General features: G+C 69.6%; 48 protein-coding genes (2 of these 48 only partly in view). 22 read left to right on the top strand and 26 right to left on the bottom strand.

Features of this window, described 5'->3' with window-relative positions; translation table 11 throughout:
* The 3 genes in view from G6O69_RS33385 to G6O69_RS33375 are tightly spaced (at most 7 nt apart) and all read right to left on the bottom strand, a layout consistent with a single transcriptional unit that may run on beyond the window.
* On the bottom strand, nucleotides 1–537 hold the 5' portion of the coding sequence (locus tag G6O69_RS33385) for an FAD binding domain-containing protein (protein WP_172307519.1). Its footprint begins 492 nt before the window's first position; the window shows 537 of its 1029 coding nt (coding positions 1–537); it begins with the start codon at nucleotides 535–537; the stop codon falls past the left edge of the window.
* Complete coding sequence (locus G6O69_RS33380; RefSeq protein WP_172307518.1) at nucleotides 537–2993, bottom strand: xanthine dehydrogenase family protein molybdopterin-binding subunit; 2457 nt, start codon at nucleotides 2991–2993, stop codon at nucleotides 537–539. Before G6O69_RS33380 ends, G6O69_RS33385 begins: the two co-directional genes overlap by 1 nt.
* 7 nt (nucleotides 2994–3000) lie before the next feature.
* A complete protein-coding gene (locus G6O69_RS33375) occupies nucleotides 3001–3537 on the bottom strand; it encodes a (2Fe-2S)-binding protein (protein ID WP_346017115.1) in 537 nt (178 codons plus the stop codon).
* Between the two features lie 96 nt (nucleotides 3538–3633).
* Here G6O69_RS33375 and G6O69_RS33370 point away from each other — a divergent pair, with 96 nt between their 5' ends.
* On the top strand, nucleotides 3634–4662 hold the full coding sequence (locus tag G6O69_RS33370; RefSeq protein ID WP_172307516.1) for a hypothetical protein: 1029 nt from the start codon (nucleotides 3634–3636) through the stop codon (nucleotides 4660–4662).
* Between the two features lie 322 nt (nucleotides 4663–4984).
* A complete protein-coding gene (locus tag G6O69_RS33365) occupies nucleotides 4985–5257 on the top strand; it encodes a hypothetical protein (protein WP_172307515.1) in 273 nt (90 codons plus the stop codon).
* Nucleotides 5258–5404: 147 nt separating this feature from the next.
* On the opposite strand, the gene G6O69_RS33360 is transcribed toward G6O69_RS33365, so the two are convergent.
* From G6O69_RS33360 to G6O69_RS33350, 3 genes are all read right to left on the bottom strand, one after another.
* A complete protein-coding gene (locus tag G6O69_RS33360) occupies nucleotides 5405–7681 on the bottom strand; it encodes an NADP-dependent malic enzyme (RefSeq protein WP_172307514.1) in 2277 nt (758 codons plus the stop codon).
* A 163-nt stretch (nucleotides 7682–7844) separates the two neighbouring features.
* The gene (locus G6O69_RS33355; RefSeq protein WP_172307513.1) at nucleotides 7845–8396 is read right to left on the bottom strand and encodes an HD domain-containing protein; all 552 of its coding nucleotides are present in this window, start codon (nucleotides 8394–8396) and stop codon (nucleotides 7845–7847) included.
* Between the two features lie 26 nt (nucleotides 8397–8422).
* Entirely contained in the window at nucleotides 8423–9322 is a 900-nt protein-coding gene (locus G6O69_RS33350) for a hypothetical protein (protein WP_176397238.1), read from the bottom strand.
* Nucleotides 9323–9540: 218 nt separating this feature from the next.
* Between G6O69_RS33350 and moaD the strand changes: the two genes are divergently transcribed.
* Complete coding sequence (gene moaD / locus G6O69_RS33345) at nucleotides 9541–10257, top strand: molybdopterin converting factor subunit 1 (RefSeq protein WP_172307511.1); 717 nt, start codon at nucleotides 9541–9543, stop codon at nucleotides 10255–10257.
* A gap of 90 nt (nucleotides 10258–10347) precedes the next feature.
* A complete protein-coding gene (locus G6O69_RS33340) occupies nucleotides 10348–11664 on the top strand; it encodes a sigma 54-interacting transcriptional regulator (protein WP_172307510.1) in 1317 nt (438 codons plus the stop codon).
* 215 nt (nucleotides 11665–11879) lie between these two features.
* Here the strand turns inward: G6O69_RS33340 and G6O69_RS33335 are convergent, their stop codons facing one another.
* A complete protein-coding gene (locus G6O69_RS33335) occupies nucleotides 11880–13223 on the bottom strand; it encodes an IS701 family transposase (RefSeq protein WP_172302544.1) in 1344 nt (447 codons plus the stop codon).
* Between the two features lie 277 nt (nucleotides 13224–13500).
* Here G6O69_RS33335 and sodN point away from each other — a divergent pair, with 277 nt between their 5' ends.
* Genes sodN through G6O69_RS33320 form a run of 3 tightly spaced genes read left to right on the top strand, consistent with a single transcriptional unit; the run spans nucleotide 13501 to nucleotide 14986 of the window.
* Nucleotides 13501–13965 carry a superoxide dismutase, Ni gene (gene sodN, locus G6O69_RS33330; protein ID WP_255215941.1) on the top strand — a complete coding sequence of 155 codons (465 nt, stop codon included), beginning with the start codon at nucleotides 13501–13503 and terminating at the stop codon, nucleotides 13963–13965.
* Nucleotides 13966–13982: 17 nt separating this feature from the next.
* A complete protein-coding gene (sodX, locus tag G6O69_RS33325; protein WP_346017114.1) occupies nucleotides 13983–14312 on the top strand; it encodes a nickel-type superoxide dismutase maturation protease in 330 nt (109 codons plus the stop codon).
* An 11-nt stretch (nucleotides 14313–14323) separates the two neighbouring features.
* Nucleotides 14324–14986 carry a hydantoin utilization protein A gene (locus G6O69_RS33320; protein WP_176397237.1) on the top strand — a complete coding sequence of 221 codons (663 nt, stop codon included), beginning with the start codon at nucleotides 14324–14326 and terminating at the stop codon, nucleotides 14984–14986.
* A gap of 14 nt (nucleotides 14987–15000) precedes the next feature.
* Here G6O69_RS33320 and G6O69_RS33315 read toward each other — a convergent pair whose 3' ends face one another.
* Both G6O69_RS33315 and norR read right to left on the bottom strand, forming a co-directional pair.
* Nucleotides 15001–17391: a hypothetical protein gene (locus G6O69_RS33315; protein WP_172307508.1), complete on the bottom strand. Its 2391-nt coding sequence runs from the start codon at nucleotides 17389–17391 to the stop codon at nucleotides 15001–15003.
* 56 nt (nucleotides 17392–17447) lie between these two features.
* Nucleotides 17448–19178: a nitric oxide reductase transcriptional regulator NorR gene (gene norR, locus G6O69_RS33310; protein ID WP_176397236.1), complete on the bottom strand. Its 1731-nt coding sequence runs from the start codon at nucleotides 19176–19178 to the stop codon at nucleotides 17448–17450.
* A 37-nt stretch (nucleotides 19179–19215) separates the two neighbouring features.
* On the opposite strand from norR, the gene G6O69_RS33305 reads away from it, so the two are divergent.
* On the top strand, nucleotides 19216–20517 hold the full coding sequence (locus G6O69_RS33305; protein ID WP_172307506.1) for a globin domain-containing protein: 1302 nt from the start codon (nucleotides 19216–19218) through the stop codon (nucleotides 20515–20517).
* A 158-nt stretch (nucleotides 20518–20675) separates the two neighbouring features.
* Here the strand turns inward: G6O69_RS33305 and G6O69_RS33300 are convergent, their stop codons facing one another.
* From G6O69_RS33300 to G6O69_RS42515, 5 genes are all read right to left on the bottom strand, one after another.
* Complete coding sequence (locus tag G6O69_RS33300) at nucleotides 20676–21230, bottom strand: hypothetical protein (RefSeq protein ID WP_172307505.1); 555 nt, start codon at nucleotides 21228–21230, stop codon at nucleotides 20676–20678.
* Between the two features lie 128 nt (nucleotides 21231–21358).
* Nucleotides 21359–22402, bottom strand: a complete 1044-nt coding sequence (locus tag G6O69_RS33295; RefSeq protein WP_172307504.1) for a prolipoprotein diacylglyceryl transferase family protein — start codon at nucleotides 22400–22402, stop codon at nucleotides 21359–21361.
* Nucleotides 22403–22413: 11 nt separating this feature from the next.
* The gene (locus G6O69_RS33290; protein WP_172307503.1) at nucleotides 22414–23442 is read right to left on the bottom strand and encodes a hypothetical protein; all 1029 of its coding nucleotides are present in this window, start codon (nucleotides 23440–23442) and stop codon (nucleotides 22414–22416) included.
* A 139-nt stretch (nucleotides 23443–23581) separates the two neighbouring features.
* On the bottom strand, nucleotides 23582–24292 hold the full coding sequence (locus G6O69_RS33285; protein ID WP_172307502.1) for a sterol desaturase family protein: 711 nt from the start codon (nucleotides 24290–24292) through the stop codon (nucleotides 23582–23584).
* The gene (locus G6O69_RS42515) at nucleotides 24289–25092 is read right to left on the bottom strand and encodes a GntR family transcriptional regulator (protein ID WP_172307501.1); all 804 of its coding nucleotides are present in this window, start codon (nucleotides 25090–25092) and stop codon (nucleotides 24289–24291) included. The genes G6O69_RS33285 and G6O69_RS42515 overlap by 4 nt, the downstream gene beginning before the upstream one ends.
* A 213-nt stretch (nucleotides 25093–25305) precedes the next feature.
* Between G6O69_RS42515 and G6O69_RS33275 the strand changes: the two genes are divergently transcribed.
* Nucleotides 25306–27123 carry a histone deacetylase gene (locus G6O69_RS33275; RefSeq protein WP_217909964.1) on the top strand — a complete coding sequence of 606 codons (1818 nt, stop codon included), beginning with the start codon at nucleotides 25306–25308 and terminating at the stop codon, nucleotides 27121–27123.
* Nucleotides 27124–27178: 55 nt separating this feature from the next.
* A complete protein-coding gene (locus G6O69_RS33270; protein ID WP_172307499.1) occupies nucleotides 27179–27838 on the top strand; it encodes a CDGSH iron-sulfur domain-containing protein in 660 nt (219 codons plus the stop codon).
* 32 nt (nucleotides 27839–27870) lie between these two features.
* Here the strand turns inward: G6O69_RS33270 and G6O69_RS33265 are convergent, their stop codons facing one another.
* The gene (locus G6O69_RS33265) at nucleotides 27871–29736 is read right to left on the bottom strand and encodes a serine/threonine-protein kinase (protein WP_172307498.1); all 1866 of its coding nucleotides are present in this window, start codon (nucleotides 29734–29736) and stop codon (nucleotides 27871–27873) included.
* Between the two features lie 485 nt (nucleotides 29737–30221).
* On the bottom strand, nucleotides 30222–31286 hold the full coding sequence (locus G6O69_RS33260; RefSeq protein WP_172307497.1) for a hypothetical protein: 1065 nt from the start codon (nucleotides 31284–31286) through the stop codon (nucleotides 30222–30224).
* Between G6O69_RS33260 and G6O69_RS33255 the strand changes: the two genes are divergently transcribed.
* The 5 genes from G6O69_RS33255 (at nucleotide 31279) to G6O69_RS33235 (ending at nucleotide 36899) form a co-directional block, all read left to right on the top strand.
* Nucleotides 31279–31788: a hypothetical protein gene (locus tag G6O69_RS33255; protein ID WP_172307496.1), complete on the top strand. Its 510-nt coding sequence runs from the start codon at nucleotides 31279–31281 to the stop codon at nucleotides 31786–31788. The genes G6O69_RS33260 and G6O69_RS33255 overlap by 8 nt on opposite strands.
* Nucleotides 31789–31903: 115 nt before the next feature.
* Nucleotides 31904–32884 carry a hypothetical protein gene (locus G6O69_RS33250; protein WP_172307495.1) on the top strand — a complete coding sequence of 327 codons (981 nt, stop codon included), beginning with the start codon at nucleotides 31904–31906 and terminating at the stop codon, nucleotides 32882–32884.
* 13 nt (nucleotides 32885–32897) lie between these two features.
* Nucleotides 32898–34037, top strand: a complete 1140-nt coding sequence (locus G6O69_RS33245; protein WP_172307494.1) for a DUF2169 domain-containing protein — start codon at nucleotides 32898–32900, stop codon at nucleotides 34035–34037.
* Nucleotides 34038–34123: 86 nt separating this feature from the next.
* A complete protein-coding gene (locus G6O69_RS33240; protein WP_172307493.1) occupies nucleotides 34124–35176 on the top strand; it encodes a hypothetical protein in 1053 nt (350 codons plus the stop codon).
* Between the two features lie 79 nt (nucleotides 35177–35255).
* On the top strand, nucleotides 35256–36899 hold the full coding sequence (locus tag G6O69_RS33235) for a polysaccharide lyase 6 family protein (RefSeq protein WP_172307492.1): 1644 nt from the start codon (nucleotides 35256–35258) through the stop codon (nucleotides 36897–36899).
* 34 nt (nucleotides 36900–36933) lie between these two features.
* Here the strand turns inward: G6O69_RS33235 and G6O69_RS33230 are convergent, their stop codons facing one another.
* Together G6O69_RS33230 and G6O69_RS33225 are read right to left on the bottom strand one after the other, a co-directional pair.
* The gene (locus G6O69_RS33230; RefSeq protein WP_172307491.1) at nucleotides 36934–38079 is read right to left on the bottom strand and encodes a PAS domain-containing protein; all 1146 of its coding nucleotides are present in this window, start codon (nucleotides 38077–38079) and stop codon (nucleotides 36934–36936) included.
* Between the two features lie 133 nt (nucleotides 38080–38212).
* Nucleotides 38213–38890: a glutathione S-transferase N-terminal domain-containing protein gene (locus tag G6O69_RS33225; RefSeq protein WP_176397235.1), complete on the bottom strand. Its 678-nt coding sequence runs from the start codon at nucleotides 38888–38890 to the stop codon at nucleotides 38213–38215.
* Here G6O69_RS33225 and G6O69_RS33220 point away from each other — a divergent pair.
* Nucleotides 38889–39653 carry an OmpA family protein gene (locus G6O69_RS33220; RefSeq protein WP_172307489.1) on the top strand — a complete coding sequence of 255 codons (765 nt, stop codon included), beginning with the start codon at nucleotides 38889–38891 and terminating at the stop codon, nucleotides 39651–39653. The two genes, G6O69_RS33225 and G6O69_RS33220, sit on opposite strands and share 2 nt — an antisense overlap.
* Nucleotides 39654–39668: 15 nt before the next feature.
* A complete protein-coding gene (locus tag G6O69_RS33215; RefSeq protein WP_172307488.1) occupies nucleotides 39669–41426 on the top strand; it encodes an amidohydrolase family protein in 1758 nt (585 codons plus the stop codon).
* A gap of 56 nt (nucleotides 41427–41482) precedes the next feature.
* On the opposite strand, the gene G6O69_RS33210 is transcribed toward G6O69_RS33215, so the two are convergent.
* The gene (locus G6O69_RS33210; RefSeq protein WP_172307487.1) at nucleotides 41483–42901 is read right to left on the bottom strand and encodes a hypothetical protein; all 1419 of its coding nucleotides are present in this window, start codon (nucleotides 42899–42901) and stop codon (nucleotides 41483–41485) included.
* A 269-nt stretch (nucleotides 42902–43170) separates the two neighbouring features.
* Between G6O69_RS33210 and G6O69_RS33205 the strand changes: the two genes are divergently transcribed.
* Nucleotides 43171–44100, top strand: a complete 930-nt coding sequence (locus G6O69_RS33205; RefSeq protein ID WP_346017160.1) for a trypsin-like peptidase domain-containing protein — start codon at nucleotides 43171–43173, stop codon at nucleotides 44098–44100.
* Nucleotides 44101–44645: 545 nt separating this feature from the next.
* On the opposite strand, the gene G6O69_RS33200 is transcribed toward G6O69_RS33205, so the two are convergent.
* Entirely contained in the window at nucleotides 44646–45665 is a 1020-nt protein-coding gene (locus tag G6O69_RS33200) for a hypothetical protein (protein WP_172307485.1), read from the bottom strand.
* A gap of 249 nt (nucleotides 45666–45914) precedes the next feature.
* Nucleotides 45915–46523: an ABC transporter substrate-binding protein gene (locus tag G6O69_RS33195; protein ID WP_172307484.1), complete on the bottom strand. Its 609-nt coding sequence runs from the start codon at nucleotides 46521–46523 to the stop codon at nucleotides 45915–45917.
* 182 nt (nucleotides 46524–46705) lie between these two features.
* Here G6O69_RS33195 and G6O69_RS33190 point away from each other — a divergent pair, with 182 nt between their 5' ends.
* Both G6O69_RS33190 and G6O69_RS33185 read left to right on the top strand, forming a co-directional pair.
* Nucleotides 46706–47278, top strand: coding sequence for a TerB family tellurite resistance protein (locus G6O69_RS33190; RefSeq protein ID WP_172307483.1), 573 nt, complete (start codon nucleotides 46706–46708; stop codon nucleotides 47276–47278).
* A gap of 196 nt (nucleotides 47279–47474) precedes the next feature.
* On the top strand, nucleotides 47475–48461 hold the full coding sequence (locus G6O69_RS33185) for an SMP-30/gluconolactonase/LRE family protein (protein ID WP_172307482.1): 987 nt from the start codon (nucleotides 47475–47477) through the stop codon (nucleotides 48459–48461).
* Nucleotides 48462–48546: 85 nt separating this feature from the next.
* Here the strand turns inward: G6O69_RS33185 and hpt are convergent, their stop codons facing one another.
* The 4 genes from hpt to G6O69_RS33165 all read right to left on the bottom strand — a co-directional run bounded on the left by hpt (nucleotide 48547) and on the right by G6O69_RS33165 (nucleotide 52586).
* On the bottom strand, nucleotides 48547–49134 hold the full coding sequence (gene hpt / locus G6O69_RS33180; protein ID WP_172307481.1) for a hypoxanthine phosphoribosyltransferase: 588 nt from the start codon (nucleotides 49132–49134) through the stop codon (nucleotides 48547–48549).
* A 111-nt stretch (nucleotides 49135–49245) separates the two neighbouring features.
* Entirely contained in the window at nucleotides 49246–50247 is a 1002-nt protein-coding gene (locus tag G6O69_RS33175; RefSeq protein ID WP_172307480.1) for an NAD(P)-binding domain-containing protein, read from the bottom strand.
* Nucleotides 50244–51998, bottom strand: a complete 1755-nt coding sequence (locus tag G6O69_RS33170) for a 1-acyl-sn-glycerol-3-phosphate acyltransferase (RefSeq protein ID WP_172307479.1) — start codon at nucleotides 51996–51998, stop codon at nucleotides 50244–50246. Before G6O69_RS33170 ends, G6O69_RS33175 begins: the two co-directional genes overlap by 4 nt.
* 129 nt (nucleotides 51999–52127) lie before the next feature.
* A complete protein-coding gene (locus G6O69_RS33165) occupies nucleotides 52128–52586 on the bottom strand; it encodes a hypothetical protein (protein ID WP_172307478.1) in 459 nt (152 codons plus the stop codon).
* A 673-nt stretch (nucleotides 52587–53259) separates the two neighbouring features.
* Between G6O69_RS33165 and G6O69_RS33160 the strand changes: the two genes are divergently transcribed.
* A complete protein-coding gene (locus G6O69_RS33160; RefSeq protein WP_172307477.1) occupies nucleotides 53260–55035 on the top strand; it encodes a DUF4150 domain-containing protein in 1776 nt (591 codons plus the stop codon).
* Between the two features lie 52 nt (nucleotides 55036–55087).
* Here the strand turns inward: G6O69_RS33160 and G6O69_RS33155 are convergent, their stop codons facing one another.
* Nucleotides 55088–56776, bottom strand: coding sequence for a metallophosphoesterase (locus G6O69_RS33155; RefSeq protein ID WP_172307476.1), 1689 nt, complete (start codon nucleotides 56774–56776; stop codon nucleotides 55088–55090).
* Nucleotides 56777–56979: 203 nt separating this feature from the next.
* Here G6O69_RS33155 and G6O69_RS33150 point away from each other — a divergent pair, with 203 nt between their 5' ends.
* A protein-coding gene (locus tag G6O69_RS33150) for a hypothetical protein (protein WP_172307475.1) crosses the window boundary here: on the top strand, nucleotides 56980–57096 show its start. It continues 651 nt past the right edge of the window; only the first 117 of its 768 coding nucleotides appear in the window; the start codon lies at nucleotides 56980–56982; the stop codon falls past the right edge of the window.

Below are 57096 nucleotides of genomic sequence, written 5' to 3'. Positions count from 1 at the left end.
GATCAGCACCGGCACGCAGTCGCTGCTCATGGCGGCCACGCAATTGCGGCCCTTGGGGACCACGTGGCAGACATTGCCCTCGGACTTGAGGCAGCCGCCGCCCAGGGCGTCGCGCCAGAACTTTGTCTGGTTGACGTAGCGACAGCGCGTGTCGAGGTTGAGGTTGCCGCCGAGGGTGCCCATGTTGCGGATCAGCGGGCTGGCGACGAGGCCGGCGGCGGTGGCCAGGCTGGGGAAGTGCTCGCGGACCAGGGGGTGCTCGGCGACCTCGGTCAGGGTCAGGCCGGCGCCCAGGTAGAGCGTGGCGGGCTCGCCGTCTCCACCCCCGGACTTGGCCGCGAGCAGCTCGGCGCGGCGCAGCTCGGCCACGCGGGCCAGGCTGATCAGCGCGGGCGGCTGGTCGAGGTGGTGCTTGAGGTTGGGCAGGATGTCCGTGCCGCCAGCGACCAGGCGCGCGCCGGGGCGCTCGCGCAGCAAGGTGATCACCGAGGCGATGTCCTCGGGCAGCTCGATGCCGAATTGCGGGAGGCGAAGCATCAGGCGCTCCTCCGATCGTCGTGGTCGCCGGTGAAGCCGGGTGGGCGGCGCTCGGCCTTGAACGCGGGCAGCTCACCGCTGCGCTCGCGCTCGAGGCGTCGCTCGATGGCCGCGAGCACCTTGGGCGGAGAGAAGGGCAGGGTGTCGAGGCGCACCCCGACGGCGTCGTAGATGGCGTTGGCGATGGCCGGGATGCTGGGGTGCAGCGGGCCCTCGCCGGCCTCCTTGGCCCCGTAGGGTCCCTGGGCGTCGGGCGCCTCGACGATCAGCGCGTGCAGGTCGGGGGTGTCGAGGAAGGTGGGCATGCGGTAGTCGAGCAGGCTCGGGCCGATGTGCACGCCGTTGTGCGCCGGGTCGACGGCGTGGCGCTCCATGATCGCCTCGCCGAAGCCCATGTAGGCCGAGCCCTCCATCTGGCCCTCGACGATCTTGCGCGAGAGCGCCCGGCCGCAGTCGTGGGCGACCCAGATGTTCTGGACCGCGACCACGCCGGTCTCGGGGTCGACGTCGACCTCGGCCACGTGGGCGGTGAAGCTGTAGGCCGGCGAGGCGCCGATGGTCCCGCCGCGGTAGCTGCCGTGGCGATCCTTGGGCGTGTTGTAGCTGCCCACCTCACCGAGCAGGCCGTTGTCGGCCTCGGCCCACTGGAAGGCCTCGGCGATCGCCACGCTGCGCGCGGGGTCCTCGAGGTCCATGGCCTTGCGCTCGATCAGCGTGACCCGCTTGGCGGGGATCTCCCAGCGCTTGGCGACGGCGGCCCGGACCTTGCGGCGCAGCTTCTGGGCGGCGTCGAGGCAGGCGTTGCCGACCATCAAGGTGATCCGCGAGCTGTAGGCGCCGAGGTCGACCGGGCACAGGTCGGTGTCGGCCGAGAGCACGCGGATGTCGTCGAGCTCGAGGCCGAGCTCCTCGGCGACGATCACCGCGAGCATGGTGTTGCTGCCCTGGCCGATGTCGTTGGCGCCCGAGAACACCCGCGCGCGGCCGCTGCGGTCGAGGCAGACCTGGACCGCGGCCTGGGGCATCTCGTTGGGGTAGATCGGGTAGTTGGTCCCGGAGATGTAGGTGCTCCCGGCCAGGCCGAGGCCACGGCCGTAGGCCAGCTCGGCGCGGCGCTGCTTCCAGGTCGAGGCCGCCTCGACCCGGGCGAGGCACTCCAAAAAGCCGTTGCTGCCGATCTCGAACTCGTTGACCGTGCGCGTGTTCGGGCCCATGTCGTTGCGCCGGCGCAGCTCGAAGGGATCGAGGCCGAGCTCGACGGCCGCCTTGTCGAGCTGGACCTCGATCGCGAAGCGCGGCTGGACCGAGCCGTGGCCGCGCTTGGGTCCGCAGGCGGGCTTGTTGGTGTAGGCCCGGGTCGAGTGGAAGCGGTAGGTGGGGAAGTCGTAGGGCGAGCACAGCAGCTGGCCCGAGTAGTAGGTGGTGACCAGGCCGAAGCTCGAGTAGGCCCCGCCGTCCAGGAAGGTGCGCGCGGCCACGCCGGTCAGCTTGCCCTCGCGGGTGAAGCCGGTGCGGTAGTGCATCTTCATCGGGTGGCGGCCGCGGTGGGCGTAGAACACCTCTTCGCGGGTGTAGAGGCACTTGACCGGGCGGCCGGTGAGCAGCGCGAGCTTGGCCACGCAAAACTCGAGGTCGAAGGGCTCCGATTTGCCACCAAAGGCGCCGCCCAGGGGCGGCTGGATCACCCGGATGGTGTGCGCCGGGCGGGCCAGGACCTTGGCGAGCTCGCGGTGCAGGTAGTGCGAGACCTGGGTCGCCGACCAGACCGTGAGCAGGCCGTTGGGCTCGACCATGGCCACGGCGCAGTGCGGCTCGATGGCCCCGTGGGTGGTGCCCTCGAAGAAGTAGTCGCCCTCGATCACCAAGTCGGCGTCGGCGAGGGACTGGTCGACGTCGCCGAACTCGAGGACCACGTTCTTGCTGAGGTTCCCGCGCTTGGCGTAGGGGTTGATGGTGACCTCGCCGGCGAGGGCCTCCTCGGGGTCGTAGTAGGCCGGGAGCGGCTCGTAGAGCACCTCGATGGCCGCGCACGCGGCGTTGGCCGTGTCCTCGTCGACCGCGGCCACGGCCGCGACGCCGTCGCCCACGTAGCAGACCTTGCCCACGGCCAGGGCGGTCTCGTCGGGGGTCCAGGGGATGATGCCGTAGGGCACCGCGAGGTCCTCACCGGTGATCACCGCGAACACGCCCTCCATGGCGAGGGCTCGGCTCGCGTCGATGCGCAGGATCTTGGCGTGGGGGTGAGGGCTGCGCAGGATCTTGCAGTGCAGCAGACCCGGGAGCTTGAGGTCGTCGGTGTAGCGGGTGATGCCCCGCATGCGCTCCATGGCGTCGACCTTGCGGTGGGTCTTGCCCAGCTGCCAGCGCGTGGGCTCGGACTCGGGCTCGTGCTCCGGCTCCAGCTTGGTCACCGAGGCCAGGGTCTCGGGGTCTCGCTCGTCGTGTGCGTCGGACATGCTCGGCTCAGCTCCCGGCCTGGGCGATCGCGGCCTTCTCGGAGCCCGCGGGGTCGGTGGCGTACATGCGCTCGCTGGCCTCGACCACGGCGTCGATGATCTTGGTGTAGCCCGTGCAGCGGCACAGGTTTCCGGCCAGCGCCGCGCGGACCTCGTCGCGCTCGACGACCCGGGCGCGCTCGCGCAGCAGGGCCTCGGCGCTCATCAAGATCCCCGGGGTACAAAACCCGCACTGCGCGGCGTCGTGGCGATCGAAGGCGTCCTGGAGCGGGTGGCTGCCGCCGCGGGAGGCCTCGGTCCAGCTCAGGCCCTCTACCGTGCGGATGTCACGGCCCTGGACGGTCGCGGCCAAGGTCAGGCAGGCGAGCACCGGGCGCCCATCGACCTGGACCGTACACGCGCCGCAGTCGCCCTTGTCGCAGCCTTGCTTGGAGCCGATGAGGTCGAGGTGATAGCGGAGCACCTCGAGCAAGGTCCAATGGCTGGGGGCCGCCGCGGACACCGCCTCGCCATTGATCCGAAGAGAGAGCAGGGTTTGAGCCACGAGGGCTAGGTTCGCGCCCGTCCGCCGCCTTCGCAAGCAGGCCCCCGGGGCGAAAGCGTGCGAAAGCTCCAGCCCTCGACTATGTTGGTAGCAACGATGGTGCATCGGATCTGCTCGCGGCTCGCGCTGGTCTCGCTGACTGTGGCCGTGCTCGGATGCCAGCAGATCGTGTTCGTCAGCGATGACGGGGGTGGTGACGATGGTGATGGCGGGAGCACCACGATCTGGGTCCCCGACGATCAGGACGAGGGCGGCTGGGCAGATCAGTCGAGCCCCAACCCCGAGACCTCGACCGCCGAGCTCGGCGATGACGATGGTGACGACGGCCCGCCGAAGCTCGACGTGCCCGGCGGCGGCCCAGCCTGCAGCCTCGTCGATCTCCTGTTCGTGATCGACGATTCGAGCAGCATGCTGGCCGAGCAGAACAACCTGATCGCCAGCTTCGACGGCTTCGTTCAGGGCATCCAGGAGAACCTCGACGAGGCCAACGACTATCACGTCGGCGTGGTCACGACCGACGCCTACGCGCTCAACGATCCCAGCTGCCGCAGCCTCGGCGCCCTGGTCACCGCGGCCGAGCTCGGCCCCTGCGGCCCGTGGGCGGCGGGCCGCTTCATCACCCTCGCCGACGAGCTCGAGCCGGCCTTCGTGTGCGCGGCCTCGGTGGGCATCGAAGGCGACGGCGACGAGCGCCAGGTTGGTGCGCTGCTCGAGGCCGTCGGCCCGAGCCACGCGGGCGAGGGCGGCTGCAACGCGGGCTTCTTGCGCGACGACGCGCTGCTCGTGGTCGTGCTCGTCAGCGATGAGGATGACGGCGGCTCGTCGATCCCCGGCGAAGACGGCAGCTTCGGGGAGCCGCAGCAGTGGTTCGACGCCCTCGTGGACATCAAGGGCGTCGAGACCAACGTCGTCATGCTCGGGCTGATCGGCGTGGCGCCGCCCAACGCCTGCGACCCCAACGATCCCTACGAGCTGTCCAAGCCCGGCTACCGCCTGCGCAACTTGATCGAGCGCTTCAGCTACGGCGAGGTCGGGGACGTGTGTATCGACGACTACGGGCCTTTCTTTGGCCAAGCGCTGGGACTGATCAAGGCCGCCTGCGAGAGCTTCACGCCTGTTGGATAAAAATGGCTCGGTCTCGACGTGCCGTGTCAGGGCGACACACCGATCTCCACGTGATCTTGCGTGTCCCCTATCGCCACAACTAGCCCCTAGGCATGACGGATCCTACAGCTACACATCGATCGCGAGTGTCCGCGATGAAAACCGAAGGTCACGCGCTCGCGGGCGGGACACGCTGTTCTCACCTTGATGTTGGCTGTGTGAAGCCTTCCACGCGCAACTCTCGTTGCGCATGATCGGGCTCGGATCCTTTGCTCGCCGAACCTCGGTGCCCGTCCTTGGGCCAGTTGCGCTGCGATCCCTGAGCCTCTAGGTTGCGTCGCACATGGACGCGGCTACCGAGCAGGGTGTGAAGTGCTTCGAGATCTACCGGCGAGACAACGGGCGCACGGGGATCTCCAGGCGGCTGCACCACGACCCCGCGACGGGGCGCAGCTGGGTGCTCGAGGTTCATGAGAAGAGCGGCGCGCGTGGAGACTCGCTGCGGGTCGAGACGGAGATCGACCTTGAGGACATGGAGCCCGAGGAGCGCATGCGCTACGAGCTGCGGCTGACGGCCGAGCTCGCGGCGGAGCGAGCGGCGCGGCCCTTGTTTTGAGAGTGTGGGCTCGCAGCTTTGGCGCGAGCCCAAATAAAACGAGCGCGGCCGCAGCCCCAATCTCGAAGTTCGAGATGGCGCGCGGCCGCTGCTGATTGGGCCTGACTCAGGTCGGATCAGGCTTGATCAGGTCGATTCGGGCCCGACTCAGGCCTGCTCCTGCTCCGCCCGCATCTGCGCCGACACGACCGTCAGCGCCGACATGTGCACGATCGCGTCGATCGAGCAGTCCCGCTCGAGCACGCTGATCGGCTTGTCCATCCCGAGCAGCACCGGACCCACCGCCGGAACGTCACCGAGCTCGCGGATCAGCTTATAGGCGACGTTCCCCGCCTCGAGGCTGGGGAAGATCAGCACGTTCGCCGGCCCGCTCAGCCGCGTGAAGGGATGGTTGAGCTTCTGCAGGTGGTAGTCGAGGGCGACGTTGGCCTGCATCTCGCCCTCGACCTCGAGATCCGGGCGCCGGGCGCTGAGCAGCTCGACGGCGGTCGAGACCTTGTCGACGGTCTCTCCCCGGGCCGAGCCAAAGTTCGAGTAGCCGAGCATGGCCACGCGCGGCTCGACGTCGAAGCTCTTCTTGGCCGCGTCGGCGACCATCTCGGCGACGTCGGCGAGCAGCTCGGCGTCGGTCTCGAGGTTGACGGTGGTGTCGCCAAAGAAGAGCAGGCCGCGCTTGTGCAGCATCAGGTACATGCCGGCGACCCGGCGCACGCCCGGGGCCATGCCGATGATCTGCAGGGCAGGGCGGATGGTCTCGGGGTAGGAGTAGCGGATGCCCGAGACCAGGCCGTCGGCGTCGCCGCGCTCGACCATCATGGTCCCGAAGTAGTTGCTGCGCTGCATCAGCGCCCGGGCCAGGGTCGCGTCCACGCCCTTGCGGCAGCGCAGGCGGTAGAGGTCCTCGGCGTAGGCCTCGAGGCGCTCGTCGCTGCGCGGGTCGACGATGTCGTAGCCGCTGGGGTCGAGCTCGAGGTCGCTCTTGGCCGCGACGGCGGCGATGCGATCGGGGTGACCCAGGAGGATCGGGCGGCAGATCTTCTCGTCGATCATCACCCGGCAGGCCTCGAGGATGCGCGGGTCCTCGCCGTCGGTGAACACCAGGCGCTTGGGGTCTTGCTGGGCGCGACGGACGAAGCGGCGCAGCACGGCCGTGGACCCGCCGAGCAGGTGACGCATGCGGTCGCGGTAGGCGCTCTCGTCGAAGGGGGCCTGGGCGACGCCGCAGTCGACGGCGGCCTTGGCCACGGCGGGGGCGACCCACTGGATCACCCGCGGGTCGAAGGGCTTGGGGATGATGTAGTTGCGGCCGAAGGTGAAGTCCTCGCCGTAGGCCTTGGCGACGACCTCGGGCACGTCCTTGCGGGCGAGCTCGGCGAGGGCCTTGGCGGCGGCGCGCTTCATCTCCTCGGTGATGTGCGTGGCGCGGACGTCGAGGGCGCCGCGGAAGATGCCCGGGAAGCCGAGCACGTTGTTGACCTGGTTGTCGTAGTCGCTGCGCCCGGTCGCGACGATGGCGTCGGGGCGGGCCTCGCGGGCGACGTCGTAGGGGATCTCGGGCTCGGGGTTGGCGAGCGCGAAGATGATCGGGTCGGGGTTCATCTTGGCCAGCATCTCGGGCTTGACCAGGCCGCCCACGGACAGGCCGAGGAACATGTCGGCGCCGTCGAGGGCGTCGGTCAAGCTGCGCTTGTCGGTCTCGCGCGCGAACGCCCGCTTGCTGTCGTTGAGGTCCTCGCGCTCGGTGTGGATCACCCCCCGCGAGTCACACATCAGCAGGTTCTCGGGGCGGATGCCCAAGGAGAAGTAGAACTGCGAGCAGGCCACGGCCGAGGCCCCGGCGCCGCTGACCACGACCTTGATGTCCTCGAGCTTGCGCTTGGTCAGGGCGGCGGCGTTGATCAGCGCCGCGCCCGAGATGATCGCCGTGCCGTGCTGGTCGTCGTGGAACACGGGGATGCCCATGCGCCGCTCGAGCTCGCGCTCGATGTAGAAGCACTCCGGGGCCTTGATGTCCTCGAGGTTGATGCCGCCAAAGGTCGGCTCGAGGGCAGCGACGCACTCGATCAGCTTGTCCGGGTCGCCGCCCGTGTCGATCTCGATGTCGAATACGTCGATGTCGGCGAACTTCTTGAACAGCACGCCCTTGCCCTCCATGACCGGCTTGGACGCGAGCGGCCCGATGTTGCCGAGGCCGAGCACGGCGCTGCCGTCGGATACGACCGCGACGAGGTTGGCGCGCGCGGTGTAGAGGCTGACGGTGCTCGGGTCCTTGGCGATCTCGAGGCAGGGCTCGGCGACGCCGGGGGAGTAGGCGAGGGAGAGGTCGCGCTGACTGGTCAGCGGCTTGGTCGGGACGACGGCGATCTTGCCGGGGCGACCGTGGGTGTGGAAATCGAGGGCTTCCTTGCGGGAGAGCTTGGCCATCTCGGGGGCAGACTAGCCTCTCGCGTGCTCGGCGGACAGCGAGGACTCGGTACCAGGCATCGTCCGCGACGCGGACGAGGACCCCTCGACCGTGTGTTGGGGGTGGGCTGGCCACCGGGTCTTCAGCGTGCGCGCGTGCATGGGCCTGCGCGCGCAGGGGCGTTCACGGAAGATCGATTGGCGTGGCGATCGTGCTACGTGCGAGACGATCGTCGCCGCGGGCGGCGACGGCTTCGAACACCCCGTCGGCGATCTCGAACACGCGCCACTTTGGCAGGTCGAGTTGGGCGACGAGGCGCTCGAGCACGAGGGCCTCGAGCTCGGTCTGGCGCTTGCCCTTCCACAGCTTGTCGGCCAGGGCGACGAGCAGGTCCTCCAGGCTGCGGGTGTGGGGCGCGGCCCGCCAGTCGCCATGGGTGACGCAAAACCGGGCGAGGTGCTCGGGGAGTCCGTGGGCCAAGAGCAGCTCGCGGCCGGCGGCTTCGTGGGCCGAGCCTGGGCCCGAGAGCTCAGCCGGGTGTTCGATCTTGCCGGCGTCGTGGAGGGCGGCGCCGATCTGCACGGCGCCGGCGTCGAAGCGCGCGCCGAGCCGGCGACGCAGGCCGTCGCAGAGCTCGACGGCGGCCTCGAGCACGAGCTCGTGGTGACGGACCAAATGTGCGGAGACGCCGAGCTCGACGAGGAAGGCGAGAGCGTCGGCGCCGGTGGCGATCATTGGTCGAGCCGTTAGCGGTCGAACAGTTATCGGTCGAGCAGTCGGTGGAGGTTGGTGCGCTCCCAGAGCACGGCCTCGGCGTACTGCTCGAACTTGGCCTCGGCCTGTCGGAAGGCGCGGGTGTGATAGACCCGGCGACCGTCGACCACGGGCATGTCGTGAATCTCGTGGAGCATCTCGTGGTAGACGACCCAGGCCACGAAGAAGCGCGGGACGTCGGTGGCGTCGAGCACCGGGTGGACGCGGATCAGCGCGTCCTCGACGGTGTAGCTGCCGAGCTTGATCGAGCTGCGCCCGGGCTTGCGCCGGGTCCGGGGGCCCCAGGTGATCCGCGCCTGGATCGCGCCGCCAAAGTAGTGGGCGTTGAGCTCGTCGAAGATGTCCTGGAGGTTGTGGTGCTTGCCGGCGACGTCGAGGACCACGGGGCGCGGCGCGCTGCGCTGGCGGATGGCGTCCTCGTTGGCGTCGATGAAGTCGCGGACGAGCTCCGAGGCCTCGCGGTCCTGGGCCTCGGCGTAGTTGGCCACGGCGCGCAGGACCATCGGCGGGGCGTCGATGAACATGTGGTGCAGGCGGAAGGTGAGCACGCCCGCGCCGCGCTTGACGGAGAGCATGGTCCGCAGGTTGTCGGTGATCACCACCCGCGCGCGACCGCGGCGCAGGTAGGCGCCCAGGCGGTGCTCGAGCTCGACGCGCAGGACCTCCCGCTGGCCAGCGGGGAGCTCGGGGTAGTCGAGGTCGGGCTCGAAGGCGTCTTCGGCGGGATCCTCGAGGGGCAGGGGCTCGTCGTCGGCTCGCTGGGTGGGCGCGCCGTGGGCGGGCACCAGGCTCAGGTCGGCTTTGCGCGACGCTGCGGGGGAGCGCGACATGGTCTCACGGGTGGGCGAGAGGGCCCGGGCGGCGGTGTACAGGCTCGATCCGTCCAAGGTCAGGGCTCACGAGCGCGTCGAGGTGGGGGCGACGCGCCGGCGAAGCATAGGAGCGTCGCTTGGGGTGATCGAATTTCGCGGATCGCTGGGGCGCGGCGGGGACGATCATCGTGAATTTGCGTCGAGGGCCGGTTGTGGGCAGGGGTGCTAGCTTCACTGTGCCACAGCTGGCTGTGTGCACGTCATCCGTGCCAGACAAGGAGCTTCGATCGAGCGTGAACGCCGAGCCTCAGACCCTGACCATCCTGCTCTTCGCGGGCCTGCGCCAGCGGGCGGGCACGGACGCCCTGAGCCTGCCCCTGGCCGGCCCGGGGGCCGTGACGGTGGCCGCCCTGCGCCGGCAGATCGCGGCGGCCCACCCCGATCTGGCCGCGGACCTGAACCATTGTCGGGTGGCCGTGGATCAGGCCTTTGTCGACGAAGACGCCGAGGTGCGGGCCGGCCAGGAGGTTGCGCTCATCCCGCCAGTCAGCGGAGGACACGACGGGCCCCAGGCGAAACCCGTGGATCTGCGGGGAGAGCGGTCGCGGCTGTGCGACGCGCCCCTGGCCCTCGCCGAGGTCATCGCGGCGGTCGAGCACCGCGGGGCCGGCGGGGTGGCCACGTTCACGGGCAACGTCCGCGAGCACAGCCGCGGCAAGCGGGTCCGCTACCTCGAGTACGAGGCCTACGCGCCCATGGCCGTGGCCAAGATGGACGAGATCGCCCTGGGCGTGGAGGCCGAGTTTCCGGGGGCGCGGGTGGCCGTGGCCCACCGCGTGGGGCACCTCGAGATCGGCGAGAGCGCGGTGGTCATCGCCGCCAGCGCGGCGCACCGCGACGAGGCCTTTCGGGCCTGCCGGGCGGTGATCGAGCGCCTCAAGCAGGACGTGCCGATCTGGAAGCGCGAGGTCGACAGCGAGGGTGAGGCGTGGATCGGCCAGGGCCCCTGAGCGAGGGCTCGCGGGGCCGCGGCGAGAAAAAATGTGGGGAGATGAAAAAAGCCTGCACGCGTCGGTGGCCGCGGCCGAAGACAGGGGGCCATGACCCAACTCTCCACGCAACGCCTCCCCCGCGAGGTTGACCCCAACATCCGCCTGGCCCTCGAATTCGAGGACGGGCGCCGCCACTCGCTCCCCCACGGTCGCCCCCTGGTGCTCGGCAGCGACCCGGACTCGGACCTGCGCCTGCACGATCCCTTCGTCAGCGCCGCCCATGCCCGGGTGCACTTCGCCAAGGACGAGGGCTACGTGATCGAGGACCTCGACTCGACCAACGGGATCGCCGTCGACGGCGTGTCCGTACACCGGGCGACCCTCGAGCCAGGCATGGCCGTGGCGCTCGGGCGCCAGCGCATGCTCGTCACCCGCGTGGACCAGCACGCCGACGAGGCTCGACCTCGACGCACGCGCGCGCAGGTCGACCTGCGCCAGAGCGCGCACCGGCTCGTCGGTCGCAGCGACGCCATGATCGAGCTGCGCCGGACCCTCGAGCGCCTCGCGGCCTTGCCCCTGCCGGTGCTGATCCACGGCGAGACCGGCACGGGCAAGGAGCTCGCGGCTCGCACCCTGCACGAGTTCGGACCGCGCGCGGAGGCGCCCTTCGTGGCGCTCAACTGCGCGGCCGTCCCCGCGGGCTTGTTCGAGTCGGAGCTCTTTGGTCACCGCCGCGGCGCGTTCACGGGTGCGCACCGCGATCACGCGGGCGTGTTCTTGCGCGCCGAGCAGGGCACGGTCTTCCTCGACGAGGTCGCCGAGCTCCCCGCTGCGGCCCAGGCCAAGCTGCTGCGCGTGCTCGAGACCCGCCTGGTCTGCCCGGTGGGGGGCGATCGTGAGCTCGAGATCCGCTGCCGGATCGTCGCGGCCACCCACCGTGACCTCGGCGCGATGGTCCGCGATGGGCAATTTCGCGAGGACCTCTATCACCGCCTGGGGGTCGTCGAGGTCACGCTCCCGCCCCTTCGTCGCCGGCGCGCAGACATCCCCGTGCTCCTCGATCACTTCGTCGGGCTGGCCGCGGCGGAGCTCGAGCGCGAGGTCTCGCTGTCGAAGGCGGCGGCCGCGGCGGCCATCTCTCACGCGTGGCCGGGTAACGTGAGGGCGCTGCGAAACGCGGTCTTGCGCGCGGCGGCCCTGGCAGACGGGCCGATCTCCGCGGAGCTGCTCTTGCCCCGCGCGCGCCAGCCCGTCGTGCGTCGCTCGGACTCGATCGCGGTCCCGAGGGGGGACTACGCGAGCATGCACGCTTCCTTGCTTCAACAGGTCCTCCGCGAGGAGGGCAGCATTCGCAAGGCCGCGCGCACGCTGGGTGTTCCGCGGAGCACCCTCGGCGCGTGGCTGAACAAATTGGCGAGCGCCTAGGAGCCCGTGGTGGAACCCAGCGCGGCTCCTGGCGCCGGGTTTTTCGTCGAGGGCGCGAAGCCAAAACCCCGCTGTACCGGGCGTACTGCAAGTTTTGGCGACAAAGCCCTCGGCGAAAAGACCAAGCCAGGTGTCGTGTTGGGTTTCACCACGGGCTCCTAGTACGACTTGATCACATCCGCGAGGGCCTGATCGGTGGCCCCCGTGGGTCGATGTCACGTCCGCACATGGGACAGTGACCCAGCAAGTGAAGCAGGACCACTTGTAGCAACGCTCGGAATGCCTGGATGGTCAGCCCCGGCTCGGCTCGCTGTGCTTTCCGCCTCCGGGTCCTCCGGGGAAAAAATCACGCGGTGGAGCGTGAGAAAGGCGTGAGCCGCGGCGACCAGGGCGACGTGGTGGTGGAAGCCTCGCCATGTTCGTCCCTCGAAGTGGTCGAGGCCGAGCTCCCCTTTCATCTCCTGGTAGTCCCGTTCGATCCGCCAGCGAAGCTTGGCCAGGTAGACCAGCCTCTTGACCGTGGTCTTCGCGGGCAAGTTCGACAAATAAAACGCGGTTGGCTCCTTCTTCTTGTAGGACCACTCACACAGCAGCCACTGCACTTCACCCGGTGGGTGCCCTGACCGATGCCGGTGCGCGGTTCGGATGCGTAGCACCGCGAAGCGCCGCCGCTGAGGCCCGCGCGTCCCGTGGCGCCATTCGACGTGACGGAAGCGCCTGGCAGGCAAGCTCTTCGCCAGCTCTTCGACCGAGACGGGCTCGACTCCTTCGGGGGAGACCCACTTTGTTCGTGGCCGCCCCCTGGTGCCGGGAGCTTTGGACGGAGGAGGGCTCGGGCACGTCCCTGGCGGCCATACGACCGCGTTGCCGGAGATGCGCAGTACGTAGTGGAGCCCGCGTTCTTCGAGTCCCTTGCGGAATTCCGTCGAGTCGCCGTAGGCCGCGTCGGCGAGCACCGGTCGAGGCGCGAGCCCCCATTCGAGGGCGCGGTCGAGCATGCCGAGGCCGAGCTCGAGCTTCGTTTGATGGGAGAGCTCCTCGGGGACGCCTGCCTTGGTCCGGCGCCTTGGGTCGTTGGCCCAGACCTCGGGAAGAAACAAGCGCATGCCGATGCAAGCGCCGCCCGCCTCGCTGGCGAGGTGGAGGCTTGCTGCGACCTGGCAATTGTCGACGCGGCCCATCGTCCCCGAGTACTGACGCTGTACCCCGACGGAGTGCTTGCCCTTCTTGGGGAAGCCGGTGTCGTCGATGACGAAGGCGTCGAGGCCCGGGAGCTTGTCCTCGACGCGCAGGGCGAGTCGGCGAAACAGCTCCCACTCGTCCCAATCAGCGATCGTGATCGCCTGCTGGAGTCGCTGGCGGATGGCTTCGCTGTCACCGGGCGCGGCTGCGAGGCGCTGAGCGATGGGCACCATGCTCTTGCGCTCGCCATCGAGGAGAAGCCCACGCATGTAGTTGGCGAGGGCCTCGCGCCGCTCGCTGCGACCCATCTGATGAGTGATGTAGCCGAGAAACTCCTCGAGTTCGGCCCCCACCCGGGAGATTTGTTCTGGAGTCACCCCCGCAGCAGATCACAGCTGGGGATCGTTGTCGATCCCCATCTGACCAAGTAGTCCTAGAGCCGCTCTAGAGAGCCAAACTCGGGGGGGAAGGCGCCTGAGCCGCTTGGTCTCCCCCTCCCCGTGTCCTCGGGTCATCGCGCTGGTCCTCGACGAGCGCGGTGATTCTCCGCGTCTCAATTCCCCAGTCGATGCCGCGTTGGGTCTGGTTGCGGTGGCCGGAAACAGTCTGCTAGGTTCTCCCCGCGCCATTTGGGTGCCCACCTCTGGAACACAGATGACCTCCAAGATGCTCGACAAGAACCGCCCCGATCTCGTTGCTGAAGCCCACTGCGATGGCCCCTGCGGTGTCTACGATCCCTCCTCCGCGCGCATCGCCGCCGAGGCCGCGCGCTCGATGACCAAGAAGCTGCTCGCGCTGGAACCCCCGACCCCCGGAGACCTCCAGGCGAACGCCAGCTACCACAACACCTTCAGCCGCTACGTCGCGATCAAGGAGGAGCAGGCGGACATCGCCAAGCGTGAGCTCATCATCCTGTGGACCGACTACTTCAAGCCGCCGCATCTGAAGGACTACCCCGATCTTCACGAGACCTTCTGGAAGGCCGCCAAGCTGTGCTCGTCGGTCAAGGTCGAGGTCAACCAGGAGCACGCTGACGAGTTGATGGCCGTCATCGAGAAGATCCACGAGATCTTCTGGGCCACCAAGAACCGCGACGTCCCCTGGTACGTCGCCAGCTGAATCGAGCTCCCAGCTTCGTGTCGCCCGAGAGCGTGGAGCCACCGAGTCATCTGCTCGTCGCCGTGAGCGGATCCTCGATGGCGCCAGCCCTGCTCTCGGGCGATCAAATTGTGATCGACACCCGGGCCAAGCCCCAAGTCGGAGACATCGTGGTCGCTCGTCATCCCTACCGAACCAACGTCCATGTCATCAAGCGCCTCGTCAGCTTCGACGAGCGAGGGCGTGCGCGCCTGGAGGGGGACAACCCGAGCGAGAGCACCGACAGCCGGACCCTCGGCCTCTTCGAGCCGGCGCTGATCCTCGGGCCGATGGTCGAGCACCTGCCCGCGAGCGGGGGGGAGCGCTGATGCTGCCCTTCTTGTCCGGCCTCGCCGCGGGCATGGTCCACGTCGTCACGGGCCCCGACCACCTCGCCGCGATCACGCCGATCGCCCTCGAGGATCCGCGCCGCGCCGCTGGGATCGGCGCGCGCTGGGGTCTCGGCCATGGGCTGGGTGCGCTCGCCCTTGGTGGCGTCGGCATCCTGGCGCGGCAGATGATCGACATCCAGGCCGTGTCGGCCTGGGCGGAGATCGCCGCGGGCTTCACATTGATCGTGATCGGCCTGTGGGCGCTACGCCGTGCGCTGCGCATCGTCGTCCACGCGCACCCCCACGAGCACGCGGGCGAGGAGCACCACCACTACCACGTGCACAGCTCGGCCAAGGCGCACGGGCGCGGCGCGGCCCATGGCCTGCACACGCACGCGGCCTTTTTTGTCGGCGTGCTCCATGGCGCGGCGGGGACCGGCCACCTCTTTGGCGTGCTGCCCTCGCTCGCGCTCGAGCCCGCGCAGGCCATCGTCTATCTGATCGCCTACTTCCTCGCCGCGGTCATGGCCATGACCGGTGTCGGCGCGCTCATGGGCCGCTGGGCCCGCGACCGCGGCCTGCTGAGCCTGCGCCGCACGATGCTTGGCGCCTCCGCGCTGGCGGTGCTCGTGGGCGTGTTCTGGGTCGGCCACAGCTGGCTCGGCGCTTGAGCGCCGGCGCCTCGCTACTGCTCTCGGCAGCGCTGATGATCGGCACACGCGAGCTCGAGCAGGGCGAGCTCGTCTGGCCCGAGCTCGAGCAGGTTCATCGGCGGCAGCGGCATGGCGTGCATGGGCGGCTTCGAGTACTCGAAGGTCAAGGTCCCCTCGCGCTCGCCGTCGGACACGAGGGTCACCCGCTTCCCATCGGGCTCACCGCGCTGCTCGATCCCCTCGACCATGGCGAAGCGCCACCCGCCGGGCTGAGAGAACGAGTCGAAGAGCTGTAGCGTGCGCTCGCCGGCGTCGGCGATCAGGGGGACGCGCATGTAGAGCTTTGGCAGGTCCTCCCCTCGCTTCTCGGCGCTCGCTTCTACCTGCCGCCTGAGCGCCTCGAGCCGGGGCAGCCAGTGCGCGTGAAAGCGATCGAAGCTCGACGAGTCGCCGAGGGCCTGCCAGTCCTCGGCGCCGAGGGTGACGCAGCTGGGCTCGCCCGGGGTGCTGAAGCACAGCTCGGCGCGCCCATTGTCCAGCCAGCTGCGCAGCGGGCTGAACAGACCGACGTGGCCGTGATCGAAGGGGAGCGCGCGCCAGCCGGGGGGGAGCGCGAGCTCGTCCGCGGCGCCGAGGATCGAGAGCGTGCGGATCACCTGGGTGGTGGGGGTGGAGGACAAGCTGGAGTCCTGGGCGTCGAGCATCATCGCCTGGGCGAGGTCGCTGGCGTGGGGGCCACGCAGCGCAAAGAAGAGCCCCTCGGGGGTGGCGCCTTCGTCGAGCAGGAGCTGCTCGAGCTGCTCGATGTTTCGCAGGTTCCAGGAGTGGCCGACGATCGTCGTGCGCCACCCACCGGTGAGGTAGAGCAGCAGGTAGAGCGCGCCGCTCGCGGCGGCGACGCGCCGGGGAAGGGTCGTCGCGAGCTTGTCGACGCCAAAGCCGAGCAGCAGGGCGGCGGGGACGATGGTCTCGGCGAAGTAGCGCAGCTGGAGGAAGTGGCCGAGCAAGAGGATGGCGGCGAGCATCGGCAGCGAGCCGAGGGCGAGGGCGAAGGCCGCGGTCGCCAGCCAGGGATCGGGGCGGTACTTGGCCGCGATCACCGTGGCGAGGCCCCAGACCGCGGCGAGCCCTCCGACCATCAGGGGCAGCCACCACGCCGAGAGCTGCGCGAGGTTGGCGACGATGGTGGTCCACGAGGTCGCCAGCTCCACGCCGATGGCCACGCTCAGGGCGAGGGCCACGGAGGCGAGGGGGCGGGCCGCGTGGAGGCGGAGCCCGAACACGACGATGGCGAGGGTCGCCACGCCGACGATGTGGGTCTCCATGGCAAGGGCCGCGCCGAGCCCCGCGGCGAGGGCGTGGACGAGGTCGCTCGCCAGGGTGTCGCGCGCGGGCCGAGAGCGGAGGACGCCAGCGAAGAGCAGGGCGTAGGCGAGGGGGGCCAGAGAGGGGTTCCACAAGGTCGGGGACCCCGCCGCCCAGAGCAGGCAGACCTGGGCGATCGCGGTGGTCCCGAGCGCGGCGACGCGGTGGAGCCGGTCCGACGCGGTGAGCATGAACAGCGCGGCCCCAAAGCCGTTGGCGAGCACGACCATGCGGTGCGGGTCGAGGTCGAGGGCGTAGAAGAGGGCGAGCAGGCGGACCCAGCCGGTGTGCTGGTCGAAGCCATGAAAGGAGGTCGTGGCGCCCTGGCAGCCCTCGCCCGCGAGGCAATTGCGGGCGAGGAAGAGGTCGCGGAGGGTGTCGGAATGCAGCGGGGGCGAGGGGGCGAGCAGCAGCGTGAGCGCGGTGCAGACCAGGCCCACGCCAGCGGCGAGCATGATGCGCGTGCGCAGGGGCTCCGGCGCCTCTTGGATGGTCGGGCGCGGGCGCGGGCGCATGCGCCACGAGACGAGCGCCCAGGGCAGGGCCAGGAGCAGGGTCAGCAGGGCGGCGAGGCCCCACATGGGCGCCTCCTCGGGCTCCGCCGCGGCGCTCCCCTGGCCGAGTCGGTTGGTCATCACCGGGGGCTCGAGCGAGGTCCAGAAGCTGCCGTCGTCGTTGCGCTGGATCGCCTCGACCCAGGGATCGAGGGCCGCGGGAGACTCGGCCTCGCGCTCGATGAGGAAGGCGCGGCTGTGTTCCAAGTTGTCGAGTTCGGCGTCCTCGTCGTAGGGGTGCCGGAGCCTGAGCGAGGCCTGGGCGCCCTCGGGGCCGGCGAAGCGCAGGTGGATGAGGGTCTGCTCGATGCCGATGCTCTGCAGCGTCCAGCCCTCGCGCTCGGAGCCGATGCTCAGCGGGGCGAGCAGGGCCGCGACGTCGTCCTCGTGGCCCGGGGGGATCGGCTGCTGGGCGCTCGCCTGCGCCGGGAAGAAGAGCACGAGCGAGGCGAGCAGGCACAGGGCTCGCAACCAACAACCCCGTAGGACCCGCGCGGCCGGCACGGCGGCATCATAGCGTAGGCCTGTCGGCCGGCGTAGAGACGCCCCGGCGGCCCGAGCTACCGGAGGCCGAGGCGACGGCCGAGCCGGTGGAGGTTGCTGCGGTCGACGCCGAGGCGCCTGGCGGCCTCGGCCCAGTTGCCCTGGCTCTGGCCGAGGGCGCGCAAGATCAGGTGGCGGCGGTAGTCGTCGACGGCGGCGTTGAGGTCTGTGGGCAGCACGTCCGCGTCGTCGCGCGGATGTCCGATCGGAGGGGCTGGGGAGGGGGAGAGGGAGGAGGGGGAGAGGGGGGAGGGGGAGAGCAGGGGGGAGGGAGCCGCGACCGCGCGAGCTGCGAGGGAGCCCCCGAGGTGCGCGGCCTCGATGATCGCCACGCCCTCGCGAGCGTCGGCGCCAGCCAGCAAGCCGGCCCGGGTCAGGGCGTGCTCGAGCTCGCGGACGTTGCCGGGCCAGGGTCGCGCGAGGAGCTCGGCCTGGGCGGCGGCGCCGAGGCGGATGGGTCGCGCGCTCGGAAGCAGCGGGGCGACGCGAGTGAGGATGTCCTCGGCGAGCGCGAGCACGTCGGCTCCGCGCTCGCGCAGCGGGGGGACGTGGAGGCTGTAGCCGGCGAGGCGGTGGAAGAGATCGGCGCGGAAGCGGCCGGCCTCGACCTCGGCGCCCAGGTCCCGGTGGGTCGCGGCCAGCACGCGGACGTCGACGAGCTTGGGTTGCTCGGCGCCGAGCGGCCACAGCTCGCCGCTTTGCAGCACGCGCAGCAGCTTGGCCTGGAGCTCGAGGGGGAGCTCGCCGATCTCGTCGAGGAGCAAGCTGCCGCCCTCGGCCAGCTCGAAGGCACCTCGGCGAGATCGCCGGGCGCCAGTGAAGGCGCCAGGGACGTGGCCAAAGAGCTCGGCCTCGGCCAGGGTCGAGGGCAAGGTCGCGCAGTTGAGGCGGATCAGCGGCCCGTCGCGGCGCTGGGATCGGGCGTGGAGGTGCTCGGCGATCCGCTCCTTGCCGGTGCCCGTCTCGCCGAGGATCAGCACGGGCAGGTGCGTGGGCGCGACCAATTCGACCTCGCGCAGCAGCGCCGCGAACACCTCGCTGCGCCCGACGAGCGCCCCCGGGCGCGGGGCCCGACCCGGGGGCGCGGGCCTGGGCGCGGGCACGAGCGCGTCGGGGTCGGCCTGCAGCGCCAGGCTGAGGATCGCCGAGAACGCGGCGATCGGCGCGAGCAGCCGCTCGTCGAAGCGCCCGGGGGTGAGGGCATCGAGGGTCAGCACGCCGAGCTCGCGGCCCTCGAAGCGCAGCGCGCAACCCATGCACGAGTGGATCTGGCCGCTGGGGGCGTCGGCCAGCAGCCCGTCCCAGGGGTCCGGGCGGGGATCGTCGTCGGCGAAGATCAGCGGGCCGTCGCCGGCGAGCAGGGCGGTCAGGCGTGGCTGGGCGCGGGCCTGGTCTGGCTCGTCGAGGGCCGCGGGGAGCAGGCCCGAGGCGGCCTGGGGGCGCAGGCTCGGGCCGTGGGCGCGCAGCAGCACGCTCGCGTCGGCCCCGGTCGCGCGGCGCAGCTCGTCGAGGACCTCGCGCACGCGCTCGCCCCCGCCGGGGCGGCACAGCGCTCGGGCGCCCCGGAGCAGGGCCTCGAGTCCCAGGGCGGTCATGGGGTGAGCCTGCACCAAGCAGGCCGCGCACGAAAGGCCGGCCGGGGCGTGGTCGCCTCGACCACCGGCTGTGGTCGGATCGACAACGGCGGCGGTGGTCGGCCCGACCTCCGCCGCCTCTGGGTGACTCGCTCGGCGGGTCTGAGCGGCCATCAAAGCGGCGAATCTCGGGCGCCGCGAGCTTGGCACGATGTCTGCGAAGGGGGCGGGCATGAACGACGCCAGCATCGCCATCGTCAAGGCCACGATCCCCGCGCTCCGCGAGCAGGGCGAGGCCATCACCGAGCGCATGTACGCGCGCATGTTCGCGGCCCACCCCGAGGTCGAGCGCATGTTCAACCCCAGCCACATGCGCCCGGGCGGGCAGGCGTCGACCCTGGCGGCCTCGATCCTCGCCTACGCCGAGCACATCGAGCGCCCCGAGGTCCTGCGTGCGGCGCTCGAGCGCATCGCTCACCGCCACGTCGCGGTGCAGGTGCGCCCCGAGCAGTACGCGATCGTCGGTGAGCACCTGCTCGGGGCGATCGTCGACGTGCTCGGCGAGGCGGCGAGCCCCGAGGTCTGCGCGGCCTGGGCCGAGGCCTACGCCGTGCTCGCCGATGTCCTCGTCGCCCGTGAAGACCAGCTCTACACCGAGCAGACCTCGGACCCCGGCGGCTGGTCGGGGCTGCGCCGCTTTCGGATCGTGGGGCTGCGCGAGGAGGGGGCCCGCGCCCGCAGCCTCTACCTGATGCCCAGCGACGGCGGCCAGCTGCCGCGCTTCGTGGCCGGCCAGCATGTCTCGGTGCGCGTCCCCGGCCACGAGCACCTCGCCCTGCGCCAGTACAGCCTGTCTCAGTCTCCCGATCAGCCGGAGCTACGCTTGACCGTGCGCCGCGAGACCGGCGGCTCGGGGTGCCCCGTGGGCGCGGTCTCGGGGCTGCTCCACTCGCTTCGGCTCGGCGACGAGATCGATCTCGGGGCACCCTGCGGATCCTTCACGATCGAGCTCGCCGACGATCCCAGCGCGCCGCTGGTGGCGATCGCCGGCGGCGTCGGGATCACGCCGCTGGCGGCGATCATCGCTCGCGCCGCCGCGACGCAACCGGAGCGCGAGCTCGTGCTGATCCACGCGGTCCGCTCGCAGGCCGATCGCCCGCTGGCCGCGGACCTCGACGACCTCGCGCTCCGGCACCCACGCCTGCGCCTCGAGGTCCTGTGCGAGGACGAAGACGGGCGCCTGAGCCTGGCGAAGCTCGCGGCCTGGCTCCCCGAGGGGGCGCAGTGCCTGTTTTGTGGCCCGCCCGGCTTCCTCGCCGCGGTCGAGGGCTGGCTGACCGAACTGGGCGTGCCGGCCTCGCGTCGCCACTACGAGTGCTTTGGCCCGCGCGACGCGGCGGCTCCTTCCGTGCACGAGCCGCGCTCCATCGCGGACGAGGAGCCCGTGGTGATGCCCAGCGACGCTCTCGGGACCGCGTCGGCTTCGAGCACGGGTTCGACGGCGGGCCGCTAGGAGCCCGTGGTGCAACCCAACACGACACCTCGCTTGTTCTTTTCGCCGAGGGCTTTGTCGCCAAAACTTGCAGTACGCCCGGTACAGCGGCGTTTTGGCTTCGCGCCCTCGACGAAAAGCCCGGCGCCAGGAGCCGCGCTGGGTTTCACCACGGGCTCCTAGCGGTCGCTGTCTGGGACGATCCGAAAGCTCGCCCCAGACGTCTCGGGCAGCAAATTGACCACGCGCTCGTCGAGGCGGTAGTAGCGGGAGTCGAGGTCGCTCGGGGCCTCGATGCCCGCGGCCGCGAGGCGCCTGATGGCGTCGTCGATGGCCTCGGGCAAGCTGGCCACGGTCGTCAGCGGGAGCTGGGCATCGCCGGTCAACGACCAGCGGACGACGGTCAGCAGCTTGCGGACGAGCTCGCTCGGCGGGGTGACCACGGCCTGGAGCATGGTCCCGCGCGGGGTGAACTGCTCGTGCATGCGCGCGGCCTCCTGGGCCAGGTGGCGCCGGGTCTCGGCGTTGGGCAGCTTGGCCTCGGTCGCGTCGAGGATGTGGATGGCCTTGGTCTCGTAGAACTCGGCGCGCTCGATCATCAGGCCCAGCCAGTCGAAGTAGCTCTTCGCCAGCAGGACCGTGGGTCGCCCAAACCACTTGCTAATCAGCACGGGAAAGTGGCGGTCGTCCAAGGCGAGCGTCGAGTCGCCATCCCGCGTCCGCTCGGCTCGCATGGCTGTGATTATACGAGACCTGCGCAGAAACTGTGAGTTTGTGGCGCATGTGGGCGACTCCCCGGGGACGGCGCGCGATGCCGCCCCGAGACCCTGCGCGGGTGTAGCCCATGCCCGCTCGCTGGCGCTCAGCTCGAGGGGGTCTGCTCGGGGTCCTCGGCGTCCTCGCTGGTTGCGGCGGGGGCGGAGGACGCGTCCTCGGTGGGCTCGGGCTCCGAGTTCAGCTCGGGCTCCGAGTCGACCTCGAGCTCCGACGCGGCGAGCTTGGCCTTGCGCTCGCTGTCGCGCGCGTAGGCGAGGTCGCCGTCCTTGGGCTTGCGCAGGAAGAACAGCCACACGCCGGCGCCAAAGAAGGCCAGGGCAAAGTACTGCGCCGGGGTCAGCCCGAGGTAGCGGGCGTCGGGGGTGGCCACGCCGCGGCCGGATTCGGTCTCGCGCAGGAAGTCGAGCACGAAGCGGATCGGGCCGTAGACCATGGCGACCAGACCGGTGAGCCGCCCAGGGTGGGCCTTCTTCCAGTCCCAGATCGCGTAGACGAAGATCGTCAGCCCGAGGATGGCCAGAAATTCGATCAGCCCGAGGTCGTAGCGCCACAGCGCCTGGGCAGCCGAGCAGCACTCGGGCAGGGCCCGGCCCTGGGGGCAGCGGCACGGCCACGGGCCGACGGCCATGAAGGTGCCGGCGTCGACGATGCGCCCGGGGTGGTCGTGGACCATGGCGCAGGACAGGCGGCCAAAGCACATGCCGATCAGCAGCCCGAACATGTTGCCGTCGGCGTAGACCAAGATCGGCTGGTTCTCCTTGCGCAGGAACCAGTTCATGCCGACGAAGGCGCCAAAGAAGCCGCCGACGCTCGACAGCCCGTTGGTCAGCATCAGCAGCACCCAGGGGTTCTCGACCAGGCGCTCGGGGAAGTAGAAGATCACCGAGACCCAGTGGGAGATCACGAAGCCGAACACCAGGACCCAGAAGATCTGGTCGCGGAACATCCACTCGTCGAGGTCCTTTTGCTTGGCGTAGACCCGCACCGCCATGGCGATGCCCAGGAGCACGCCGATGGCGACCAGCGGCCCGAACACCCCGAGGGTCAGGTGGTCGCCGATCAGCGGGATCTCGCTGTCGAAGCGGAAGGTCTTCTCGGGCGGGACGAAGTAGGGGATGGCGCCGAGCATGGGTGGGGCAGTTATACGCTCTCCCACCCCAAGGTGCGCAGCGAGGCGTCGACGACGGCGCCCATGCTCTCGCAGGCCAAAAAGCGTGGATCTCGGTAGTGCTCGGCCAGGCCCGCGCGCAAGCTGGCGATGTTCTGCGCCGGCGCGAGCTCGTCGGCGATCATCGTGTCGAGCAGCTCGCGCAGGCGCTCGCGCTCGCTGCGGGCGCGGTGGCGGATCAAGCTGCGCTCCTCTTGCTGATACTGGCGCGTGGTCTTGGGCTCCATGCACTTCATGCCGAGGAAGACGATCGGGTTGTTGTCGATGTAGAAGTTCGGCTGGTAGACGCGGATGTTGCCCTCGTAGCTCTGTTGGTCGAAGTCGATCGCGCGCAGGCGGTAGCTGGTCTCGTCGAAGTCCGGGGTGATGTCGACGACGAAGTTGCCGGCGTGCATGTCGCCGAGCAGGCGGATGAAGCAGCGCTCGCAGAACTTGACGAACTCCTTGGCCAGGCGGACCTCGTCGAGGTGCTTGTCCTCGAGGTGCTCGCGCATGAACACGTCGCCGGGGATCCCCGCGATGTGGGTCTCGACCAGGGTCTGGTCGTGGACCATGAACTCGAGCCGGTTGGGCGAGAGGATGTGCTCGAGCTCGAGGCCGTAGATCCGCGAGGCGTCGGCGCGCTTGACGTAGAAGTAGTCGAAGTTCTCGTTGAGGGTGTTGAGGATGCGGACGCGAAAGGGCGCCGTGTTGCCGTAGGTGCACACGTCGACGCGATCGGTGACCAGGTGCTGCATCAGCGAGAGGTCGCCGGTCACCCTCAAGGTCGCGTAGGTGTCGACGAGCTCACGATCAATGCGCGCGCGCTCGTGGCCGGGGTAGAGCACGCTCTCCCACAGCGTGTCGCGGCCGCGCTTGTCGTAGACCGGGACGCTCTCGCTGTAGTAGGTCAGATCCTCGTAGCGGATCGGCAGCTCGACGTCGCGTCCGTTGCGGCCGAGGTAGGCGCGCAGGCCCGAGGACACGCGGTAGGGCTGCTTCTTGCGCGAGATCATCGGCATGCGCCGACAGTCTACGCGAGCCGAGGCGCGCGATGATCTGCGCAGGCCGGGCTGCGTGGGTGCGCAGCCTGGGCCGCAGCCAGGCGCGACTCGGTTCGACGCGATTCGGTTCGAGCTGAGGCTCGCGCAGGGCTCGGCCTCAGCGCTCGCCCAGGCTGCCCTCGAGCCCGAGGGTGCGCGCGGTCTTGGAGCTCTCGACGGACTCGGGCGCGGGCATGGTGCCGAGCACGACGTCGCCGAGGTGCCGGGTCACGCCCATCCAGTAGCGCTCGTTTTTATAGTGATGGAGCCGGTGAAAGCGCCACTGTCGGCGATAGAACCAGCCCTGGGGTCGGTAGCTGGTGTGCACGAGAAAATGGATCCACTCGTAGTAGAGCGCCGCGCTGGCGACGACGATCATCGCCGTGGCCAACACGCCGGGGCGCGGGGCGATCAGCCAGATCCCCGCGGCGGCCGAGCTCAGCCCGAAGATCATCGCGGGCAGAGGCATGAGCACGAAGCGGAGGTCCCAGGGGTCGCGGTGGTGCAGGCGGTGGTAGCGAGCGGCGTGGTAGTCCCAGCGCAGGCCGTGCTCGCCGAGCAGGCCGGCGAAGAGCCGCCGCGGCCGGTGGTGGAGCACGAACACGTGGATCAGCCACTCGACGAAGGGGTGGGCGAGGGGGATGGCGATCAGCGGGATCAGGTCGGCGAGGCCGACGTCGCCCTGGCCGAGCAGCCACAGGCGGTAGCCCAGCCAGGCGAAGAGGTGGGCGAACAAGAACTTGGGCGGGAGCTCGCGCGAGAAGATGGCGAAGGCCTGGGCGAGGCTGAGGTCGCGATCGCGGGCGTAGCGTGGGGCTGCTCGGCTCATGACTTGGGCTCCTTGGGCTGTGCCTGGGGATCGGGCCCCGGGGCTGGTCCGGATTCGAGGGCCGCGAGCAGCTCGAAGGCCGTCTGCACGCCCGCGCTGCCGAGGGCGACGAGGCCCTCGGCCTGCTCGTGGGCGCGCTGGCCGTCGCCGGCGGCCACGGCTTCGACGAGGGCGGCGCAGCGATCGACCGCGGCGAGCTCGGCCGCCAGGGGCAAGAGCAGGACCTCGCGCAGCTGCTCGTAGGTCCGGCGCAAGGTGTTGAAGGCCAGGCGGTAGGCGATGTTCTCGCTGCCCTGGACGAGCAGGTCCCACAGCTCGAGGGAGGCCTGCTGGAGGGCCGCGAGGGCGGCCTCGTCGTCCTCTGCCGCGGTCTCGCGCATCGACGCGACCAGCTCGCGCAGGCCGGCGACCAGCTCGGGGGCGGCTCGCTCGGCGCACAGCCGGGCGATGTCGGGGGCCAGGGCCGCGCGCATCTCCATGATCGAGCGCGCGACCAGGGGATCGGCCTCGCCCTCGGGGGTGACCAGGAGCCGCGAGAGCAGGCCGAGGTCACCGCTGCGCCGGTAGTCGAGGACATAGGTGCCGCCGCCGTGGCGCTGCTCGACCAGGCCGGCCTGGGCCAGGCGCTTGAGGGCCTCGCGGATCGCCCCGCGGTTGACCCCCAAGGTCGTGGCCAGCTCGCGCTCGGGCGGCAGAGACTGGCCAGGATCGATGCGCTGGCCGAGGATCTGGGCGCAGAGCTGGTCGAAGACGGCGTCCGAGAGCGAGCTGCGCGCGACGGGCTGGAGACCGAGAACCACGAAATTGAGTTATCACCCGATCATCATATGGTCAAATGGTATGACCAATATTGGGAGAGCTCGAGATTCGAGCGGAGGAGGCGCCTCTCGGCGTAGGGGCGAGGATGCGCAGGGCCCTGGGAGATGGGAGGCAGCCCGCGAGGGGAGGGCTGCGCCCCTTGGCCAGGTGGCCGGCTGGACGCCCGAGATCATTGGCACCAAAGTTCGTCGGACATGGAGCTGCCCCTCGCGCTGAGAAAGCGCCTAAGGCGCCTCGATGCTCGGGTCCGAGGAGAGCCGGCGGCGGTGGTCCACGGTCGCGGTTACGAGCACGAGTTCCCCGGCCTGCCCGTCGATGGCTTGCGAGGCGAGCGCATCCTGACGGCGCTCGTCCGCGAGGGCCTGATCGGCCACGACGCGGTGCTCCATCCCCACGCGGTGTCCTTCGCGAAGCTCGACCGCGTCCACGACACCGCCTACCTCGAGCGCGTCGCCACCCCCGAGGTCATCGAGGCGGCCTTCGGCCTGCGGCTGCCGGCGAGCCTGTGCGAGGCCATGGTCGAGCTCCAACGCTGCGTGGTCGGGGGCACGGTGCTCGCCGCTCGGGCGGCGTGGCGTCAGCACAAGCTGGCGATCAACCTCGGCGGCGGCTTTCACCACGGGCACCGCGATCGCGGCCGCGGATTTTGCCTGTTCAACGACATCGCGGTGGCGATCGCCCAGCTGCGCGCCAACAACTTTCGTGACCCCATCGTGGTCGTGGATCTCGATCTCCACGACGGCGACGGGACGCGGGCGATCTTCGCCAACGATCCCTCGGTGTGGACCTTCTCGCTGCACAACGAGCACTGGGGCCCGACCGAGGCGCGGCGGTCCACGGCCGTCGCTCTGGGCGAGGGGGTCGACGACCGCGAGTATCTCGAGGCCATCGAGGAGTACCTGCCGGAGGTCCTCGAGCGTCAGCGCCCCGGGCTGGTGTTCTACCTCGCGGGCTGCGACCCCGCGGCCGACGACGAGCTCGGCAATTGGAGCATCAGCGAAGAGGGCATGCTCGCGCGCGATCGCCTGGTCATGGGGATGCTCCGGGCGCGGGGCGTGGGCTCGGTGGTCTGGCTGCTCGGCGGCGGCTACGGCCGCGACGCCTGGCGCTACTCCGCCCGCGGGCTGATCGCCTGCATGGGCGGCCCGCGCAGCCCCTCGCTGCCCACGACCGAGGCCATCACCTTGGCTCGCTTTCGCACCCTCGCCGAGATCATCGATCCGCGCGAGCTCTCGGGCCAGGCCCCGGGCGAGCTGGTGTTCGAGGAGACCGACCTCTTTGGCGCGGGCATGCACCCGGGCTTTGGCGAGCAGCCGCGGATGCTCGGCTTCTACACGCGCCAGGGGGTGGAGTTCGCCCTCGAGCGCTACGGCCTGCTCGCGCGCCTGCGCGACCTCGGCTTCGAGCCGCGCGTCGAGCTCGAGGAGGACCCGGTCGAGGGCGACACGCTGCGGGTGTTCGGCGACGCCCAGCGCGAGTGCGTGGTCATCGAGACCCGGCTGAGCCGAGATCGCCGGACGATCCCCAGCATGGAGCTGCTGCGCATCGAGTGGCTGCTGCTGCAAAACCCCCGCGCGAGCTGGTTGGCCGGTCGCGTCGCGCTGCCCGGCCAGCGCTACCCGGGGCTGCGGATGTTCGACGAGATCGCGATCTTGATGATGATGATCTGTGAGCGCCTGCGCCTCGACGGCATCGTGGTCGTGCCCTCGCACTACCACGTCGCCCGGCGCTGGCACGGGCGCATGAAATTCCTCGATCCCGTGGTCGAGGGCCGCTTTCGGGCGCTCTCGCGGGTGCTCTCGCGCCTGCCCCTGGACGAGGCCAGCGCGGCCGTCGAGCGCCGGCGGGTGATCGATCTCGACTCGGGCGAGCGCGGCGGCTACTCGCCCTCGGCGCTGGTGCTCCCGGCCAGCGAGGCGCTCGAGCGCCGCTTCGACGCCGACTGGGAGCGCCAGGCCGCGGAGGCCGAGGCCGCGGCGCGCTTCGAGGTCGAGGCGCGGTGGATCGAGTGAGCTCCTGCGCGTAATTCGCTGGCCCTGGGCGTGCGCTTGGGGGATCATCGAGGGCGTGTCGGACGAGCAAGAGACAACCACCTACCCAGGCGAGCGCGTCGACGTCACATGGGACGGCCGCCTTTGCATTCACGTGGGCGAGTGCGGGCGAGCCGTCGGTGACCTGTTCACGGGGGGTCGTGACCCGTGGTGTCAGCCCGACCAGGCGGGCAGCGTCGAGGAGGTCGCCGAGGTCTGCAAGCGCTGCCCGAGCGGCGCGCTGACCTACGCGCGCAAGGACGGGGTGCTCGGCGAGGTCGCGCCCGGGCGCAACCAGGTGGTGATCGCCAACGACGGGCCGCTCTACTTCTCGGGCGACCTCGACATCGACGGCGCCGCCGAGGACATGCAGGGCGTGCGCTTCCGGGCGGCGCTGTGTCGCTGTGGGCAGTCGAAGAACAAGCCGTTTTGCGACAACGCCCACCGCGAGGCTCGCTTCGAAGATCAGGGCGCCGTCGGTGACACGGGTGAGCCCTCGATCGAGGAGGGGGGCAAGCTGGAGGTCAAGCGCGCCCCCAACGGGCCGCTGCTGGTCAACGGCAGCTTCACCATCGTGTCCGGGTCCGGGCGCACGGCCTGGCGGGGGACCCGGGCGGCGCTGTGTCGCTGCGGGCACTCGAAGAACAAGCCGTTTTGCGACGGCTCGCACAAGCCGGCGGGCTTCGAAGCCGACTGAGAGCTTCTGAGCCCCGCCGTGGGCTCACAGGCTCACAGCGCCTTGACGATGGCGTAGGGCGGCTTGATCAGCTTGATCTGATACTTCTGATCGGCCTGCAAGGTGACCTTGCCGGCCGACTGCCAGTCCCCGCCGCTCTCGCGGATCTGGATCACGTAGCTGCCCGCGGGGACCTGGGCGTTCTTCTTTTGGCCCATGTGGACCGAGGTCGAGCCGAACTTGACGTCGAGCGCTTCGTAGCTCGAGGTCACCAAGGTGACGGCCACCGTGGGCCCGGACTTGGTCTTCGCGCTGGACTTGGTCTTGCCGCTGGACTTGGTCTTGCCGCCGGACTTGGCGTTGCCCTCGGTCTTGGTCTCGCTGGCGGCGACGATCGGCTTGCCGGTGTCGGGATCGACGTCCTGGGCGTACTCGACGGCGGGCTTGAGGGTGAGGTCCTCGACCTCGTCCGTGGGCCGCTCGATCGCGCCGGCGTCGTCTTGCACCTCTTCGGCGATCTCGACCTTTCCGGGGAGGGCCGGGGGCTCCGGCTCCGGCTCCGGCTCCGGCGCTGGCGCCGGTGCTTCGACCGCCTGCTCGCCAGCCGCGACCTGTCCGTCCTCGCCCTCGGGCTCGTCGTCGCCGCTGAACCAGCCCAGGAACATGCCGACGGCGAACAACCCAAAGCCCAGGGCGACGACGACCAGGATCACCGGCAGGAGCACGGCGGTCAGCTTGGACCGCTCGTTGTCCTGCGGGACGATGGGGTGGGCGCGGGACACGGGCTGTTCGGGGTTGGTCTGCGGCGCGAGCAGGTCGCTACCCGTATGGTCGAGGTTGACCGTGGGGCGTTGCCCGGTCTGCGACCCGTCGTTGTGCGCGGGGGCCTGGTGCGTGCCCTGATCCATGCCCCAGCCCGGGCCGGTCGGGGCCCCGTAGCCTTGGCCCTGGGCGTGCTGCTGGCCCCAGATCGCCGCCTGGTGGAGGACGACGGTGCCGCCGCTGGGGGCCTGGGGCTCGGGGGCGGCGAGGCCGGTGCGCGGCGCCTCGGCGCCCACGGCCCAGCGCACGAGCTCCTCGAGATCCATGCTGGCGTCGCGGTAGCCGGGCCAGCGGCGCAGGCGATCGAGGGCCGCGCGGGCGCTGGGCAGGCGATCTTCGACGCGCGAGGCGAGCAGGCCCCAGCGCAGCTGGTCGAGCTCGATGGGGACCTCGCCGGGGTTGATGCTCAGGGGCGGGTGAACGCCCTCGAGGATCATCGCGTAGAGCTCCTCCTCGTTGGCGGCCGCCGAGCGAAATTTTTGCCCGTCGAGCATCTCGTGGAGCACGGCGCCCACGGCGAAGAGGTCGACGGTGGGCTCGCGGGAGTTTCCACGCAGCTGCTCGGGCGGCATGTAGCGCAGCTTGCCCTTGACGAATTGCCCGGCGGTCTCGTCGGTGGACATGCGCGCGACGCCGAAGTCCATCAGCTTGACCTCGCCGGAGATCGACAGCATCACGTTTTGCGGCGAGATGTCGCGGTGGACGATGGTCGAGCCGCTGCCCTGGTGGGTGAGCTCGTGAGCGTAGCGGAGCGCCCGCAGGATCTCGCCGGTGATGAAGGCGATGACCTCGTCGGACAGGCGCGAGCCGTGCTCGCGCAGGCGGTCGCTGAGCTCGGCGAGATCACAGCCATCGACCCACTCCATGGCCATGTAGGCCATGCCGTCCTGCTCGCCGACGTCGAACACTTGGACGATGTTCGAGTTGGTGAGGAGCATCGAAAGACGCGCCTCGTCCATGAACATTTTCCGGTACTCCGGCTTGGTCGTGTGGTGGTTCGCGAGCAGCTTGATCGCCACGCTCTTCGAAGCACCACCCATGGCGACGCGTCGGCCCATCCAGACCTCGGCCATGCCGCCAGCGCCCAGCTTTTGCACGAGCTCGTATGGCCCTACGCGCCGCACGCGCTCAGTTCACGACTAAACGGGACCGCTGTCAATCTGCGCAATCTTCGGCAGATTCGAGAGGCTGAAGAACTGCACAGCCATGTCCGGAAGATCACACCCGAGTGTGCGCTATGCCAGCTTCCCGTCGCCGAGTGCTGCCTCGCCGCGAGGAAGTTGTTGACTCCAGACTGCGAGGGGTCTACCGAGCCAATTGCGGTGTGGGTCAACTACCTTGCGATAGGCGCGGGCTTGCTCGGGATGGTGTCGTTCCTCTTGGTGGCGTGGTCGCTGTGGCCAGCTCACTGGCGGCCAAAGCGACGCGTGAACGCCGGAGGTCGGGCTGCGCGTGCGCCGGGCAGCGGAGAGGGCGGGATGCCCGTGCCGCCTCAGCCCTGGGCGGGCGCGGAGTCCGACATCGAGACGACCATGCCCATGGGCTCGGCCTTCTCGGGTGGTGACGAGGATCAGCGCACGGCCTACGTCGACATGAACCAGCTCGGGGTCGAGGGCGACGGGACCTCGCAAGAGACGGCCTTCGTCGACATGAACGCCATCGACGACGAGGGCGGGACCTCGCAGGAGACGGCCTTCGTCGACATGAACGCCATGGACGGCGAAGGCGGGACCTCGCAAGAGACGGCCTTCGTCAACATGGACGAGCTCGACGGCCACGGTGAGGACGACGAGGATGGCGGCACCTTGCTCCTCGATGACGGCGGCTTCGCCGGCGAGGGCAGGGGAGGCGGCGACGGGACCGTGGTGCTCCACGAGCACACCGTGATGCTCTGTGGCGAGCAGGACATCGAGGAGCAGGAGCCCTCGATGGCGACGGTGCTCTTCGACAGCAGCAGCCCCGAGCACGAGATCGCCCGCGCGTCAGTGACGGGCGCGTCCGGCTCCTTCGCAGGGGGCGCGTCTGGCTCCTTCTCCGGCGGCGAGTCGCCTTCGGGCGCGTCCGGCTCCTTCGCTGATGGCCCCGCGCCCTCGGGCGCGTCCGGCTCCTTCGCGGGGGGATCGTCGGCGTCGCTGCGGGGGCCCTCGCTGCCCTCGAAGCCGAGCATGCCCTCGGCGTCGGTGCGGGGTCCCTCGCTGCCCTCGAAGCCGAGCATGCCCTCGGCGTCGTTGCGGGGGCCCTCGCTGCCCTCGAAGCCGAGCATGCCCTCGGCGTCGTTGCGGGGTCCCTCGCTGCCCTCGAAGCCGAGCATGCCCTCGGCGTCGTTGCGGGGGCCCTCGCTGCCTTCGAAGCCGAGCATGCCCTCGGCGTCGTTGCGCGGCCCCTCGCTGCCCTCGAAGCCGAGCATGCCCTCGGCGTCGCTGCGCGGACCGGGCGCACCGCCAAAGGCGCCAAGCATGCCCTCGGCGTCGCTGCGCGGACCGGGCGCACCGCCAAAGGCGCCAAGCATGCCCTCGGCGTCGCTGCGCGGGCCAGGTGCACCGCCGAAAGCGCCGGGGATGCCCTCGACCACGCTGCGCGGGCCGGGGACGCCGGGAGCGCCGAGCGCAGCGGGGATCCGAACGCCTGGGACGCCCTCCGTGGCCACGCCGCGAGTGCCTGGCGCTGGGGCGCTTCGAACGCCTGGCAAGCCGTCCGTGGGCACGCCCGGCGTGGCGGGCAAGCTCTCCCGCGGGAAGGACGCTGCATCTTTGGCGGCCGCGTCGACGGCCCTCGGTGCGCGGATGCGCGCTCTCCCCGAGCAAGCCCGCGCCGAGGTCATGCGCGGGGCCGCGGCCGCCCTGCGCAAGGCGGAGCGCGCCGACGTCGACGACGAGGAGTTCGCGGAGCTCGAGGGGGACGAGGGCGAGGAGGAGGGCTTCGCGGACGCGTTCGAGGAGGAGGACGAGTTCGAGGAGGAAGAGGGCGAGTTCGACGAGGAGGGCGAAGAGGACTTCGAGGAGGAGTTCGAGGAGGAGTTCGAGGAGGAGGGCGAAGACGAGTTCGCAGGCCTCGGCCAGGAGGAGCCCTCCGGCACGGTCCTCGTCCACCAGTCCGAACTGCTCGGGGTCATCAAGGCCACGCGGGCGGAGCTCGAGGGCGAGGACTGAGCAGCGTCGAGGTCCTCGGCCTGGCGGGCTGGATGGGCGCGGGCCTCGAGTCCGAGTGCGCCGCTGCGGGTCTGGTGTTCGGGGTCGCGAGCGAGCTACCATCCCCGGACTCCGAATGCTCGACGCGGACGAAGAAGTCGCGGCGCTCTACGAGGCCTACGTCGAGGCGCTACGCGAGGTGCTGGCCGAGGTCGAGCCGTGGTGGCAGGGTCTGCGCGAGAAGGCGCAGAGCGCCAAGGCCCTGCGCGAGCGCTGGCCGTGCGGCGTCGCCTCGCACCCGCGGGTGCTGGCCGTCTACCTCGAGCACCACCGCAACCTCGAGCTGCTGCTGGCGCGTCGCCGGGGCGCCCCGGTCCCGGTCGCGAGCTTCGACGACGACGCGGCCTGGGGGATCGAAGCCGAGCCCGCGCCCGAGACTCTGATCCCCTTCGAGCCCCACGAGCTGCTCGTCGATCGCCTGCAGATCGAGGCGCCGGCGCTGTTCGAGCGCATGCTCTTCTTGTTGCTGCGCCCGGTCGGCGACGAGCCGGATCCCTCGCCCACCGTCGACAGCCTCGGCGGCCGGGCGGCGGCGGCGGTGATGGGAGCGCGCAGCGCCAGGTGGCCGCAGAGCTTCATGCTCGAGCATCGCCACGGGGTCGATCGTGGGGTCGCGCGGCTGCTCGCGGCGCCCGGCGATCTCCGCCGCGAGCGCCTCCCGAGCACGCCGCGGGCGACCTGCTCCGAGGCCCACGCCATGGCGCACCAGGCCTACCACGACGCCCTCGAGCCCGCGCTCGTCCAGGCCGCGCAGTGGTGGACGCAGATCTGCTTCGCGGCGGAGGACCGCGGCCTGAGCCCCGAGGAGGCCCGCGCGGCCTGCTTCGAGCGCCACTTCGCCGGACCGGCCGCGCACCCGCGGGTCGTCGGGCTGATCCGCGCCTACTGGCGGCTGTGCGAAGACATCAACAACCTGCTGCCGGCGGAGCAGCGCGTGGATCCGGAGCAGCTCCTGCTCGGCTGGCTCGTCGACGAGCCGCACGAGAGCTGGGTCGAGATCCTCAGCGCGATGCCCTACTGGCCGGTGGCCCGCGACGGCGAGGGCCGCTGGGTCTGAAAGAGATGCGCGCATGAGCTCGGTGGCCCGCCTCGACAACCGCACGCCCTTCGCGGCCTTCCACGTGCTCTTGCCCGACGGCGAGGGCGGCGAGGTCGAGCTCATCGTCGTCAAGGCGGCCTTCGAGTGCTCGTCCGACGGCGCCCTGAGGGTGGCCGACGAGCCCACGCCGGTGCGCATGGTCGACGAGGCCCGGGGCGAGCCCGGGCGCTCGGGGCCGCTGCACGACCACGACCTCGTGCTCCACAAGCCTCGCGTCGACGTGCTCGTTCACGGTCAGGCCCACGCGCCCTACGGCGAGCCCGCGGGCGAGCTGCTCGTCGAGATCCGCATCGCCCGGGGTCCCCAGGACATCCTGCTGCACAAGTCCCTGGTCGTCTGCGGAGACCGGCGCTGGGAGGGCGAGGAGCGCGATCGGGCCGCGGCCCCCGAGCCCTTCACCGCGATGCCGCTGTGCTGGGAGCGTGCCTTTGGCGGCATGCTCGGGCCGCTGGCCGAGGGCGAGGAGGACGAGGACGATCGCGCCGAGCTGCGCAACCCCGTGGGCGTGGGCTTTCGTGGGGCGCGCTCCGTCGACGAGGCGGTCGCCAGCGAGCTGCCCAACATCGAGTACCCCGACGCGCGCGTGGCCAGCCCCGGCGACCGCGTGCGCCCGGCGGGCCTGGGCCCGGTCGGTCGCGGCTGGGCGCCCCGCCTGGCGCGGGCGGGGACCTTCGACGAGCGCTGGAAGGCGCGCCGCTGGCCGCTGCGTCCCCAGGACTACGACCCCGCCTTCGATCAGTCGGCGCCCGACGACCAGCTCCTCGACATCTACCCGGCCGGGGCCGAGCTCGCCCTGGGCAACCTCAGCCCCGCCGGCATCTGGGTGCTGCGCCTGCCCACCCTCGACCTGCCGGTGCACCTGCTGTGGGAGGACCGCGCCAGCCAGGTCGGCCTGCGCGTGGACACCCTCGAGATCTTCCCCGAGCGCCGCCGCCTCGAGCTCACCGGGCGCGTGCTCGTTCCCGTCGATCGTCGGCGCCCGCCGCTGCGCGAGATCATCGTCGGCCACGTGACCCCGGCCTGGCTGCGGGCGCGCCGACGGGGCAAGCACTACCTCGACTTTCACGGCACGGGCGGGGTCGACCTCTCGCGGCCCTACTTTCACGGCTGACATGACCGACGCAGGCGCCACTTCTTCGTTGTTGTCGTTGTCGAGCCCTCGGCGGTCGTCGCTGGTGACTGGCGGAGGACACGGCCATGCCTGAGCCTCTGGACATCCTGGGCGTCGGCGCGGTCACGCCCGTGGGCCTCGACGCGCCCCAGTCTTGCGCGGCGCTGCGCGCCAAGATCAAGCGCTACACGGCCCTCGAGAACCCCGTGCTCCCCGACCGCGAGCCGCGAGTCGGCGCGCGCGTGTCCGCGGCCCCCGGCCTGCGCCGCAGCGAGGACGAGTGGCTGCTCAACCTCTCGGCCAGGGCCCTGCGCGAGTGCACCGCGCGGCCCAAGTTCGAGGCCGAGAGCACGGCGCTGGTGCTGATGATCCCCGAAGCGCACCGCGCCCACACGCTGTGCGCCCGCGAGGACGCCGACATCCTCCAGGCGCTGCGCGAGCGCCTCGGCCTCGACTTCTCGCCGGCCTCGCGGGTCCTCCGTCACGGGGCGGGCTCGCTCGCGCCGGCCCTGTTCGTGGCCAGGGAGCTGATCACCTCGCGCGCGGCCAAGCGCTGCATCATCGGCGGCGCCGACTCCTTCTTGCGCCGCTTCGACCTCGAGCGCCTCGCGGCCGTTCGCCGCCTGCACGTCCCCGAGGTCCCCCAGGGCGTCGTCCCGGGCGAGGGCGCGGGCTTCGTGCTGCTCGGACCGCAGGTGCGCGCGCGACCCAAGCCCGGAGACAAGCGCCGCCCTCGGCGACGCGTGGCGGTGCTCGGGGCCGGCGTGGGCTTCGAGCGCGAGATCGTGCTCGAGGGCGGGAGCGCCGTGGGCGAGGGCATGGTGCGGGCCGTCGACGCCGCGCTGCTCGACGCCGGGATCGCCGAGGCCGAGGTCGACTTCGTGGCCGGGAACTTCAACGGCGAGCGCTACCAGGCCTGGGAGCAGACCCACGCCCACGCCCGCGCCTATCGGACGCGCCGCGAGATGCTGCCGATGCTGTGGCCGGCGACCTCCTTTGGCGAGACCGGCGTGGCCGGTGGCGTGCTCGCGCTGATCGCCGCGGCCACGGCCATCGATCTCGGCTACGCGCCGGGCAAGTGCGCCGCCGTCGAGGCTCGTTCCGAGGACGAGCTGCGCAGCGCGGTGCTGCTGCGCTGAGCCGATCTCGACATCGCACACTCGGGCGCTGGCCGGAGGCTCGTTGACAGCGCGCGCCGACGCTGACCATGCTCGGGTCATGACGCGCAGGGATATCGGGCTCGCCTTGGTGTTGCTCTCGGGCTGTGCAGACGCGGGCGGCAGCGACGACGCGGGCGTCGATGACGGTTCGACGGGTGCGGAAGAGGTCGGGGAGAGCGAGGCGGGCTCGAGCACGAGCACCGACAGCGGAGGCACGAGCGGCGAGACGGACTCGAGCACGGACAGCGACGAGAGCTCGAGCAGCGACGAAGACACGGGCAGCGAAGACACGGGCAGCGACGACACCGGTGAAGACACCGGCGGCGAGGGCGAGGGCATCCCGGAGGTCAGCTGCGGCGACGTCGTGTTCGACGAAGACTCGCTGCACGCGGCCATCGCCGCCGCCGAGCCGGGCGATACGATCTGCCTCGAGGCCCGGGACTGGCCGGACCTCAGCCTCGAGATCACGGCCGAGGGCAGCGCCGAGGCCCCGATCACGATCGCGGCCGAGTTTGCCGGCGAGACCTTCCTGACCGGCGAGGCGGCGATCGCCATGGCCGGCAGCCACGTGGTCGTGACCGGCCTGGTGTTCCGCGGCGGCCGCACGGCCGACGAGTACCTGGTCGACTTCCAAGCCGGCGACCTCGAGTGCTTCGACTGCCGGCTGAGCAACATCGCCGTGCTCGAGCTCGACGACATCGACGACACCAAGTGGGTGTCGATGCGAGGCCAGCGCAACCGCGTCGATCACAACGCCTTCATCGGCAAGGCCAACGATGGCGCGCTCTTGGTGGTCTGGCGCCCCGACGATGGCAGCGACGACCACCGCATCGACCACAACTACTTCGCCGAGCGCCCCGAGCTGGGGGCCAACGGCGGCGAGACGATCCGCGTGGGGACCAGCGACCAGCACGAGTCGGCCTCGCGCACCGTGGTCGAGGACAACTACTTCTTCGAGAGCGACGGCGAGATCGAGATCATCTCGAACAAGTCCGGCGAGAACATCTACCGCCGCAACGTGTTCGAGTCCTGCGCGGGGTTGCTGACCTTGCGCCACGGCAAGGACGCGCTGGTCGAGGACAACGTGTTCCTGATCGGTGAGGTCGAGGGCGGGGGCGGGGTGCGGATCGTCGACGCCGGGCACCGGGTCATCAACAACTACATCGAGGGCTGCCGAGGGACCTCCAACAACCGCGGGGGCATCGTGCTGATGCTCGCCCACGAGGATCCCGAGCTCAACGGCTACCAGCAGGTCGAGGACGTGCTCGTGGCCAACAACACCATCGTCGACTGCGAGCAGAGCCTGGTCTTTGGGGGCGGGAGCGCCAGCGTGGCGCCGCGCGAGCTCAGCTTGGCCGACAACCTGATCGCCAACGGCGAGTTCGAGGTCGTCCGCGAGATCGTCGGCCTCGAGGACTCGGTGATCGCGGGCAACGTCTACACCGGCGGGGCGCTGGGCCAGGGCGACGCCCAGGGCTTTGCGGTCGCAGATCCACAGCTCGCCCAGAGCGGGGTGATGAAGCGCCCCGGGGTGGGCCTCGACGGCGTCGGTGGTCAGGGCGTGGACTTGGACATCGACGGCGCCGAGCGGGCGAGCCCGCCGGACGTCGGCGCGGACGAGGTCGGGACGCCTCTGCGCGCGCCGGTCACCCGCGAGGACGTGGGCCCGAGCTTCGACTTCGAGGTGCTGCGCGAAGACTGATCGCGACGACTTGGGCGATTGGGTGGGCTGGGCGTCAGCGGGCGCTCGGTCCCCTGGCTTGCTCCCTGGCGGCTCGGCGCTGGGCGAGGGCGTAGGCGACCCCCGCCGCGAGGTCGCGCTGGGTGTTCATCGTCCCGAGATCGATGCCGAGGTGGATCAAGGTCTGGGCGATCGATGGCCCGATGCCGACGAGCACGCACTGCGTCCCGAGCAACCCGGCCGCCTGGGTGGCCGCGATCAGCTGGCTAGCCACGGCCGAGTCGACCATGTTCACGCCGGTGATGTCGATGATCACGATCGCCGCGCGGTGGCGCTGGATCCCCTCGAGCAGCGCGTCCATGAACGACTCTCCGCGCTCGTTGGTCATCTGGCCGACCAGGGGGACGACGAGCACGCCGTCGCGGATCGGCAGCACCGGGGTCGAGAGCGCGCGGATCGTCTTGTGCATGGTCGCCTCGGTCTCGGCGAGGGCCTTCTCGGCCCGCTTTTGCTCGGTGAGGTCGCGGACCCAGCCCACGATGTAGCGTGGTCGGCCGTGTTCATCGTGGATGGGCATCTTCGTGACCTGCACGATGTTGACGCCCTTTGGACCCAAGTCGACGGTGTCCTCGAAGCAGGCGATCGCGTGGCCGTCGGCGATGCTCGCGTCGTCCTCGTCGAAGCGCGCCGCGATCTCCGGGGGGAAGAGGTCCGCGTTGCGCTTGCCGGCGAGGGTCACCGGGGTCAGGCCGACGTTCGTGGCGCTGGTCATGTTGGCCACGAAGTAGGCCTGATCCTGGCTGCGCTTGACGAAGATGATGTCGGGCACGAGGTCGATGGCGGCCTGATAGGCGCGGCAGCGTTCGCGCAGGAGCTCGAGCTCGCGCAGATCGTGGAACTGGACGCCGACGTGGCCATCGCCGAGGGGGAAGGCCTCGACGCGCAAGACCAGCGGGTCGGGATCGTCTCCAGCGAGCTCGATGCGCTCGAGCTCGACCCGCGCCTGCGAGCGGCTCGCGCTCGCGCACAGCTCGGGCAGGCCGGCGGCTTGGAGCGCGGGGAGGGCCGCTTCGAGCAGCGCGAGCGCGGCCGGGTTTTGGGCGACGAGCTCGAGCTGACCTTTGTCGAGGCGATAGATGTGCGTCGCCGTTGGCAGCTGCTCGAAGAGACCTCGCAAGACATCGACGCACAACCCACTCATGCTCTAAACGTCACACGCGGTGTCATGCTTCTGCAAGCCCGCCGTGGGCTTCGAGCGAGCTTTCGTGCGAGTTTTCGAACGAGATGTGGCGCTCGCGGCTCCGCCTCCACGCGGGGGCGGAGCCCAACTCGTGTCACGCATCGGGAGCGGTGCGCGAGAAGCTCTCGCGCGCCTCGAGGCGCTCGAGCGTGACCAGCAGCTCGGGGTGACGCTCGATCGGGTACGCGCCACGAAAGCGCATCCAGGCCAAGGTGGTGGCGAGGGCGATCTCGGGGAGGCCGAGCTGGCGTTGGGGCGTCAGCCAGCCGTCCTCGACGTGGGTGGCGAGCCAAGCCATGGCACTGGCTGCCCGGTCGGCGTGCTTTTGGAGGTAGCCGTGATCGAGGGGCAGGCCGTCGCGGCCTAGGTAGAGCCGGTTGATGAGCCCATCCATGGCGCCATCGATCACCGTGATCGCGTTGCGCCCGACGATGTCCTCGGGCGCGAGTGGGGCGAGCTGCCCCGGCCCGTGGCGAAGCATGAGCAGCTCGCTGATCAGGTGTGAGTCGAAGACCAGCTCACCCGCGGGGTCGTCGGGGCTGGTGAGAAATTCTGCCGTGGGCACCTTCCACACCGGGCAGCGCTCGCGCAGGGCGGACTGCCCGGGGCCCTCGGGATCGGCGGTGTCGACGAGGCTGTACTCGACGCCGAGTTCGTGGGCGAGGATACGGACGCGGCGGACATAGGGGGAGGTGCGGGTGCCGTAGATGCGCAGCATGTCACGCGAGTCTGCCACGCTTGCTGGCGGCCGAACGTGGTAGATCGAGGCCATGGTCCTTCGTTGTGTTCGTACCCCGCTCGCGCTCTCGCTCCTGCTGGCCTCGGCCGTGGCCTGCGGCGGCGATCGAGACCAACGCATCGCCGAGCTCGAGGCGGAGGTCGAGGCGCTGCAGACGGAGGCCAAGGCCAGCAGCGAGGCGGGGGCGACCAAGCTCGAGGCCGCCGAGGCCAAGGTCGAGACCCTCGAGACCAAGGTCGAGGAGCAGGCCGGCAAGATCGCCGAGCTCGAGGGCGACAAGGGCAGCCTCGAGGGCGAGCTCGAGCAAAAGAGCGAAGCCCTCGAGCAGATCAAGACGCTCCAGGACGCCCTCGCCAAGTCCCTGGTCGAGGAGATCGAGACCGGGGACATCCGCGTGTCGGAGCGCGGCGGCTACCTCGTGGTCGACGTCTCCGACAAGGTGCTGTTCTCGACTGGCGAGGCCGAGCTCAGCGAGCGCGGTCAAAAGGTGATCTCGCGCCTGGCCGAGAGCCTGCTCGCGCTCCCCGACCAGGCCGTGTTTCAGGTCGGCGGGCACACGGACAACCAGCCGATCAAGTCCGAGGAGGTCAAGGCCAAGTTCCCGACCAACTGGGAGCTCTCGGCCGCGCGGGCGACCAACGTGGTCCGCTTCCTCGAGGAGAGCTGCGAGGTCCCGGGCAAGCGCCTGGTCGCCGCCGGGTTCTCGCAATTCCGGCCGGTGGCCAACAACAAAAAGCCCAAGTCCCGGGCCAAGAACCGGCGCATCGAGATCGCCTTGCTGCCGCCGCGAGCCTGAGCAAAGGAGGTCGACATGCAGGAAGACTTGGCAACGAGCGAGGGCGAGCCCGTGCTGATCCGCGGGGCCGAGGTCTTCGACGGTCTCGGCGGGCCGCCGCGGCGCGTCGACGTGCTGGTTCGCGGGGGCGTGGTCGAGGCCATGCTCGCCCCGGGCGAGGCCGGGCCCGAGGGCGCGCGGATCATCGACGCCGCCGGCTGCTGGCTGACCCCCGGCTTCATCGACCTGCACACCCACTACGACGCCGAGCTCGAGATCGCCCCGAGCCTGGGCGAGTCCCTGCGCCACGGCGTGACCACGGTCGTGATCGGCAGCTGCGGCTTGAGCATGGCCGTGGGCGACCCCGTCGACCTCGCCGACATGTTCTGCCGCGTCGAGGGCATCCCGCGGGCCACGGTCAAGCCGACCCTCGAGCGCGTCAAGACCTGGGACGGCCCGCGGGCCTACTTCGAGCACCTCGACGGCCTGCCCCTGGGGCCGAACGTCGCCGCCTTCCTGGGCCACTCGGCGATCCGCGCCGCGACCATGGGCCTCGGCCCGAGCCTCGACGCCAACCACCGGCCGAGCGCCGGCGAGCTCGCGGGCATGCTCGCCCTCGTCGACGAGGCTCTCGACGCCGGCTTCATCGGCCTGTCGATCAACACCTTGCCCTGGGACAAGATGGACGGCGAGCAATTCCGCAGCCTGCCCACCCCCTCGGTGTTCGCGAGTTGGTCGGAGTATCGCGCCCTGGCTCGGCGGCTGCGCGCGCGCAAGGCCGTGCTCCAGGGCGTCCCCAACATCTCGACCAAGGTCAACGTGCTGCTCTTCGCCCTGCTCAGCGCGGGGCTGCTGCGCCCGGGCCTCAAGACCTCGCTGATCGCGATGATGGACGCGCCGGCGGCCCGCGGCATCCACAGGATCGTCGGCCTGCTGACCCGGGTCGTCAATCGTCTGCTCGGCGGTGACCTGCGCTTTCAAGCCCTGCCCAACCCCTTCGACATGCGCGTCGACGGCATCGAGGTCCCGGTCTTCGAGGAGATCGGCGCGGGCACGGAGGCGCTGCACCACGAGGACCCCGAGGCCCGCGCGGCCCTGCTGCGCGACCCCGGCTATCGCCGCCGCTTCAAGCGACAGTGGCGCAACCCGATCCTCGGCCGCGCCTATCACCGCGACCTCGCCGAGCCGCGCATCGAGGCCTGCCCGGACCCCGCGTTGATCGGCCGCTCCTTCGCGGACATCGCCGCCGAGCGCGGCCTCGATCCCATTGATCTGATGCTCGATCTGGTCGCCGAATATGGCGACGACCTCGAGTGGTTCACGGTGGTCGCGAATGATCGTCCGCGGTGGCTCGACTGGATCATCGAGCACCCGGGTGTGCTGATTGGCTTCAGCGACGCCGGCGCACACCTGCGCAACATGGCCTATTACAATTTCCCCCTGCGCATGCTCGCGCGGGTGCGCGAGCGCGAGGTCATGACCCCGGGCCAGGCCGTGCGCCGGCTGAGCTCGGAGATCGCCGACTGGCTGGGTCTCGACGCCGGCCGCGTCGAGATCGGCGCGCGGGCGGACCTGGTGATCATCGACCCCGAGGCCCTCGACGGCGAGCTCGAGGCCGTTCACGAGGCGCCGATGCCCGGCTTCGAGGGCCTCTCGCGCCTGGTCAGGCGCAACGATCGCGCCGTCCGCCACGTGTTCGTGGGCGGCCGTGAGGCCTGGGCGGGCGGGGCTTTTTGCGAGGGCGTGGGCCGCGAGCGCGGCTTTGGCCGGGTGCTCCGGGCACAGCACGGCTGAGCGCCGACAGCGGGCGGCAGCGCGCCATGGTCGGGCGGACGCGCGGGCCCGAGCCGCTACTCGGCGGGAGCCTCTGCCGGGCCGCGAGGATCGTCTGGCAGGGGCGGCCAGACCTTGGTCAGCGGCCTCAGGAAGCGCAGCGGCGAGGTGAAGCGCCAGGCCACGAAGAGCAGCGCGAGGTAGCCCAGCAAGATCCCGAGGACCACCAGCGCCTTGCCCGGGTAGTCCCCGGGGAAGCCGAGCACGCAGATCGGCATGAGCACGAAGAGGGGCAGACCGAGCAGCGCCGAGGGGGTCACCGCGAGCACATAGTTGCGGGCGGTGGGGCCCTCGAGCTGGGGATCGAGCATGCGCAGCAAAGCCAGCCCGGTGGTCGCCGTGCCCGTGAGCGCGCCGAAGGCGACGACCGCGTGGTGAAAGGGCGCCGTGGGGAAGGCACGGCGAGCCATCCACACGCAGGCGAAGAGGGTGGTCAGGCCGCCGGCCGTGGTGATCAGCAAGACCGGGGCGAGGAAGTCGATCAGCACCTCGATGCGCACCGCGGCGAGGGCGGCGCAGGTCGCCAGATCGATGATCGCGCTGCCGATCCGCGCGAGCAGATCGTTGTCGAGGGGCGAGCCGCCGGGCAGCCGCCCCGCCACGGGCCGCAGGAGCAGGCCGAAGCCCGTGGCCAGCAGGAAGTGGAAGCCGTAGAGCGTGGGCTGGTGCTTGGCCGGGAGCAGCCCGCCGATGTGGACCAGAAATTGCCAGGTCATCAGATAGACGATGGCCATGGCGATCAGCTGGGCGGTCATCGGCTCGAGCTCACCGAGCAGGGCGCGCTTCGCCGGCGGCCGCTCGGGAAAGATCGTCTGCGCCTCCAAACCAGCGTCGAGGCGCCCCGGCGCGCGATCCCAGCCCATCCGCCGCCCCCACACGACCAGCGCCACGCCCATGACGCAGCACCACATGTAGCCGAGCGCCGCCATGATCAGCCCGAGCTGCGCGCCCTTGGCCAGCCCAGCCTGCCCCTCCCAGGCGCCACCGAGGGTCATGGCCGGCCCTGGTCCCTGGTTGAAGCCCAGGGGGAGGAGCATGGCGAAGCCCGTGTGCAGCTCGGGCCCGCCGGCTGCCAGGTTCCAGCCAAACACGCACAGCAGCCCGACCACGCCCTGCAAGGTGGCGATCGCCGGGACGGCGAAGGCGATCGAGCGCACCGTCCCCGAGCGCTTGCCCGGGGGCGGCGACTGGAGGCTGATGGCGATGAAGATCAGCGCGAGCAGGTGATAGATGACCGCCTCGAGCCGCTCGCTCGAGAAGGGCAGGAGCTCGAGGCCGCTGGGGCCAAGGAGCATGGCCATGGCACCCGCGAGCAGCGCGTCGGGCATGCCGAGGCGCTGGAGGGGGGAGATGGCCTTGCGCAAGGTGACCGCCACCGCCAGGAGGGAGATGATGATCAGGAGATCCTGTACGTAGCCACCGGACCAGTAGGCCATGAGGGGGAGTGTGCCGCAGGATGGGGGGTTTTGGGGGTGTGAAAGTCTTGTCTGGGTGTGAACGCTGGTTCGCTGTTGTGCGTTCCTGAGGGCAGGGATGGTCGCTCGTGGGTCGATGGTTCAGCGAGGGCGATATCGCGCTAGGGTTGGAGGCGAAAATCTGATCAGAAAAATGAATTGGAATGATTGTATTTGGGACATGTGTTCATGTCATGAAAAAAATAAAGTCCCATATTGTTCGGGGGTGGCGGAGGGGCACCTTGTTCTTGGTGTTTTCGGCTTTCGGATGTGGTTGTGGTCAATATGAGTATATGCGGAAGTGGGGTTCGTTTTATAGGTTGAGTGGTGTGATGGGGGAGGGGCCCGTTGTTGAAGTGGTCGGAAAACATGAGGGCGGTGCTCATGTTCAGATTATTAGGCCGTCTAATTGCGGGAATAAGGCGTGTTACCCGTTCAGTGAGTTGAAAGATGGAGCTATCGAGATCGAGGCTCGAGAATTTGACGATATGGGTGGGGCTGTTTTTGGTGATTTGAACGTGTTGTCGGCACCGCACGAGAAGGAACTTGTATGCTCCGGTGTGCTTGTGAAGGTGAAAGGGGGAGTCAAGGTTTTGACGGCGGCCCACTGTCTTGATGAAAGTCGGATTCGTGCTTGGGATGAGAAAGAGTTTCCCGGGTGGGTTGTCATTTTCGGTCGAAGGGCCTCGACAGATGCTAGTGAGGCCGGGAAGGTTCGGGTCCCGAAGAGCGACTGGACTTATGTGCGTAGTGTCTATGCTTGTGAGGAGGGGCGTGATGAGGATTGGGCGTTGATCGATATCGATCTGCCAGACGGGAGCCGTGATGTGACTCCGCTCGAGCTCAGTTCTCGTGAGGAGATTGGTGCGGGGGAAGTGGGGTGGCTTTTTGCTCATCCGATGGGATTGCCCTTGATAAAGGCTCTGGCCGTTAAATTTGGCGGGTTTAGGGATCATTCGTGGGGTTATGAGTCACTGTCTTCCAGTGGAAGTTCTGGTGGCGCTGTTGTTATTGATGGTGAGGTCATCGGTGTGCATAAAGGTCTGTCTTCTGGAGGAGGGGGGCGAGGACTGTTGCGAGGTGGGGTCAAGATCCTGACCAGTGGTCATTATATTAATGATAGAGTGTCCAGTGGCGAGATGCCTCATGTAGGTTGCCCTGGACCTGAAAACGGAAAATGAGAGTCGAAAAGACATGAAGGAGAAGAGTGATGTCAGTAAGCTATGAAATTATCCTCAATGCTGGTGGTCCTGTGACTGGTAGTTCGAACCGGATTGCCAGTGGGCTTTCAGTTGATTCGAGTTCTGGTGACTTGAAGTGGGGCTCGGGATCGGGACTGGTGACCGTGGATCGCATCGAGTTCACGTACTCTGGGACGGATACTGATCCAATCATACTGTCGATTTCTTGTACTGGGACTGCCTACCTTGGCCCACTGAGCTATGGGATCCTCAACACGAACGTGAAGCCCCGACAAGGGGGAGTCACGTGGAGCAACAGTGGCTCGGTGCTCACGGTGACCATTACCCCACCTGAGTCTCCTCTTCCCGATCAGTGCAGCAACTATGCTCAGGTCGAGTGGCTCGACGTGAGCAATGAACCCCCCACCAAGTTGCACGTGAAGATCAAGCGGCAAAAGGACAGCTCCTCCGCTTGCCCCTTCGTCGGCTGAGCAAACCCAACAACCCCCGGCGAGGCTCGGAGCGCTCCGAGCCTCGCCGGCTCTTCATTCAACCCCAACCATCGTCTCGGGGTTCTCGTCATCGCCAGGGTCATGAAACAACCCCGGCGCCACGCTCACGAAGACCGCCGCCTCGTCCACGTCGAGGCACGCGAGCACATAGTTGTCCGGGTCATCATCGGCCAGCGCGATCGGGATCGCCGACCCGCCGCCCTCGAGCCCCACGCTCACCCCGAGCCGCTGCGCCTCGCCCAAGGCCGCGCCCCCAGGCCCAGTGACGCCGCCTTGCCAGGTCAGCTGAACCACCTGCAGCGTCCCCTCGGGGCACTCGCCCGCGAGCCCGGGCGTGTCGGGCTCGAAGCGCTGGGCAAAGACCAGGCTCGGTCCGTCCTCGAGGGGGGTGATGTCCTCGATGCGCAGCCCCTGGAGCGGGCGCGCGTCGACGCTGTCGAGGACGCCGACGACCTCCACGGCCACGGGCTGGGCCTGCGCGGTGCCAAAGGGCCCCGCGAGCAACACGGTGTGCAGCTCGAGGGCCTCGTTGGCCGGGTTGAGGGTGGCGCACAGGGGGACGAGCTCTTCCCCGTCTTGGGTCTCGACGATGAAGTCCTCGGGGTCGAGGGTCGCGTCGTCGACCTGGGCGGAGAAGACCACGGGCATGCCGTCCTCGCCGCCCACGGGCACACCACACAGCGCCGTGGCCGTGGCCGGGAGCGCGTCGAGGCCGTAGTAGGCGGACAGGAGCTCGACCGCGGGCGCTCCCCCGTCGGTGCCGGCTTCGGTGTCGGTGTCGGTGTCGTCGCCTGTGGCGTCGGTCGAGGATTCGGTGCTCGTGCTGTCTTCGCCGGTCGTGTCTTCTTCGCCGCCCGTGGTCCCAGACGACGACGAGCTGCCGTCGCCGTCCTCGCTCTCACCGCTGCCTTCGCTGGTCTCGCTGTCTTCGCTCTCCTCGCTCGAGGACGAGTCGCAGGCGAGGCTCGAGGCTGCGCCCGAAACCACCAGCAACACCGCGCCCAGCCGACTCGCCCGCCGCGCGATGCGTGCGTTCATGTCCAAGTTCTGCATGCGGACGAGCCTAGTGTGCGCGGCAGAGGACTTGAAGGGTCTCAGGCGCCGGACCGCCGGTTGCTGACGAGGCGCGAGGAGGGAGTTTGTCGGGCACAAATGACTGACGAGCAACGAAGTCAGCGGCCGGTGCTCCAAGCCTGGGGCCCTTCAAGTCCTCTGCCGCGCACACTAGACGCATCCGCCTCCGCCGACCGCCGCTGAAGTGTGTGGTTGTGTTTCGCCCGCGCAGTACCGAGGGCCCGCCCGTCAGCGCTCGTCGAGCTTGGCCTGGAGCGCGCGCATGACCTCGTCCATGCCGCCCTTGGTGTAGAGGGTGTGGATCTCGTAGCGATAGGTCCGCGCCAGGCTCACGCCCTCGGTGATGATGTCGCGCAGCTGCCAGCTGCCCTGGACCTCGTGCATCACATAGTCCACGTGCACGCGCTTGGTCTTGCCGGCGACGCGCAGCTCGACGCGGGTGTCGATCTTGGTCGCGCGCTCGCGGACCTCGGCGCCGAGGACCTCGACCTCGCCCTTGCGGTGCTCGGCGAGCATGCGCAGGTAGTTGCGGCGGATCAGCGCGGTCAGCAGGGCCTCGAAGGCGGCGCACTGGTCGGCGCAGCGCTCGGCGTAGCGCTCGGATCCGCCGAGCGCGGTGTGGGCCAGCCAGGTGTAGTCGAGCAGGCGATCGACCTCGGCCTCGACGCGGGCGGGCTTGGCCTTGGCGTCGACGAGCTCGATGAGCTCGGCGCGGGAGCGCTCGAAGCTCTCCTGGGCCGTGGGTGGAGCCGCGTGCGCGGGTGTGGGGAGCGAGAGCGCGCAGACGAAGGCGGAACACCACGTGCAGAGGACGAGGGCAGGGGCGAGGGGTCGCACGATGGCCCCCGACGTCGGCGCCCGAGCCCAGATTCACGCCCCGAGCGCCGGTAGGGGGTCGAATTCGCCCTGGGGCGGGGATCCTGTAGGAGCCCATCGTGGAACCCGATGCGTCGGGTTCCACTTTGGGAACCTGTCTTCGAGGGCTGCATGGGTCCCATGAACCGAGCTATCGTAGCCAGGTGGATGAGCAGGACGCGAAGCGTGAGCGCGAGGCGACGCGGACCAAGCTGCAGCGTGCGGCCGTGGAGATGGCGGCGCGCCGCTCCCTGGCCAAGGGGTCGAGGACCAGAACTCCAAGCCTGGCCGAGCGCGTCGAGGCCCTCGGTTTTGGGGTCGAGACCGCGCGGGTCTTCGATCTCCTGCCGGTCATCCACGTGGCCTGGGCGGACGGCGAGGTCCAGATGCTCGAGCGCGAGGCGATCATGCGCGTGCTCGAGGCGCGAAAGATCCCACCTGGCAGTGAGGCCCATGTGCTCGTCGACACACTGCTCGAACGCCACCCGGGCAAAATCTATATGGATGAAACACTCGCGGTGCTGCGCGAGATCGTCGCCAATGACAGGCGGCGAAGCGAGGCGCTGGTCGACCTGTGTTTCGTGATCGCGCGCGCCCACGGGGCCGGGGTCCTGGGTCTGCGTGACCCCATTGATTCGCGGGAAAAGCAGGTGCTCTACGAGGTCGCGGACGCGCTGGGATCGCGGGCGCAGCTGTGGGTACGGGCCAAGTTTGGTGAACTGGTACCAGAGGCATAGGCTCGTGGGCCGGTTTGGTGTGAGTGGCAAAAAGTACACTCAATGCCCCGCTTTGTAATCACTGAGGCGGCGCCTACTCAAAGTGTCATGTTTTTCAATCTGCATGATTTTTCTGCCCCTCTTTTTCATTTAATCACTATTGTTTGAAGGCGCGACGTGAAAGCGCGCGTTTGTCCAAGACAGATCGGAAGAAGACATGTTCAACGCACATATTCTCGCCAAGACGCTGCTCCCTGCTGTCGTGCTGCTGTGCTCGCAAGCGCCCAGCTTCAGCGCGGAGCTGGTCACGACCTTTGCCGATGACGAGCTCCCCGAGGGCGTGGCGATGTCGAGCGATGGGACGCTCTACGTCGGGATCTTGACCACAGGTGAGATCAAGGCCGTCGAGCTCGACGGGACCACGACCAGCGTCGCGGCCATGGAGCTCGACGGCGGCTTCATGCCCGGGCTGGGCATCGCACCGGACGGCGAGATCTATGTCGCCGCGTCGGCGCCCACGGAGGGCTCCACGGGCCACGGGATCCTCCACGTCGACGAGGGCGCGGGCACGGTCTCGCTCTTCGCCCCCTTCCCCCTCGACACCTTCCCCAACCACATCACCTTCGACGCCAGCGGCGACATGCTGGTCTCGGAGTCGGACCCCGGGAGCATCTACAAGGTCGACATGGCGACCGCCGAGATCTCGCTGTGGGCCGATGACCCACGCCTCGAGGGCCTGGCCGTGGCCGAGCTCGGCGGGCTGGTCCTGGGCGCCAACGGCTCGGTCTTCGACAAGGACTACGACACCCTCTATGTCTCGAATTCTTCGACCAGCGAGATCCTCGCCATCGACGTGCTCGCCGACGGCAGCGCGGGGTCGCTGACCTGCTTCGCTGGGGCCGCGGCCGACTGCGCCGTCGACACCTCCGGCTACGTCGAGGGCCCCGACGGCGTGGCCTTCGACAAGCACGGCAACCTCTACATCGCCAGCGGCCTCAACGACGCGATCGTCCGCATCAGCAAGTACGGCGACGTGGACACGATCTGGTCCGGCTACCCGCTCGAGTGGCCGACGGTGCTGATCAACGGGGCGACGCCGCAGACCAAGCACGACCTGTTCACGACCAACATCGACATCAGCCGGCTCTTTGGTGGGACGGGGGATCCGCTGCCGGGGGTCGTGCGCCTGAACCGGGGCCAATAGGAGCCCAAGGTGCTGTGAAACCACGCAGCGCGGGCGCGGGCCAGGTGTGGCCACGCGCCCGCGAGGAACCTGTCTTCGTCTTGGGCTACGAGTAGATCTCGGGGCGCAGCACGCCGATGAAGGGCATGTTGCGGTAGCGCCCCTTGTAGTCGAGGCCGTAGCCGACCACGAACTCGTCGGGACATTCGAAGCCGACGTAGCGCGCCCCCATGTCCTCGAGCTCCTTGCCCTTGCGCACGGCCTTCTTGTCGAGCAGCGCGGCGATCTCCACGGACGCCGGCTTGCGCCCGCGCAGGGTCTGGCGCAGGTAGTGGAGCGTCAGGCCGGTGTCGATGATGTCCTCGACGATGATCACGTGGCGGCCCTCGATGGAGCGGTCGAGGTCCTTGAGGATACGGACGACGCCCGAGGACTTGGTGCCGGCGCCGTAGGAGGACACGGCCATGAAGTCGACGGTCAGCGGCAAGTTGACCGCGCGGGTCAGGTCGGCGAGGAAGGGGTAGGAGCCCTTGAGGATGCCGAGCATCAGGGGGTCCTTGTCGGCGTAGTCTTTGGTGATCCGCTGGCCGATCTCGACGACTTTGCTCTCGATGGTCTTGGCGTCGAAGATCACCTCGCGCAGGTCGTTGCGCAGGCCACCTTCCCAGATCTCGGCGTAGGGCTCGTCGGTCATGGGGCCGACGCTACCACCCCGAAAGGCGGGGTGGATCCTGGCCAAGAGGCCTCTGGGCGCGTTTGTGTGGCCGCGTAGCGAGCGCCTTCGCGCAGGCGAGGAGATCTCGGCTCACTCCGAGGTGACCCTGCGGCCCATCAGCGCGTGGACAGCGCTGCTCGCATCGAGGCGGCCCTCGACGAGGGCCGAGATCACGTCGGCGATCGGCGTGCGCAGCTTCTTGCGGATGCCAAAGGCCGCGACGCGGTGGGCGACCTCGATGCCCTCGATGCTGCCGCCGGCGCGCTCGCGGGCCTGCTCCGGGGAGGCGCCCTCGGCCAGGGCGCGGCCGAGCTCGATCTCGGGGCGGTCGCTGCCGGCGACGGCGGCCAGGAGATCGCCGAAGCAGGCAAGGCCGCCGAAGGTCTCGACGCGGGCGCCGAGGGCCCGGCCGATGCGCGCGACCTCGGCGACGCCGCGGGTGGTCAGGGCGCCGATCGTCGCCGGGCCAAAGCCGGCCCGCTGGGCGAAGCCGATGGTGAAGAGCAGCAGCCCGGTGAGCGCGGCGGCGAGCTCGACCCCGCGCAGGTCGTCGCTGTCGTAGATGCGCAGGGTCGGGCTGGCGATCGCGGTGCGCACGGCGTCGACGACCTCGGGGAATTCGCTGCCGACCACGCCGGCGCCGGGGCTGGCGTCGACGAGCAGCTCGGCGCTGATCGGCCCGGCCAGGGCGCCGATGCGCCGGCAGGGGGTGAGCGTCTTGATCAGGTGGCTCATGGTCCGCAGCTCGTCGTCGAGCAGGCCGCGGCTGACGTGGACGATCAGGTGGCCGCCGTCGAGCTGGTGGCCGGCGCGCTCGAGGGCGTCGGCGGCGTAGCGCGAGGGCACGGCCAGCAAGATCAGCTCGGCGCTGGCGAGGTCGGTGGCCGCGCGGGTCAGGCGGATGTTGGGGTCGCCGAGGTCGAGCTCGCGGCGGCTCCAGACCAGCACCTCACCGCTGCGCGCGGCGGCCTGGGCGAGGGCGCGACCAAAGCGGCCGGCGCCGATCACCGCGACGGGAGGGCGCTCGCCGGCCTCGCCGAGATCGGGGGCGTCGTAGCTGCGGTCGAGGCCCTCGGGCTCCACGGGGCTCATCGCGTCCCTCCCATGGTTGCGAGCTCTCGCCCGGCGCGGAGCTCATCGGGGTCGGAGGCGTCGGCCAGGTCTTCGGCCCAGGGCACCAGGCGGTTTTGGTAATAGAGCAGCAAGCTCGGATCCTCGAGGATGATCTCGCCTTGATCGAGGCGCGCGACGGTGCGCTCGTGGTAGCCGTCCCAGGCGTCCATGGCCCGCTCGAGGGCTCGCTCGGCGCTATCCGTGAGCAGGTAGGCGTTGAGGTGCAGGCGCCCTGCGTCGGCCAGGGCGGACAGCCGCTCGCGGGTCTGGGTGTAGCTGTGCACGTACTCCTGGTGAGACCAGCGGACCTCGCCGCGTCGGCGCATGCGCCCGAAGAGGTCGACCCCCGGGGTCTCGGCCACGAGCTTGCGAAAGAGCACGTGGGCGACGAGCTGCGTGGTCATGACCACGGTCTCGCGCTGGTAGGCGGCGACGAGCTCCTGGCTGAGCTCGCGGGTGTAGGCGGCGTCGCGGACCGGATCGAGCACGGGCTGGCCGCGGCGCGAGACGTAGCGGACCGGGTCGATGATCCGCCCGTCGGGGGCGAGCGAGCGACCCTGCTCGTCCACGCGGTTGCCGAAGGGATCCAGGGCCTGGCCGTAGCGCAGCACGCAGGCGCCGCCGTAGTTTGTCAGGCGCTTGAAGAAGGCCAGCCAGCGGTCGAGCTGGGAGAACTCGTCGTCCTCGATGATGTAGCGGGCCTGGCCCTTCTCGAGCAGGTAGTCCTCGATCAGGCTCTCGGCCTCGAGCACGAGGGCGTAGTTGATGGTCAGGGGTACGAAGAAGATCGGCTTGGGCTGCTCGCCGCGGACCCGCGCGCGGATCGCCCGGCGCGTGTAGGCCTCGACGGCGGTCCCCGCCAGGCCGAGCTTGAGCCGGTTCTCGATCATCCCCGAGCGGCTGCGCGTCCCGCCCGGGAAGAAGAGCGAGTGGTAGCCGCGCTCGATCATCACGCACGAGTAGGTCTTGAGCACCTGCTTGTAGACCCCGGCCTTGATCCGCCGATCCACGCGGTAGGCCCCGAGGTTGTGCATGAAAAACGAGATGATCGGGTTGGTGAACAGGTTCTTGCCGGCGCCGTAGACCACCGGGGGGAGGTCTTCTCGGGCCAGGCTCTCGCCCACCGCGAGCGAGTCGAGGTTGGAGGAGTGGGTCGGGACGACGATCACCGTGCCGATCTCGCTGAGCGCGTGCAGGGACTCGACGTTGCCGGAGATCGAGATCAGCCGGTCGACGCCGATCTTGCCCGCGCTCATGGTCTCGCGGGCGAGCTCACGGGGGTTCATCACCCCGGCGATCAGCCCAGGGATGACCCGCTGGGAGAACTGGTAGACGCGCGGGTCGAAGTTGCCGGCGACGTCGCGGGCCATGGTCTCGACCACCCGGCGCAGGGTCTCGCGCAGCTCGGCGTCGTTCATGCGCGAGAGCTTGCGGACGACCTTGCGCCAAAAGCCCAGCCACTCCCAGGCCTCGTCGTCGCGCTGCTTCTCGAGCCGCGCGATCTCGAGGTGGGCGGTCTCGTTGAGCAGCACGAGCAGCTCGTCGGCGGGGTAGTGGGCGACGACCCGGGCGACGACCTCGCTGATGACCAGGTCGCGCTCGTCGTTGAAGGTGAAGATCCGCGGGGCCCCGGGTCGCGGGCGGGCGCCGAACCACTGCGGGAGCCGGATCGGCTTGGTCAGCAGATCCCGGACGCGGGACGATTTGGGCTTGGGGGCGGGCTTGTCCATGCGTGCGGTCGACGGAGCATAACCCCAACCGGAGCGCGGGCGTGGCAGCACACCAACGCGAAGAGGCGAACGCAGCGTGGCGCTCGCCTCTTCGCGAGTGAATCAGAGGTTGGTGGACGCCGGCGAGTGTCAGTGACGCTTGGTCGGAACCGGCTCGGGGGCAGGCTTCGGGCCGGGGGTCGTCGGCCAGGTGGACACCTCGTCGTCGTGGCCGATGATGTCCTCGTTGGCCAAGGTGCCCTCGATGCGCAGGGGAGCCGCGGGCATCTCACCGGCGGTCTCGGGGGCCTGGCGATCGAAGCCGGGCTGCTGGGGGGTGCAGCCGCCGGGCTCGCTGCCGAACTCCTCGGGGGTCTCGCCGGGGGCGGGCTCGTTGACGGGCTCGTCGTCGCCGACGACGACGATCTCGATGTCTCCCTCGATCTCGAGGGCCGCGAGCTCGCTGAGCTCGGCGTCGGACATGGCCTCGAGCTCGTCGATGTCGAGCTCGAGCACGGGGGTCTCGGCGCTGTCGCAGGCGGCCAGGGTCAGGCCGAGGGCGAGGAGGGGAGCGGCGAGGCGGGGGAGGGCGGGGATGAAGCGGAACATGATGGGTTTCCTCGAAGAGGGGGGAATCGTCTTGGTGCGGTGGCTCGACAGGTGGTCGGCGTGTGCGGCTCGCTCCTGGAGCGACCTGTTGTTTGGTCCGCGCCGGCTGTGCAAAGTCGGGACCAACTTTTTTCAGGCCGCTCGCGACCGCCTCGAGTTTTTTCGAGGGCAGGAGTGGGAGCTCGCGAAGGTCGGCCGCGGTCTTTTCCGTGAGGCGCTTCGCAATTCCTCGCGGCCCTGCCAGCGGCGATTCGAACGAGCCGCCACCGCGCCCGAAGCGAGCTGCGTGAGGCGCTCGCTTCAGGTCCCCGGGGCTAGCCCTGAGGCCAGTGGAAACGGTGTTTGGTGAGTGAAGTCGCCCGACCACAGTGGTTGCCAGGGCTGCTCGAGGAGCCCGGCTCGGCGGCCACGTCGATGGCCACGCACTTCGCTCGCGCTGGCGAACGAGCGTGGCCAGGCGCATCGACCAGCGCTCGAGCAGACGTCGCGTCGATGGTCGCGGTCGTGCGTCACCCGCGAGGGTCGGCACTGGGGTCCAAGTTGAGGCGAGGGGTCGCTTGGCCACCAGCTCGCGCTGGCCTTGCTGTACGGTGAAACAGCGATGTCTTTGACGGTTTTTGCGGAAAAGAGGGGCTTTTGGCACCGCGGAAGCGGTGGGTTTGGTGTGGCCGCCATGGACGTCTGCCTGTCGCCACCGCCGGGCCCCGTGCCCATCCCCTACACGAACTTTTTGACGGCCATCGATCTCGTCAAAGGCAGCAAGACCGTCCGCATCGACGGTGAGCCGACGGCGCTCGAGAACCTCTCCGAGACCTCGACGAGCACGGGGGACGCGGGCGGGACGCTCGGGGGCAGCGTGATCACCGGGAAGATCCTCGGGAAGGGTTACTTCACGGTCTGGTCGATGACCGTGTTCATCGAGGGCCTGGGCGTGGCTCGCCACGGCGACCTGATGGGCCAAAACAGCGCCTCGGCCCCGGGCTCCACCTATAACGGCGGCGCGGTCAACCAGGCCGCCAACCCCCAGGCCCAGGTGCCCGCGCCGGTCGCCAGGCAGCAGGCGGCCGCGCCCGCCGTGCTCCAGGCCACGGGTCCCGGCAACACCGCGCCCGTGCAGCCGGTCCCCTGCGACTTCGAGAAGGTCGCCTTCTCCTGTGGCCACGGCGGCGACGACGACAAGCGCAAGGGCAAGGTGTTCGAGTTCACCTTCAACGGCAACATCCAGGACAACCTGGCCAAGGGGCCCGCGAGCGCGCCCTTCACCAAGAACATCCAGCTCACCGCCGGCGCGGACGATGGCACCGCCGACGATCTGACCATCGAGATCAGCGGCGGCCCCGGCTTCAATTGCAGCAAGGGGCACCCCAAGGTCGCGATCACCGATCGTTCGACCGGCGTCACCACCGTCAAAAATGGCGAGCAGAGGGTCGTGTACAAGGCCAAGTCCAAGACGGTCGAGCTCCCGGGCTGGGGGATCTTGGACCTCGCCGTGGCGATTGGATATTTCTGGTTCTCACCCAAGACCACCAACACCTATATCGTCGAGGTCGAGTCTTGCGGGGTGCTGGCCAATTTCAACCCGGGCTTTCGCAAGCTCTCGCGCACCGTCGAGGTGTTCGCCTCGGATGAATGCAAGTTCGAGCTCGAGCTGCCCAAGGTGTACGAGGGCGACAACGAGGGCGCGCCGCTCTCCCAGATGACGGTGGAGAAGAAGGAGGCCTGGAAGCTCGAGGGCGTGGCCCGGGCCGAGGCGCTCGAGGCCAAGACGCTCGAGGGCTTCTCCTTCGAGCGCAACGGCGAGGACTACTCGGCCAAGATCAACATCGGCAAGCTGATCATGGTGCTCGTGCAGGGCCGGGCCGCGATCGCCAGGCTCATGGACGACGTCGAGGGGCTCTATGTCGGCATCAAGCCGGTCTGCGAGGTCGAGTTCTTCTCCGGCAGCTTGAAGATCGAGTGGGGGCCCAAGGAGTGGGAGGATCAGCGGGTCTATCGCTGGTGGAAGTTCGAGGCGGAGATGATGGCGGTCAAGGCCAAGATCGGGATCTCCGCCGGGATCGAGGTGTTCGGCGGCACCGCGTGGGCGGTGATCGGCGTGATCGAGGGCGCGGTCACGGGCGAGGTCCCCTTCTCGGTCAGCAAGGAGGCCCAGCCCGACGATCCCAAGGGCGTGGAGGTCGGGGTCACGGGGAAGCTGACGGTCTCGGCCACGGCGACCGCCCAGCTCGGCGACCGCTGGCTCTTCGTCGAGGGGGTCACCCAGTCGTCGATCAGCGTCGAAGTCAGCGCGGAGTTCGGGGACACCTTCGAGGTCAGCCACAAGATCAGCTGGGGCGGCCTCGAGACCGAGCTGAAGGTCGAGTCCAAGATCTTCGGCTCGATGCCCTCCAAGAAGTGGACCTGGATCGAGGGCTCGACCTTGTCCGAGGGCCCGCTCTTCTCGCCCTGAAAGCGGCAGGGAAGGGGGGCTGGCGGGGCGGGGGGCAGGCCCGCCCCGGGCCTCACTCCATCGTGATGTCGATCTCGGGGTCGCTGGCCTTGAAGGCGTTGAGCTCCGGGTCCTGGTAGCGGGCGTAGTCGATCTCCCAGGGCGTGGCCGAGAGCTCGCCCGCGGTCCGGCGGATCGTCAGCGCCATCGGCCGGACGTCGCGGTAGTTGCTGTCCTCGGGGATGTCGTCGTTGTCGATGCCGCCGGCCGAGAAGAGCGTGAGCAGGCGGAGGTCGTCGTCGCGGTAGACGTTCTTGAACCCGGCGTTGACCTTCTCGTGGCCGCGCACGAGCAGGTTGCAGCCGAGCCGGCCCATGAAGGACCTGAACTGGCGGCGGCCAAAGGGGAAGCGGGCGCTGGCCGCCTGGAGATCCTCGGGGATCACGTCGGCGCGGCTGGGGTCGCTCCACAGCATCTGAAAGCGCAGGTCGGGATCGTTGAGGGTCGAGAGGTCGCGCCAGCGCTCGCGGATCAGCGCGTCGCGGGGGATGCCGGCGTGCACGAAGAGCATGCGATCGTGGATCAGCATGTTCGGCATGGCGTCGAAGAAGCTCAGGTAGCGCTCGAAGACCTCGTCGGGGACGTGCTTGACCAGGGAGTTGATCGCCTCGGCCGGGCGCACGCCGCCGTAGACCCGGCCCTGATACTCGATGTAGTACTCGTGGTTGCCGCGCAGCACGTAGACGTGCTCGGGCACGGTCAAGAACAGCTTGAGGACCGTGCGCAGGACCCCGTTGTAGGAGAAGCGCCCGCGGTCGATGTAGTCGCCGAGGAGCACGAGCTTGACCTCGGGCTCGTTGTCGGGGTCGGCGCGGTGGCGGCGGACCTTCTCCATGAAGTCCGACTGCATCAGCGCGCCCTTGAGGCAGGAGTAGCAGCCGTGGAGATCGCCGAGCACGATCATCTCGAAGTCGCGCTCGCCCGGGGGGACCACGTAGACGTGCTCGTCGAGGAAGCCGGGGCCGCCGGCCTCGAGGGCGTCGACGTTGGCGCGGCCCGCGAGCTTGCCGCGCCCGGCCTCGCGCTGCTCCTCCCACTTGGCCTTGGCCTGCTCGAGGACGGCGAGGTCGGCCTCGATCTGCCGGCGGATCTTCTTGGGGTCCGCGGAGTAGTGGTGCTCGAAGCTGGTGAAGAAGGGGTGGTTTTGCGCGCGGGCCTCGAGCACCGTGGGCTCCGAGACCGCGACCTCCTCGCCGATCACGTCGTCATCGCTGATCATCGTGTCCTGGTCGAGGAGCTCGGCGAGCTCGTTGCGGAACTGGACCTCCTCGGGGTGGACCACGCCGTCGGCGTCGATGAACTCGTCGACGACCTCGAGCAAGGACGCGCGGCCCTCGGGGTCGAGGCCCTCGAACATCTCGAAGCAGCGCAGCTTGAGCCGGTTGCGGACGAAGGTCTGGACGTCCTCGCCCTCGGCGACGGCCTCGGTGAACAGCTCCTTGACCTCGCGATCGATCTGCTGAAAGACCTCGACGTAGTGCTCGTGCTCGCGCTCGATGGTCTCGTAGCGGGTCTGGGCGTCGAGCTCGTCGCCGTGGCGGGCGTCGACACGGGCCGTCACGACCTTGCGCAGGTAGGCGCGGACGAAGGCCTTCTCGCTGAGGTCGAATTCGCTGTCGATGTAGCCGCAGGTGGTGAGATAGAAGATTACGGCTTCGATCTGCTGCTCGGCGACTCGCGGATCGGGTGAGAGCTTGATCATCGCTGACTCCGGGTGGGGGCCGCGCCCTCTCCCCTCGGGGAGCACGGCGGGGCGAGATCATAACGCCCCGGGGCCGGGCTGCCCGTGGTGAAGCCCATCGCGGCCAGGTGTGTGGGTGCGCGTAGCGCGTTTTTTTGTGACGAGGGGCCCGGCGGTGCGCTTGGGGCTCCATTGGGCCCTCGCTTTGCGGTAGCCTGCCCGCGGTGCGCTGCCACGCCTACCAGCTCCCTTCGGAGGTCTACCGCGAGCTCGAGGCTCAGATCCTCGATGGCCTCGCCAACGCCGACCGCGAGCAGCTGATGTATCTGCTCGAGGAGCAC

Source organism: Pseudenhygromyxa sp. WMMC2535, from assembly GCF_011083025.2.
Note: the sequence above shows the minus strand (reverse complement) of the source record. Positions and strands in the feature narration are given on the sequence as shown.

Excerpts from the sequence above, each read along its gene's own strand:
- G6O69_RS33380 (WP_172307518.1), bottom strand. The coding sequence starts at position 2,993 with ATGTCCGACGCACACGACGAGCGAGACCCCGAGACCCTGGCCTCGGTG.
- G6O69_RS33370 (WP_172307516.1), top strand. The coding sequence starts at position 3,634 with ATGGTGCATCGGATCTGCTCGCGGCTCGCGCTGGTCTCGCTGACTGTG.
- G6O69_RS33365 (WP_172307515.1), top strand. The coding sequence starts at position 4,985 with ATGGACGCGGCTACCGAGCAGGGTGTGAAGTGCTTCGAGATCTACCGG.
- G6O69_RS33360 (WP_172307514.1), bottom strand. The coding sequence starts at position 7,681 with ATGGCCAAGCTCTCCCGCAAGGAAGCCCTCGATTTCCACACCCACGGT.
- G6O69_RS33355 (WP_172307513.1), bottom strand. The coding sequence starts at position 8,396 with ATGATCGCCACCGGCGCCGACGCTCTCGCCTTCCTCGTCGAGCTCGGC.
- G6O69_RS33340 (WP_172307510.1), top strand. The coding sequence starts at position 10,348 with ATGACCCAACTCTCCACGCAACGCCTCCCCCGCGAGGTTGACCCCAAC.
- sodN (WP_255215941.1), top strand. The coding sequence starts at position 13,501 with ATGACCTCCAAGATGCTCGACAAGAACCGCCCCGATCTCGTTGCTGAA.
- norR (WP_176397236.1), bottom strand. The coding sequence starts at position 19,178 with ATGGCCGCTCAGACCCGCCGAGCGAGTCACCCAGAGGCGGCGGAGGTC.
- G6O69_RS33305 (WP_172307506.1), top strand. The coding sequence starts at position 19,216 with ATGTCTGCGAAGGGGGCGGGCATGAACGACGCCAGCATCGCCATCGTC.
- G6O69_RS33300 (WP_172307505.1), bottom strand. The coding sequence starts at position 21,230 with ATGCGAGCCGAGCGGACGCGGGATGGCGACTCGACGCTCGCCTTGGAC.
- G6O69_RS33295 (WP_172307504.1), bottom strand. The coding sequence starts at position 22,402 with ATGCTCGGCGCCATCCCCTACTTCGTCCCGCCCGAGAAGACCTTCCGC.
- G6O69_RS33290 (WP_172307503.1), bottom strand. The coding sequence starts at position 23,442 with ATGCCGATGATCTCGCGCAAGAAGCAGCCCTACCGCGTGTCCTCGGGC.
- G6O69_RS33285 (WP_172307502.1), bottom strand. The coding sequence starts at position 24,292 with ATGAGCCGAGCAGCCCCACGCTACGCCCGCGATCGCGACCTCAGCCTC.
- G6O69_RS33275 (WP_217909964.1), top strand. The coding sequence starts at position 25,306 with ATGGAGCTGCCCCTCGCGCTGAGAAAGCGCCTAAGGCGCCTCGATGCT.
- G6O69_RS33250 (WP_172307495.1), top strand. The coding sequence starts at position 31,904 with ATGCTCGACGCGGACGAAGAAGTCGCGGCGCTCTACGAGGCCTACGTC.
- G6O69_RS33245 (WP_172307494.1), top strand. The coding sequence starts at position 32,898 with ATGAGCTCGGTGGCCCGCCTCGACAACCGCACGCCCTTCGCGGCCTTC.
- G6O69_RS33240 (WP_172307493.1), top strand. The coding sequence starts at position 34,124 with ATGCCTGAGCCTCTGGACATCCTGGGCGTCGGCGCGGTCACGCCCGTG.
- G6O69_RS33235 (WP_172307492.1), top strand. The coding sequence starts at position 35,256 with ATGACGCGCAGGGATATCGGGCTCGCCTTGGTGTTGCTCTCGGGCTGT.
- G6O69_RS33230 (WP_172307491.1), bottom strand. The coding sequence starts at position 38,079 with ATGAGTGGGTTGTGCGTCGATGTCTTGCGAGGTCTCTTCGAGCAGCTG.
- G6O69_RS33220 (WP_172307489.1), top strand. The coding sequence starts at position 38,889 with ATGGTCCTTCGTTGTGTTCGTACCCCGCTCGCGCTCTCGCTCCTGCTG.
- G6O69_RS33225 (WP_176397235.1), bottom strand. The coding sequence starts at position 38,890 with ATGGCCTCGATCTACCACGTTCGGCCGCCAGCAAGCGTGGCAGACTCG.
- G6O69_RS33215 (WP_172307488.1), top strand. The coding sequence starts at position 39,669 with ATGCAGGAAGACTTGGCAACGAGCGAGGGCGAGCCCGTGCTGATCCGC.
- G6O69_RS33210 (WP_172307487.1), bottom strand. The coding sequence starts at position 42,901 with ATGGCCTACTGGTCCGGTGGCTACGTACAGGATCTCCTGATCATCATC.
- G6O69_RS33200 (WP_172307485.1), bottom strand. The coding sequence starts at position 45,665 with ATGCAGAACTTGGACATGAACGCACGCATCGCGCGGCGGGCGAGTCGG.
- G6O69_RS33185 (WP_172307482.1), top strand. The coding sequence starts at position 47,475 with ATGTTCAACGCACATATTCTCGCCAAGACGCTGCTCCCTGCTGTCGTG.
- hpt (WP_172307481.1), bottom strand. The coding sequence starts at position 49,134 with ATGACCGACGAGCCCTACGCCGAGATCTGGGAAGGTGGCCTGCGCAAC.
- G6O69_RS33175 (WP_172307480.1), bottom strand. The coding sequence starts at position 50,247 with ATGAGCCCCGTGGAGCCCGAGGGCCTCGACCGCAGCTACGACGCCCCC.
- G6O69_RS33170 (WP_172307479.1), bottom strand. The coding sequence starts at position 51,998 with ATGGACAAGCCCGCCCCCAAGCCCAAATCGTCCCGCGTCCGGGATCTG.
- G6O69_RS33165 (WP_172307478.1), bottom strand. The coding sequence starts at position 52,586 with ATGTTCCGCTTCATCCCCGCCCTCCCCCGCCTCGCCGCTCCCCTCCTC.
- G6O69_RS33160 (WP_172307477.1), top strand. The coding sequence starts at position 53,260 with ATGGACGTCTGCCTGTCGCCACCGCCGGGCCCCGTGCCCATCCCCTAC.
- G6O69_RS33155 (WP_172307476.1), bottom strand. The coding sequence starts at position 56,776 with ATGATCAAGCTCTCACCCGATCCGCGAGTCGCCGAGCAGCAGATCGAA.